The organism is Vibrio sp. 1-2 (7-a) (assembly GCF_013048515.1).
In the GTDB taxonomy this organism is placed as follows: domain Bacteria; phylum Pseudomonadota; class Gammaproteobacteria; order Enterobacterales; family Vibrionaceae; genus Vibrio; species Vibrio diabolicus.
In genome coordinates this window covers 1-57,671 of the sequence record NZ_VHSQ01000009.1, presented here as the reverse complement: position 1 = coordinate 57,671, position 57,671 = coordinate 1, and the positions used below count along the sequence as shown (strand labels likewise).

52 protein-coding genes, 1 tRNA gene and 1 pseudogene are annotated in these 57,671 nt (G+C 44.3%); 33 read left to right on the top strand and 21 right to left on the bottom strand.

Translation table 11 applies throughout. The features are described from left to right. Window positions 1–144: 144 nt before the first annotated feature. A complete protein-coding gene (gene fcrX, locus FKN08_RS18330; RefSeq protein ID WP_005382141.1) occupies window positions 145–594 on the bottom strand; it encodes a ferric iron uptake transcriptional regulator FcrX in 450 nt (149 codons plus the stop codon). 200 nt (window positions 595–794) lie between these two features. Between fcrX and FKN08_RS18325 the strand changes: the two genes are divergently transcribed. Beyond that, window positions 795–1,298, top strand: coding sequence for a DUF4442 domain-containing protein (locus tag FKN08_RS18325; RefSeq protein ID WP_047009532.1), 504 nt, complete (start codon window positions 795–797; stop codon window positions 1,296–1,298). A gap of 50 nt (window positions 1,299–1,348) precedes the next feature. On the opposite strand, the gene fldA is transcribed toward FKN08_RS18325, so the two are convergent. The 3 genes from fldA to FKN08_RS18310 all read right to left on the bottom strand — a co-directional run bounded on the left by fldA (window position 1,349) and on the right by FKN08_RS18310 (window position 3,032). Beyond that, the gene (fldA, locus tag FKN08_RS18320) at window positions 1,349–1,882 is read right to left on the bottom strand and encodes a flavodoxin FldA (protein WP_005393040.1); all 534 of its coding nucleotides are present in this window, start codon (window positions 1,880–1,882) and stop codon (window positions 1,349–1,351) included. A gap of 48 nt (window positions 1,883–1,930) precedes the next feature. Then, complete coding sequence (locus FKN08_RS18315) at window positions 1,931–2,152, bottom strand: DUF2788 domain-containing protein (protein WP_005393038.1); 222 nt, start codon at window positions 2,150–2,152, stop codon at window positions 1,931–1,933. 112 nt (window positions 2,153–2,264) lie between these two features. Then, window positions 2,265–3,032 carry an alpha/beta fold hydrolase gene (locus FKN08_RS18310; RefSeq protein ID WP_046874257.1) on the bottom strand — a complete coding sequence of 256 codons (768 nt, stop codon included), beginning with the start codon at window positions 3,030–3,032 and terminating at the stop codon, window positions 2,265–2,267. Window positions 3,033–3,124: 92 nt separating this feature from the next. Here FKN08_RS18310 and seqA point away from each other — a divergent pair, with 92 nt between their 5' ends. Continuing rightward, window positions 3,125–3,667, top strand: coding sequence for a replication initiation negative regulator SeqA (gene seqA / locus FKN08_RS18305; RefSeq protein WP_005393026.1), 543 nt, complete (start codon window positions 3,125–3,127; stop codon window positions 3,665–3,667). A gap of 92 nt (window positions 3,668–3,759) precedes the next feature. Continuing rightward, entirely contained in the window at window positions 3,760–5,406 is a 1,647-nt protein-coding gene (gene pgm / locus FKN08_RS18300; protein ID WP_170892669.1) for a phosphoglucomutase (alpha-D-glucose-1,6-bisphosphate-dependent), read from the top strand. 62 nt (window positions 5,407–5,468) lie between these two features. Here pgm and FKN08_RS18295 read toward each other — a convergent pair whose 3' ends face one another. Beyond that, window positions 5,469–6,242 carry a DUF1853 family protein gene (locus FKN08_RS18295; RefSeq protein WP_170892668.1) on the bottom strand — a complete coding sequence of 258 codons (774 nt, stop codon included), beginning with the start codon at window positions 6,240–6,242 and terminating at the stop codon, window positions 5,469–5,471. Window positions 6,243–6,474: 232 nt separating this feature from the next. Between FKN08_RS18295 and FKN08_RS18290 the strand changes: the two genes are divergently transcribed. Beyond that, window positions 6,475–7,233 carry a Nif3-like dinuclear metal center hexameric protein gene (locus tag FKN08_RS18290; RefSeq protein ID WP_065645453.1) on the top strand — a complete coding sequence of 253 codons (759 nt, stop codon included), beginning with the start codon at window positions 6,475–6,477 and terminating at the stop codon, window positions 7,231–7,233. Window positions 7,234–7,329: 96 nt separating this feature from the next. On the opposite strand, the gene FKN08_RS18285 is transcribed toward FKN08_RS18290, so the two are convergent. Then, window positions 7,330–8,619 carry a citrate synthase gene (locus FKN08_RS18285; RefSeq protein ID WP_005382163.1) on the bottom strand — a complete coding sequence of 430 codons (1,290 nt, stop codon included), beginning with the start codon at window positions 8,617–8,619 and terminating at the stop codon, window positions 7,330–7,332. Between the two features lie 396 nt (window positions 8,620–9,015). On the opposite strand from FKN08_RS18285, the gene sdhC reads away from it, so the two are divergent. The 8 genes from sdhC (at window position 9,016) to sucD (ending at window position 18,724) form a co-directional block, all read left to right on the top strand. Further along, window positions 9,016–9,408: a succinate dehydrogenase cytochrome b556 subunit gene (gene sdhC, locus FKN08_RS18280; protein WP_017634811.1), complete on the top strand. Its 393-nt coding sequence runs from the start codon at window positions 9,016–9,018 to the stop codon at window positions 9,406–9,408. Further along, on the top strand, window positions 9,402–9,746 hold the full coding sequence (gene sdhD, locus FKN08_RS18275; RefSeq protein WP_170892667.1) for a succinate dehydrogenase, hydrophobic membrane anchor protein: 345 nt from the start codon (window positions 9,402–9,404) through the stop codon (window positions 9,744–9,746). The genes sdhC and sdhD overlap by 7 nt, the downstream gene beginning before the upstream one ends. After that, window positions 9,747–11,513 carry a succinate dehydrogenase flavoprotein subunit gene (sdhA, locus tag FKN08_RS18270; RefSeq protein ID WP_005393016.1) on the top strand — a complete coding sequence of 589 codons (1,767 nt, stop codon included), beginning with the start codon at window positions 9,747–9,749 and terminating at the stop codon, window positions 11,511–11,513. 15 nt (window positions 11,514–11,528) lie between these two features. Further along, window positions 11,529–12,239, top strand: coding sequence for a succinate dehydrogenase iron-sulfur subunit (locus FKN08_RS18265; RefSeq protein WP_005382174.1), 711 nt, complete (start codon window positions 11,529–11,531; stop codon window positions 12,237–12,239). A gap of 170 nt (window positions 12,240–12,409) precedes the next feature. Beyond that, window positions 12,410–15,235, top strand: a complete 2,826-nt coding sequence (sucA, locus tag FKN08_RS18260) for a 2-oxoglutarate dehydrogenase E1 component (RefSeq protein ID WP_005393014.1) — start codon at window positions 12,410–12,412, stop codon at window positions 15,233–15,235. A 28-nt stretch (window positions 15,236–15,263) separates the two neighbouring features. After that, the gene (gene odhB / locus FKN08_RS18255; protein ID WP_161443174.1) at window positions 15,264–16,472 is read left to right on the top strand and encodes a 2-oxoglutarate dehydrogenase complex dihydrolipoyllysine-residue succinyltransferase; all 1,209 of its coding nucleotides are present in this window, start codon (window positions 15,264–15,266) and stop codon (window positions 16,470–16,472) included. A 213-nt stretch (window positions 16,473–16,685) separates the two neighbouring features. Then, window positions 16,686–17,852 (top strand): ADP-forming succinate--CoA ligase subunit beta, encoded by a 1,167-nt coding sequence (sucC, locus tag FKN08_RS18250; protein ID WP_046874251.1) that lies wholly within the window; start codon window positions 16,686–16,688, stop codon window positions 17,850–17,852. Next, window positions 17,852–18,724, top strand: coding sequence for a succinate--CoA ligase subunit alpha (gene sucD / locus FKN08_RS18245; RefSeq protein WP_005382181.1), 873 nt, complete (start codon window positions 17,852–17,854; stop codon window positions 18,722–18,724). The genes sucC and sucD overlap by 1 nt, the downstream gene beginning before the upstream one ends. 71 nt (window positions 18,725–18,795) lie before the next feature. Here the strand turns inward: sucD and znuB are convergent, their stop codons facing one another. Together znuB and znuC are read right to left on the bottom strand one after the other, a co-directional pair. Continuing rightward, window positions 18,796–19,581 (bottom strand): zinc ABC transporter permease subunit ZnuB, encoded by a 786-nt coding sequence (znuB, locus tag FKN08_RS18240; RefSeq protein ID WP_104974372.1) that lies wholly within the window; start codon window positions 19,579–19,581, stop codon window positions 18,796–18,798. Next, complete coding sequence (gene znuC, locus FKN08_RS18235) at window positions 19,574–20,362, bottom strand: zinc ABC transporter ATP-binding protein ZnuC (protein ID WP_006742704.1); 789 nt, start codon at window positions 20,360–20,362, stop codon at window positions 19,574–19,576. The genes znuB and znuC overlap by 8 nt, the downstream gene beginning before the upstream one ends. A gap of 78 nt (window positions 20,363–20,440) precedes the next feature. On the opposite strand from znuC, the gene znuA reads away from it, so the two are divergent. The 5 genes from znuA (at window position 20,441) to FKN08_RS18210 (ending at window position 28,465) form a co-directional block, all read left to right on the top strand. Then, the gene (znuA, locus tag FKN08_RS18230) at window positions 20,441–21,328 is read left to right on the top strand and encodes a zinc ABC transporter substrate-binding protein ZnuA (protein WP_170892666.1); all 888 of its coding nucleotides are present in this window, start codon (window positions 20,441–20,443) and stop codon (window positions 21,326–21,328) included. Window positions 21,329–21,529: 201 nt separating this feature from the next. Then, the gene (locus FKN08_RS18225; RefSeq protein ID WP_170892665.1) at window positions 21,530–24,907 is read left to right on the top strand and encodes a helix-turn-helix domain-containing protein; all 3,378 of its coding nucleotides are present in this window, start codon (window positions 21,530–21,532) and stop codon (window positions 24,905–24,907) included. Between the two features lie 827 nt (window positions 24,908–25,734). Further along, entirely contained in the window at window positions 25,735–25,962 is a 228-nt protein-coding gene (locus tag FKN08_RS18220; protein ID WP_005382190.1) for a FeoA family protein, read from the top strand. Continuing rightward, window positions 25,962–28,238 carry a Fe(2+) transporter permease subunit FeoB gene (feoB, locus tag FKN08_RS18215; RefSeq protein ID WP_006742701.1) on the top strand — a complete coding sequence of 759 codons (2,277 nt, stop codon included), beginning with the start codon at window positions 25,962–25,964 and terminating at the stop codon, window positions 28,236–28,238. The genes FKN08_RS18220 and feoB overlap by 1 nt, the downstream gene beginning before the upstream one ends. Beyond that, on the top strand, window positions 28,235–28,465 hold the full coding sequence (locus FKN08_RS18210; RefSeq protein ID WP_005396058.1) for a FeoC-like transcriptional regulator: 231 nt from the start codon (window positions 28,235–28,237) through the stop codon (window positions 28,463–28,465). Before feoB ends, FKN08_RS18210 begins: the two co-directional genes overlap by 4 nt. A 93-nt stretch (window positions 28,466–28,558) precedes the next feature. Here FKN08_RS18210 and FKN08_RS18205 read toward each other — a convergent pair whose 3' ends face one another. Together FKN08_RS18205 and argS are read right to left on the bottom strand one after the other, a co-directional pair. Beyond that, window positions 28,559–28,987 (bottom strand): HIT domain-containing protein, encoded by a 429-nt coding sequence (locus tag FKN08_RS18205; protein ID WP_170892664.1) that lies wholly within the window; start codon window positions 28,985–28,987, stop codon window positions 28,559–28,561. A 126-nt stretch (window positions 28,988–29,113) separates the two neighbouring features. Beyond that, on the bottom strand, window positions 29,114–30,847 hold the full coding sequence (gene argS, locus FKN08_RS18200) for an arginine--tRNA ligase (protein WP_170892663.1): 1,734 nt from the start codon (window positions 30,845–30,847) through the stop codon (window positions 29,114–29,116). Between the two features lie 220 nt (window positions 30,848–31,067). Here argS and FKN08_RS18195 point away from each other — a divergent pair, with 220 nt between their 5' ends. Beyond that, window positions 31,068–31,664 (top strand): VOC family protein, encoded by a 597-nt coding sequence (locus FKN08_RS18195; RefSeq protein ID WP_164666916.1) that lies wholly within the window; start codon window positions 31,068–31,070, stop codon window positions 31,662–31,664. A gap of 72 nt (window positions 31,665–31,736) precedes the next feature. Here the strand turns inward: FKN08_RS18195 and FKN08_RS18190 are convergent, their stop codons facing one another. The 3 genes from FKN08_RS18190 to purU form a co-directional block, all read right to left on the bottom strand. Continuing rightward, window positions 31,737–32,105 (bottom strand): hypothetical protein, encoded by a 369-nt coding sequence (locus FKN08_RS18190; RefSeq protein ID WP_170892662.1) that lies wholly within the window; start codon window positions 32,103–32,105, stop codon window positions 31,737–31,739. Window positions 32,106–32,109: 4 nt separating this feature from the next. Next, window positions 32,110–33,723 carry a serine protease gene (locus FKN08_RS18185; RefSeq protein ID WP_170892661.1) on the bottom strand — a complete coding sequence of 538 codons (1,614 nt, stop codon included), beginning with the start codon at window positions 33,721–33,723 and terminating at the stop codon, window positions 32,110–32,112. A gap of 203 nt (window positions 33,724–33,926) precedes the next feature. After that, window positions 33,927–34,760 carry a formyltetrahydrofolate deformylase gene (gene purU / locus FKN08_RS18180; protein WP_005382206.1) on the bottom strand — a complete coding sequence of 278 codons (834 nt, stop codon included), beginning with the start codon at window positions 34,758–34,760 and terminating at the stop codon, window positions 33,927–33,929. A gap of 218 nt (window positions 34,761–34,978) precedes the next feature. Between purU and FKN08_RS18175 the strand changes: the two genes are divergently transcribed. The 7 genes from FKN08_RS18175 (at window position 34,979) to rnd (ending at window position 42,472) form a co-directional block, all read left to right on the top strand. Next, the gene (locus tag FKN08_RS18175; protein ID WP_005382210.1) at window positions 34,979–36,919 is read left to right on the top strand and encodes an ATP-dependent DNA helicase; all 1,941 of its coding nucleotides are present in this window, start codon (window positions 34,979–34,981) and stop codon (window positions 36,917–36,919) included. 29 nt (window positions 36,920–36,948) lie between these two features. Next, window positions 36,949–37,650 carry a tRNA (adenosine(37)-N6)-threonylcarbamoyltransferase complex dimerization subunit type 1 TsaB gene (tsaB, locus tag FKN08_RS18170; RefSeq protein ID WP_170892660.1) on the top strand — a complete coding sequence of 234 codons (702 nt, stop codon included), beginning with the start codon at window positions 36,949–36,951 and terminating at the stop codon, window positions 37,648–37,650. A 60-nt stretch (window positions 37,651–37,710) separates the two neighbouring features. After that, a complete protein-coding gene (locus FKN08_RS18165) occupies window positions 37,711–38,016 on the top strand; it encodes a hypothetical protein (protein ID WP_005396047.1) in 306 nt (101 codons plus the stop codon). A gap of 41 nt (window positions 38,017–38,057) precedes the next feature. Then, a complete protein-coding gene (locus FKN08_RS18160; protein ID WP_012842039.1) occupies window positions 38,058–38,615 on the top strand; it encodes a Slp family lipoprotein in 558 nt (185 codons plus the stop codon). 6 nt (window positions 38,616–38,621) lie between these two features. Next, window positions 38,622–39,476, top strand: a complete 855-nt coding sequence (locus FKN08_RS18155) for an alpha/beta hydrolase (protein ID WP_170892659.1) — start codon at window positions 38,622–38,624, stop codon at window positions 39,474–39,476. Between the two features lie 106 nt (window positions 39,477–39,582). Next, on the top strand, window positions 39,583–41,274 hold the full coding sequence (gene fadD, locus FKN08_RS18150) for a long-chain-fatty-acid--CoA ligase FadD (RefSeq protein ID WP_170892658.1): 1,692 nt from the start codon (window positions 39,583–39,585) through the stop codon (window positions 41,272–41,274). A 79-nt stretch (window positions 41,275–41,353) separates the two neighbouring features. Next, window positions 41,354–42,472 carry a ribonuclease D gene (rnd, locus tag FKN08_RS18145; protein WP_054867852.1) on the top strand — a complete coding sequence of 373 codons (1,119 nt, stop codon included), beginning with the start codon at window positions 41,354–41,356 and terminating at the stop codon, window positions 42,470–42,472. Window positions 42,473–42,550: 78 nt separating this feature from the next. On the opposite strand, the gene minE is transcribed toward rnd, so the two are convergent. Genes minE through minC form a run of 3 tightly spaced genes read right to left on the bottom strand, consistent with a single transcriptional unit; the run spans window position 42,551 to window position 44,309 of the window. Next, entirely contained in the window at window positions 42,551–42,814 is a 264-nt protein-coding gene (gene minE / locus FKN08_RS18140; protein ID WP_005396037.1) for a cell division topological specificity factor MinE, read from the bottom strand. A gap of 2 nt (window positions 42,815–42,816) precedes the next feature. After that, window positions 42,817–43,629: a septum site-determining protein MinD gene (gene minD, locus FKN08_RS18135; RefSeq protein WP_005388331.1), complete on the bottom strand. Its 813-nt coding sequence runs from the start codon at window positions 43,627–43,629 to the stop codon at window positions 42,817–42,819. Between the two features lie 17 nt (window positions 43,630–43,646). Next, a complete protein-coding gene (minC, locus tag FKN08_RS18130) occupies window positions 43,647–44,309 on the bottom strand; it encodes a septum site-determining protein MinC (protein ID WP_005382304.1) in 663 nt (220 codons plus the stop codon). Between the two features lie 197 nt (window positions 44,310–44,506). Between minC and FKN08_RS18125 the strand changes: the two genes are divergently transcribed. The 4 genes from FKN08_RS18125 (at window position 44,507) to FKN08_RS18110 (ending at window position 48,301) form a co-directional block, all read left to right on the top strand. Further along, window positions 44,507–44,788: a YcgL domain-containing protein gene (locus tag FKN08_RS18125; RefSeq protein WP_005382303.1), complete on the top strand. Its 282-nt coding sequence runs from the start codon at window positions 44,507–44,509 to the stop codon at window positions 44,786–44,788. A 48-nt stretch (window positions 44,789–44,836) separates the two neighbouring features. Beyond that, on the top strand, window positions 44,837–45,808 hold the full coding sequence (locus FKN08_RS18120; protein WP_048626139.1) for a lytic murein transglycosylase: 972 nt from the start codon (window positions 44,837–44,839) through the stop codon (window positions 45,806–45,808). Window positions 45,809–45,899: 91 nt separating this feature from the next. Continuing rightward, complete coding sequence (locus FKN08_RS18115) at window positions 45,900–46,844, top strand: LysR family transcriptional regulator (protein ID WP_005396032.1); 945 nt, start codon at window positions 45,900–45,902, stop codon at window positions 46,842–46,844. A gap of 257 nt (window positions 46,845–47,101) precedes the next feature. Beyond that, window positions 47,102–48,301 carry a NupC/NupG family nucleoside CNT transporter gene (locus FKN08_RS18110; protein WP_031780514.1) on the top strand — a complete coding sequence of 400 codons (1,200 nt, stop codon included), beginning with the start codon at window positions 47,102–47,104 and terminating at the stop codon, window positions 48,299–48,301. A gap of 68 nt (window positions 48,302–48,369) precedes the next feature. Here the strand turns inward: FKN08_RS18110 and folD are convergent, their stop codons facing one another. After that, entirely contained in the window at window positions 48,370–49,230 is an 861-nt protein-coding gene (gene folD / locus FKN08_RS18105; RefSeq protein ID WP_170892657.1) for a bifunctional methylenetetrahydrofolate dehydrogenase/methenyltetrahydrofolate cyclohydrolase FolD, read from the bottom strand. 203 nt (window positions 49,231–49,433) lie between these two features. On the opposite strand from folD, the gene FKN08_RS18100 reads away from it, so the two are divergent. The 3 genes from FKN08_RS18100 (at window position 49,434) to FKN08_RS18090 (ending at window position 51,093) form a co-directional block, all read left to right on the top strand. Beyond that, window positions 49,434–49,510: transfer RNA gene (locus FKN08_RS18100), tRNA-Arg, on the top strand. A gap of 395 nt (window positions 49,511–49,905) precedes the next feature. After that, the gene (locus tag FKN08_RS18095) at window positions 49,906–50,097 is read left to right on the top strand and encodes a hypothetical protein (protein WP_047462752.1); all 192 of its coding nucleotides are present in this window, start codon (window positions 49,906–49,908) and stop codon (window positions 50,095–50,097) included. Window positions 50,098–50,145: 48 nt separating this feature from the next. Next, window positions 50,146–51,093 carry a hypothetical protein gene (locus FKN08_RS18090; protein WP_153645966.1) on the top strand — a complete coding sequence of 316 codons (948 nt, stop codon included), beginning with the start codon at window positions 50,146–50,148 and terminating at the stop codon, window positions 51,091–51,093. A gap of 111 nt (window positions 51,094–51,204) precedes the next feature. On the opposite strand, the gene FKN08_RS18085 is transcribed toward FKN08_RS18090, so the two are convergent. The 4 genes and pseudogenes from FKN08_RS18085 to FKN08_RS18070 form a co-directional block, all read right to left on the bottom strand. Beyond that, the gene (locus FKN08_RS18085) at window positions 51,205–51,891 is read right to left on the bottom strand and encodes a hypothetical protein (protein ID WP_153645965.1); all 687 of its coding nucleotides are present in this window, start codon (window positions 51,889–51,891) and stop codon (window positions 51,205–51,207) included. An 11-nt stretch (window positions 51,892–51,902) separates the two neighbouring features. Then, entirely contained in the window at window positions 51,903–52,904 is a 1,002-nt protein-coding gene (locus FKN08_RS18080) for a hypothetical protein (RefSeq protein WP_170892656.1), read from the bottom strand. 2 nt (window positions 52,905–52,906) lie between these two features. After that, window positions 52,907–54,661 (bottom strand): restriction endonuclease subunit S, encoded by a 1,755-nt coding sequence (locus tag FKN08_RS18075; protein WP_170892655.1) that lies wholly within the window; start codon window positions 54,659–54,661, stop codon window positions 52,907–52,909. Then, window positions 54,661–55,659, bottom strand: a pseudogene (locus tag FKN08_RS18070) (N-6 DNA methylase); the annotation flags it as partial. The gene FKN08_RS18075 and the pseudogene FKN08_RS18070, both read right to left, overlap by 1 nt. Window positions 55,660–55,974: 315 nt before the next feature. On the opposite strand from FKN08_RS18070, the gene FKN08_RS18065 reads away from it, so the two are divergent. Further along, the gene (locus FKN08_RS18065; protein WP_170892654.1) at window positions 55,975–57,435 is read left to right on the top strand and encodes a hypothetical protein; all 1,461 of its coding nucleotides are present in this window, start codon (window positions 55,975–55,977) and stop codon (window positions 57,433–57,435) included. Window positions 57,436–57,671: the final 236 nt, after the last annotated feature.

The following is a 57,671-nucleotide window of genomic DNA, read 5'->3' as shown; positions in this document are numbered from 1 at the left end:
CAATGATGTTTATTAAGGTTTGAATTGGTAAGTCTAATCGACGCTTTACAAAAGTTGGTACGGCAATTCAGCTATTGAAAGATATCGCCCTCAGAAACAAAAAACGCCAGCATGAGCTGACGTTTATTTTAAATCAACAAACCGTTATTTTTTTGGTTTGTGTGCATCTGGATTGTCTTTACAACCACCATCACTGCACTTGCCGTACAAGTATAAGCTGTGGTTTGTTAGCGTGACATTGTACTTAGCTGCAATCTCTTTTTGACGTTCTTCAATAAGATCGTCAGAAAATTCAATTACCTCACCACAGTCTAGGCACACTAGATGGTCGTGGTGATGTTGAGTCGATAATTCGAAGACTGACTTACCACCTTCAAAGTGGTGACGAGTTACAATACCAGCATCATCGAATTGGTTTAGAACTCGGTAAACAGTTGCTAGGCCAATCTCTTCACCTAGATCAATCAACTTTTTGTACAAATCTTCAGCACTGATGTGCTGGCAGTCTGGCTGCTGAAGTACTTCTAGAATTTTTAGCCTTGGAAGGGTTACTTTTAAACCCGCATCCTTCAGCGCCTGATTATTATCTGACATATACTTTCCCGTTGGATCATCTGCAGCGATTTAACAGAATTCAATCTTCCTACCATTATAGGATAAGCGCTCAGAACATTAAACCACGAACTTCAAAGGGTTAATAGAATCTTTTTGTAAATTAGAAACAGGTCGATTATATTACAGATCTGACCAGTTACAATTGTGTAACATTGAGCTTAGAGAGGGCACGGACTGCGATGAATAAGCGACTTGCGAAGATATACAAACCAGGAATTGTAAAATTCGCACTCAATATTTGGCCACCTTTTTGGGGCGCTGGTATTAAAATCTTACATATTTCTGAAGACTTTCGTACCGTGAAGGTGCGTTTGAAGCTTCGCTGGTGGAATAAAAACGCCAATCGTACTCAGTATGGTGGCAGTATTTTCTCTTTAACTGATCCCATTTACTCGTTGATGCTGATGGGGATTCTACGCGAGGAGTATTACGTGTGGGATAAAGAGGCGAGTATTAACTTTATTAAGCCAGGGCAAAGTGATTTATATGCAGAATTCGAAGTTACTGAAGGGATGCTAGAAAACATTTATCAAATGACACGGAATGGAGAAAAGTGTTTTCCTGAATTTATTACCCATGTAAAAGATAAGCAGGGGAATGTGGTTTCAGAGGTTCAACGCAAGCTTTATGTAAGAAAGAAACCTCAGTATCGCGAAGAGGAAGTGCTCACCGATGCTTTGTGAAAATATACAAAAAGACCTCCAATCGGAGGTCTTTGTATAATTCGATTTATTTAGCCTTCAAGCTCAGCTAAACACATTTCTTCGTAAATCTGTTTAACCCAGTTCTCAACACGTTCGTCAGTCAGTTCCGGTTGACGGTCTTCATCGATACATAGACCTACGAATTGGCTGTCGTCGCCTTCAACAAGTGCTTTAGACGCTTCAAATTCGTAGCCTTCTGTTGAAGTATGGCCAAGAATTGTGCCGCCTTTAGACTCAACGATATCACGTACTGTGCCCATCGCGTCACAGAAGTATTCTGCGTAGTCCTCTTGGTCGCCACAGCCAAAGATAGCCACTAGCTTAGTAGAGAAGTCGATTTGCTCAAGTTCAGGGAAGAAATCATCCCAATCACATTGTGCTTCACCGTAGTACCAAGTTGGGATACCTAGAAGAAGAAGATCGAAGTTATCAATGTCTTCTTTGCTGCTTTTCGCGATGTCTTGAACGTGAACTAGATGCTTACCTAGTTGCTTTTGAATCATCTTTGCAACGGCTTCAGTATTACCTGTGTCGCTACCGAAGAAGATACCTACACTTGCCATAGAGTCTATACCTTTACATTGTTTGTTATTGGCGATGGTACTAAGGGTTTAACCTAACCCAGAGCCTTCCCAAGTTAGCTGAATTACACCTTTTGCAATAAAGCCAGCACAGCCTAGGAAAAGGACTAACCACACAATACGACGACCAAAAACAGGTACATTGCCTTGCTTTAGCACATCTTTTATCGCCATCCCGATGAAAAAGAAGATAGCAGCAAAAAGAAGATCGAGCCCAATAGACTCGAGCATATCCATATAGTCGTAAAGCATTTTAGTCCTTCATGCCGAAAAATCTTGGGCGCACTATACCACTGTTAAACGGTAAAGTTAATGCACTACAAGAAGGGTTATTTCAATAATCTATTGTTGCTTTTCGAATTTGTTAACTCGAAATGTATTTCCGAATGACTCTCATTACTTCAGCCGGTTTTTCGGCGTGAAGCCAGTGGCCAGTATTAGCGATAATATGTGCTTTTGCTTGTTTGAACTGTTTTTGCACCGCAGGTTGGTGCTCTGGCATTAAGTAATCGGAATCACCACCTTTAATAAACAGAGTGGGTATGTCTGTTGGGGCAATTTCCTGCCAGCCGATAATTTGTGCGTAATTCTCAAAAAGGCTCGGTACGTTAAACCGCCAGTCCATTTTATCGCCATTTTTGTATAGTGACTTAGAGAGAAATTGTCTTACACCGTCGATCTCAACATGTTGAGCTAGGATATCCATCGCTTGTTGACGGCTTGCTGGCTTTTCGTTAATTACGGCGTGTAAACCATTAAACACATTGTCGTGACGGTTTGCTGTGTAGGCGACAGGTGCCATGTCGAGCACAACCAACTGTTTGACGAGCTCTGGAGCAATGTCCACCAGTGTCATCGCGACCTTTCCACCCATTGAATGCCCAATAATAATAGATGGATCAACATTTAAGTGTTGTAGGAGTTGTGCCACATCTTTTGCCATGTCGGCGTAATTATGAATGTTTGAGTGAAAAGAGAGGCCGTGATTTCTCAGATCAATACTGATCACCGTGTGATCTTTAATAAGATCGCGGGCTAGTAGACCCAGATTACTTAAACTACCAAACAATCCGTGAATCAAAACAACTGTTTGGCCTTGGCCTTCCTGCTTATAGTTGAGTAATGCTGACATTTTATCTTATTCGTGATGGGTTTAACGTGGAGTATCCGAGAGGATCTCGTTATAATCCCCCAGAGTTTAAACATTGAGAATGTGAAAAGCGAATGAAAACAATTGAGGTTGATGAGGATCTATACCGTTACATTGCTAGCCAAACTAAGCATATCGGTGAAAGCGCCTCGGATATTTTGCGACGCCTTTTAAACCTTGATGGTCAGTTGCAGGAAGCTGAAGCCGCGCCTGTAGTAGAGAAGCCACAAGGGATTGTAGTAAGTAAAGATGCGGGTAAAACGGAATCTGTTGATGTAGTGAAAGAAATGCGTTCGCTGCTTATTTCTGATGAGTTTGCCGGTCTAAAAAAAGCGATTGATCGCTTTATGTTAGTACTATCGACCTTACATAAATTAAATCCAGAAGGTTTCGCGCAGGCTACGAATGTAAAGGGGCGTAAACGCGTGTACTTTGCAGATAATGAAGAAACCTTGTTGGCAAATGGCAACACGACCAAGCCAAAAGCCATTCCTGGCACACCGTTTTGGGTTATCACGAACAACAATACCAGTCGTAAAAGACAGATGGTTGAACAAGTGATGACACACATGGGGTACCAACCTGACTTAATAGAAAAAGTAACAGGTTCAATCTAAGAAACCTGATAGAAGCCTCATAATGTGTCGCAGTTAGCGGATATTATGAGGCTTTTTTAATTTTATTTGTATTTAAAGAAAGGATGTCAAACATGGCTATGCACCCTCGTGCTGGGCAAAAAGCGCAGCAGGAAGATCTTCATAATATTCCGGCACTTGTTGCCAATTACTTCTTGCTTCAACCTGATGCTAAGAACCCCGATCACAAGGTTCAATTCGGCACATCAGGTCACCGTGGTACCGCTGATAAGCATACATTTAACGAAAACCACATTTTGGCTATTGCTCAAGCGGTTGCAGAAGTTCGTGCCCAGCAAGGGACCACAGGTCCTTTGTTTGTCGGTAAAGACACGCATGCTTTGTCTGAACCTGCATTTTCTAGCGTGATTGAAGTTTTGATTGCGAATGGCGTAAAAGTCATCGTACAGCAGGATAACGGCTACACGCCAACACCAGGTATCTCGCACGCAATTCTGACTTACAACATCAAGCACGATGAAAAAGCAGACGGTATTGTGATTACACCATCTCATAACCCACCACAAGACGGCGGTATCAAATACAATCCGACTCACGGTGGTCCAGCAGAAGCTGAGTTGACTCAAGCTATCGAAGATCGTGCGAACGCACTGATTGCCGAAGGTTTACAAGGTGTTAAACGCTTACCACTAGCAGAAGCAAAAGCATCGGATCTGTTTGTGGAGATGGACTTGGTTAAACCCTATATCGATGATCTGGTGAACGTTATCGATATGGAAGCAATCCAAAAAGCAAATCTGAAGATTGGTGTAGATCCATTGGGTGGCAGCGGCATCGATTACTGGCGTCAAATTGGTCAGGCATACAACCTAGACCTAACGCTAGTAAGTGAAGCGATTGATCCTTCTTTCCAATTCATGTCTCTCGATAAAGACGGCGTTGTACGTATGGACTGTTCTTCTCCTTACGCAATGGCGGGTCTATTGGCACTGAAAGACGAATACGATTTAGCATTTGGTAACGATCCTGACTACGACCGTCACGGTATCGTTACGCCAAAAGGTTTGATGAACCCGAACCACTTCTTAGCCGTTTGTATCGACTACCTATACCGCCATCGTGACGCATGGGGTATAGATGTAGCTGTTGGTAAAACACTAGTATCAAGTGCACTGATTGACCGTGTTGTTGCGGATCTAGGTCGTGAGCTATGTGAAGTACCAGTAGGCTTTAAATGGTTTGTTGATGGTCTGTACACTGGTAAATTCGGCTTCGGTGGCGAAGAAAGTGCCGGGGCATCTTTTCTTCGTAAAGATGGTACGCCTTGGTCAACAGACAAAGACGGCATCTTGTTATGTCTTCTAGCGGCAGAGATCACTGCGGTAACGGGTAAGAACCCACAAGACTACTATGAAGAGCTAGCGTCGAAACACGGTGAGTCGAAATACAACCGTATTCAAGCTGTAGCGAATGGCCCTCAAAAAGACGTACTGAAGAAGTTGTCACCAGAAATGGTCGCGGCTGAAACACTAGCGGGTGATCCAATTACGGCTCGTCTCACGCATGCGCCTGGTAATGGTGCTGCAATCGGTGGTCTAAAAGTAACGACTGCCAACGGCTGGTTTGCTGCTCGTCCATCAGGCACAGAGGACATCTACAAGATTTACTGTGAAAGCTTCAAAGGTGAAGAGCACCTAAAACAAATCGAAGCAGAAGCGCAAGAGATCGTTAATCAAGTGTTTGCAGCTGCCGGCCTGTAAACCATTCAATAGTCGATTTAGAAAACAAAGGGTTGATGTGCAAGCATCAACCCTTTTGCGTTTTAAGATTCCTGAACTGAGTCGTTTCCGGGCCAGGAATCCGGTACCACAAACCAGAATTGACCGTCCTCCGTTTGTGCATGTACAAATCGGTCTGAAGGCTTTTCAATGGGTTGAGAGAAATCGTCCGTACCAATCGCCCAGCATGGTTTGTGTAAATGATAAAGTGGCTTACCGATTAACTCCCATTGGCTCTGGTAGCACCAGTAACCACTAATCTGACTTGGATTTAGTTCATAACCCAAGCACTCGCTAGGGTTTGGCTCTGGAGTAAACGGATTAATATAGAGTCGTCCTTGCATCAATAGACGTTCTTGTGGAGCGTCGTTTAACGGAATTATTTTTTGAAATTCCGGGCGATCGCTCATTTTCAACTGATGAGTAAGCATTCTATTCAGTTTTGTATGCAGCTGGTCGTGAGCATTCGGACCATACCAAACGCCGTTATAAAGAAGATAAAACTTAATCGCTACTTCCCAGTGTTCTATTTGATTTGATTCTGTATTCCGCAACACCAAGTCGATAGCACCAATAGTCTTACCTTCGATGTCGTTTAACTGAACCTCTTCCGCGATAACCTGATATCGTTCTGAACTAGAGAGAACTGCAGTGCATAAGTGCTGATATAAAAAGCCCAATCTTGGATTACCATTGTATTGCTCAGCGTTATTTAAAGGCGTTACCGAAAGATCCTCTAAGGTTGTAAACGGAGGGCGTAACTTGAAAAGAGGAGGTGAAGTGGCGATCCATTGGTAAAAGCGTTGCAGTTGGTTCATCCGTATCCCTATATGTATGGTGAGGCGACAAGCTTTGTTATTGTAACTAAATTTGCTTTTGAGGGTAGGGTGGCTAGCATCGATATTAGGGTTCGAGATACACTTTAAATACCTAAATAATATCAAGGTGCCAGATGTCAAAACGTTGTTGTATCAACTAGGTTGCACACTCTCGGTCTGATTTCATCGAGAGGTTATTTAGGTTTACATGCGCTAGAAATTGGAAGTAATAATGAATAACTTAAAGCTAGAACAGATTCTTAATGACAAACTGTCACCGCAGTTAATTAAAGATTACGCACCAAACGGGTTACAGGTAGAAGGGACGCCAGCCGTAAAGCGTATTATCACTGGCGTAACTGCCTCTCAAGCCTTAATCGATAAAGCGATTGAGCTTAATGCAGACGCATTACTCGTTCATCACGGTTATTTTTGGAAAGGTGAACCTGAGCCAATTCGTGGTATGAAAGGTAAACGAATTCGTAGTCTGATCAAAAACGATATCAACTTATATGGTTATCACCTTCCTCTGGATATTAACCCAGAGCTAGGCAACAACGCCGAATTAGCTCGCTTACTTGAAATCGAAGTAGAAGGTGGACTTGAAGGACATCCTCAATCAGTAGGCATGTTTGGACGCTTGAAAAAACCGATGTCTGGTGCTGAGTTTGCGAGCAAGATCAATCAAGTTCTTGATAGAGAACCGCTGCATATTGCTCCAGAGAATACCGATAAGATGATTGAGACGGTCGGTTGGTGCACTGGTGGAGGGCAGGATTTTATTGAGCTTGCTGTACAACACGGATTAGATGCGTTTATCTCTGGCGAAATTTCTGAGCGTACAACCTATACTGCGCGAGAAATGGACATTCATTACTTTGCTGCAGGTCATCATGCTACTGAGCGTTATGGTGTTCAGGCTTTAGGCAAATGGCTAGCGGATGAATACGGCCTACATGTCGAGTTTATCGATATTGATAATCCGGTTTAGTGTTCGCTATTCATAACGTGAAATGCTGAAAAGAAAAAAGGGTTGAGACAAAATCTCAACCCTTTTGTTTGTTTATTTATCTTCTAACTAAAAAGATCATTCACGTTCGTGAAGTGGAGAAAACTCACGCTGTGTCTCACCAGTGTATAGCTGACGAGGACGACCGATGCGGTTCAGTGGATCGCTGTGCATTTCGTTCCAGTGAGCAATCCAGCCGATGGTACGAGAAATCGCGAAGATAACCGTAAACATAGAAACTGGAATACCAATCGCTTTAAGAATGATACCTGAGTAGAAGTCTACGTTCGGGTACAGCTTCTTAGAAACGAAGTACTCATCAGAAAGCGCAATGCGCTCAAGTTCCATTGCTACATCTAGTAGAGGGTCTTGAATGTTTAGCTCTTTGAGAACTTCATGACACGTTTCGCGCATTACTGTCGCACGTGGATCGTAGTTTTTATAAACGCGGTGACCAAAGCCCATTAAGCGGAATGGGTCATCTTTGTCTTTCGCGCGGTCTACATACTCAGGGATGTTATCGACGCTGCCAATCTCTTCTAGCATTCTCAAGCACGCTTCGTTTGCACCACCGTGAGCAGGTCCCCAAAGTGATGCAATACCAGCGGCAATACATGCAAATGGGTTAGCACCAGAAGAGCCAGCTAGACGTACAGTTGACGTCGACGCATTCTGTTCGTGATCCGCGTGTAGCGTGAAGATTTTATCCATCGCACGCGCAACGACAGGATTTACTTCATACTCTTCGCAAGGGTTTGCGAACATCATGTGTAGGAAGTTTTCTGCGTAGCTCAAATCGTTGCGTGGGTAGATAAATGGCTGACCGATAGAGTATTTGTAACACATTGCAGCCAGTGTCGGCATCTTCGATAGCAGACGGTACGCCGCGATCTCACGGTGCTCGTCGTTGTTGATGTCAAGAGAGTCGTGGTAGAAGGCTGCAAGTGCACCGACTACACCACACATTACTGCCATCGGGTGAGCATCACGTCGGAAGCCATGGAAAAAGCTTGCGATTTGCTCGTGGACCATAGTATGACGCGTTACGGTCGTCTTGAATTGCTCGTATTGTTCTCGGGTAGGGGCTTCACCATAAAGAAGGATGTAACATACTTCTAAGTAATCTGCGTTATTGGCTAATTGATCAATCGGGAAACCGCGGTGCAAAAGAATACCTTTGCCGCCATCGATGTACGTGATTGATGATTCACAAGATGCAGTGGCAAGAAAACCTGGGTCAAAAGTAAAGTAACCATTGGCTCCCAGCTTACGAACGTCAATTACAGGTGTACCTAGCGTACCGTCCATAATTGGCAGTTCGATTGGCGCTTGACCTTCAACATGAAGGGTCGCTTTCTTATCCGCCATAACAATCTCCTTTGTTTATTATTTAATCCGTCCAGGATGTTTATGTGCCATTTTTGTACTGTTGTTAAAGCTTAAAGTCAATTTTTCTCCATCTTTGTGTGCACTTGTTATGATTTTTCTCATGAAAATCGTTAAAAATCTGTTCTATGTAGCATAATTTGTTACACCAATTGTATTAGAATGTTGCTCGCCGTATATTGGCTAAGAAAATTTTAGTTAAATCCTTATAAATTCGGGGCTAGAAACAAAGAGTGAGGTTTGTTGCTGGACTCCGATTGTTAACAAGTTGTTTACAGTTATCTGGGTGGTTACTCGCGATATTTGTTAAATAGATGTTAACTTTTGTACGTTTGGAAGCTGAAATTGGTTATAACAATAAATGCTCAATGGAGCTGAGTGAGCAAGCCCGTGAAAGAAAGAAAGTCAAGACCTGTTAATTTAGATTTACAGACCATCCACTTTCCTATCACAGCAATCGCATCCATCCTACACCGTGTGTCTGGGGTAATTACGTTTGTTGCGGTGGGTATACTACTGTGGTTACTGTCCATTTCTCTGTCATCCCCAATGGGTTTTATGGAAGCCGCTGACATCGTCGATAGCTTCTTCGTAAAATTCATCCTGTGGGGAATTCTTACTGCACTTGCCTACCACATTGCAGGTGGTATCCGTCACTTGTTGATGGATCTAGGTCACTTTGAAGAGCTAGATTCTGGCACGATGAGCGCTAAAGTCGCGTTTGGTGCAACAGCAGTATTATCATTATTGGCGGGGATCTTGGTATGGTAAAACACGTATCTTCATTTGGTCGTAATGGTGTACACGATTTCCTACTGATTCGTGCAACTGCAATCATTATGACGCTATACACGATTTATCTGATTAGCTTCTTTGCATTTTCAGATATCTCTTACGCATCTTGGACCCAATTCTTTGGTGGTACCTTCACTAAAGTATTCACCATGTTGGCACTTGTCTCGATCCTGATCCACGCATGGGTCGGTTTGTGGCAGGTATTAACGGATTACATTAAGTGCGCGAAACTGCGTGGCGCACTGCAACTTGGTGTTATTGCCGTGCTATTCGGCTATGTCTTCTCTGGTCTATTTATTCTGTGGGGTGCGTAAGTGTCTATTCCAGTTCGTGAGTTTGACGCCGTAGTAATCGGCGCTGGTGGTGCAGGTATGCGCGCTGCACTACAAATTTCAGAACAAGGCCTATCATGTGCTTTGTTGTCAAAAGTATTTCCAACACGTTCTCATACTGTGTCTGCACAGGGCGGTATTACCGTTGCTCTGGGTAACTCGCACAAAGACGATTGGCAATGGCACATGTACGATACCGTTAAAGGTTCCGATTACATCGGTGACCAGAACGCGATTGAATACATGTGTAAAAATGGCCCTGAGTCCGTTATCGAACTAGAAAAAATGGGTCTTCCATTCTCTCGTTTTGATAACGGTACTATCTACCAACGTCCATTCGGTGGTCAGTCAAAAGAGTTTGGTGGTGAGCAAGCTGCACGTACAGCAGCTGCTGCGGACCGTACAGGTCACGCGCTTCTTCATACGCTTTACCAACAAAATGTGAAACACAAAACCACCATTTTCTCGGAATGGTATGCACTAGACTTGGTGAAAAACCAAGACGGCGCCGTAATGGGCTGTACTGCGATTTGTATGGAAACAGGCGAGATTTGTTACTTCAAATCGAAAGCAACGATTCTAGCAACAGGTGGTGCAGGTCGTATTTACGCGTCGACCACTAACGCACACATCAACACTGGTGACGGTGTAGGTATGGCATTGCGTGCGGGTGTACCTATGCAAGACATGGAAATGTGGCAGTTCCACCCAACGGGTATCGCTGGTGCAGGTGTTCTTGTAACAGAAGGTTGTCGTGGTGAAGGTGGTTACCTTCTAAATAAAGATGGCGAACGCTTCATGGAGCGCTATGCTCCTAACGCGAAAGACCTTGCTGGTCGTGACGTAGTTGCACGTTCAATGATGATCGAAATCCGCGAAGGCCGCGGTTGTGATGGCCCTTGGGGTCCACACATTAAGCTGAAGTTGGATCACCTTGGTAAAGAAGTGCTTGAGTCACGTCTGCCTGGTATTTGTGAGCTGTCTCGTACTTTCGCGCACGTTGATCCAGTGAAAGAGCCAATTCCAGTAATTCCAACCTGTCACTACATGATGGGTGGTGTACCGACTCAAGTGTCTGGTCAAGCAATCAAGCAAAAGGCTGACGGCAGCGAGATGGAAGTACAAGGTCTATATGCATGTGGTGAGATTGCTTCTGTATCAGTACACGGAGCAAACCGTCTAGGCGGCAATTCATTACTAGACTTAGTCGTATTTGGTCGCGCGACTGGCTTGCACCTTGGCGAAACGCTCGCAGCGCAAGCTGAGGCACGTCCTGCAACTGAATCTGATATTGAAGCATCTCTAGCGCGTACAATGCGTTGGGAAAATAGTACTGGCGGTGAAGATCCAGTTCAAATCCGTAAAGACCTACAAGCTTGCATGCAAAACAGCTTCTCGGTATTCCGTGAAGGCGATGCAATGGCAACGGGCCTAGAAGAGTTGAAAGTGATTCGCGAACGTCTGAAAGATGCACATCTAGCGGACAAGTCTTCAGAATTCAACACGCAACGTATTGAGTGTCTAGAGCTAGACAACTTGATGGAAACAGCATTCTCTACAGCCGTAGCGGCGAACTACCGTACTGAAAGCCGTGGCGCACATGCTCGTTTCGATTTCCCTGAGCGTGATGATGAGAACTGGCTATGTCACTCTATCTACAACCCGGAAACAGAAGCGATGACTAAGCGTGATGTGAACATGACGCCAACGCATCGTGAAGCTTTCCCGCCGAAAGTACGTACATACTAAAGGGAGGATACGACTATGAAATTGAACTTCTCTTTATACCGTTACAATCCGGACGTGGATACCAAGCCTTACATGAAAGAGTATACCCTTGAGGTAGACGAAGGCTCAGACATGATGGTGCTTGATGCATTGATTCTGCTAAAAGAGCAAGATCCAAGCATCGCGTTCCGTCGCTCATGCCGTGAAGGGGTATGTGGTTCTGATGGTTTGAACATGAATGGTAAAAATGGTCTAGCGTGTATCACACCGTTATCTGCTCTACAAGGCGATAAGATAGTTATTCGTCCACTGCCAGGGTTACCTGTCGTGCGCGATCTTATCGTTGACATGACGCAGTTCTATGATAACTATGCGAAAGTTAAACCATTCTTGATTGATGATGGTGCATTACCACCATCACGCGAGAACCTACAATCGCCTGATGATCGTGCGCATTTAGATGGATTGTACGAATGTATCATGTGTGCATGTTGTACAACGTCTTGCCCATCATTCTGGTGGAACCCTGACAAATTCATCGGTCCAGCTGGTCTTCTTGCGGCGTACCGTTGGCTAATTGATAGCCGCGATACGGCAACAGATGAACGTTTGTCTGATCTTGATGATGCATTTAGCGTTTTTCGTTGCCATGGCATCATGAATTGTGTAAGTGTTTGTCCTAAGGGATTAAATCCGACGAAAGCCATCGGCCATATTAAGTCGATGCTGGTTAATCGCTCGGTTTAATTTACTCGCTCTTAGGAATGTCGCAGTGTTGCGGATCACCCGATATGACCGCTTCACTGCTTCAAGAATATTTCGAGTAAAGAATACAAAAATTGCCGACTAGTTCTGGTCGGCTCTTATAGCTCGGCAAAGACCGAAGCAAACGTGAAAACTACTGGTTAAGGGAAAATATGCACAACGGCGTGATGAAGGCATGGCTCGAGTCTTCACACTTGGCTGGCGCCAATGCAACGTATGTAGAGGACCTCTACGAACTGTATCTAAGTGATCCCGATCTGGTAAGTGAGGAGTGGAAACGTGTTTTTGAAGGCTTACCTAAGCCGTCAGAAGAAGTGGCAGAACAACCACATTCACGTGTCCGTGACTACTTCCGTCGACTCGCTAGAGAAACAAAGCATTACAATGTCCAAGTTAGTGACCCAGATGTCGATGCAAAACAAGTAAAAGTTCTACAGCTAATCAACGCATACCGTTTCCGCGGACATGAAGCTGCAGAATTAGACCCACTAGGTCTATGGCAACGCCCAACCGTGGCGGAGTTAGACCCTGCTTTTCATAATCTTACCGAAGATGACTTCGAAGAAACTTTCAACGTAGGTTCTTTTGCTGTTGGGCAAGAAACCATGAAGTTGAAAGACATCTATGAAGCCCTCAACAAAACTTACTGCGGTTCCATCGGTGCTGAATACATGCACATGACTGACACAGAGCAAAAACGTTGGATCCAACAACGTCTTGAGTCTGTCGTAGGCCAGCCATCATTCAACAAAGATGAGAAGCGCACATTCCTAGAAGAGCTAACAGCCGCTGAAGGTTTGGAGCGTTACCTCGGGGCGAAATTCCCAGGTGCAAAACGTTTCTCTCTAGAAGGTGGTGACGCACTGATTCCGATGACGAAAGAGTTGATCCGTCACGCAGGAACAAGTGGGATGCGTGAAGTGGTTATCGGTATGGCTCACCGTGGTCGTTTGAACATGCTGGTGAACGTGCTTGGTAAGAAGCCTCAAGATCTGTTCGATGAGTTTGCCGGTAAACACGACGAAACTTGGGGCACGGGTGATGTGAAATATCACCAAGGCTTCTCTGCCGACTTTGCTACCCCAGGTGGTGATGTTCACTTAGCTCTTGCATTTAACCCATCGCATCTAGAAATCGTCAACCCAGTAGTCATGGGGTCGGTGCGAGCACGTCAAGATCGCTTGGGTGATAATCAAGGTAGCAAAGTGCTTCCTATCACTATCCACGGTGACTCTGCAATCGCTGGTCAGGGTGTGGTTGCCGAAACGTTCAACATGTCACTGGCTCGTGGTTTCCAAGTCGGTGGTACGGTGCGTATCGTTATTAACAACCAAGTTGGCTTTACGACGTCTAACCCTCGTGACACGCGTTCAACGATGTACTGTACAGATATCGCGAAGATGGTTCAGGCGCCAATCTTCCATGTGAATGCCGATGACCCAGAAGCGGTTGCTTTTGTTACTCGTATTGCTTTGGATTACCGCAACGAGTTCAAGCGCGATGTCGTGATTGATTTGGTGTGTTACCGTCGCCACGGTCACAACGAGGCCGATGAGCCAAACGCGACCCAGCCTTTGATGTACCAAAAAATCAAAAAACACCCTACACCACGCAAATTGTATGCGGATATTCTGATCGATAAAAACGAATCAGATATCGAGACAGCGACTCAGTTAGTCAATGAGTACCGCGACGCATTAGACCGCGGTGAAGTGGTGGTTAAAGAATGGCGTCCAATGGCGTTGCACTCTGTAGACTGGTCCCCTTACTTAGGGCATGAATGGGATATGGAGTGGGATTCAAAATATGACAAGACGCGTCTTATCGAGTTGGGTAATCGTCTTTGTCAGTATCCAGAAAGCCATAAACTGCAAAGCCGTGTTAATAAGCTTTACAACGATCGCCTAGCAATGATGACCGGTGAAAAAGCAATCGACTGGGGTATGGCCGAAACATTGGCGTATGCAACATTAGTTGATGATGGTAAGCGTATTCGCCTTTCTGGTCAGGATTCGGGTCGTGGTACTTTCTTCCACCGTCACTCGGTTCTTCATAACCAAACAGATGCAAGTACGTACATTCCATTAGCGAATATTCATGACAATCAGGGGCCATTCCAAGTGTTTGACTCAGTACTGTCAGAAGAAGCGGTATTGGCATTTGAATACGGTTACGCAACAGCAGAGCCAGGTGGTTTGACTATCTGGGAAGCGCAGTTTGGTGACTTTGCCAACGGCGCGCAGGTTGTGATTGACCAATTCATCTCGTCAGGTGAGCAGAAATGGGCACGCTTGTGTGGTCTCACAATGCTTCTACCTCACGGTTACGAAGGTCAAGGCCCTGAGCACTCCTCTGCACGTCTAGAGCGTTACCTTCAGTTGTGTGCTGAGCAAAATATGCAGGTTGTAGTTCCTTCAACACCGGCTCAGGTATACCACATGATTCGTCGTCAAGTTGTACGCCCAATGCGTCGACCTCTGATTGTTATGTCGCCAAAATCTTTGCTGCGCCATCCTCTATGTACTTCGACAATTGAAGACTTAGCGGACGGTACATTCCAATCTGCAATTCCAGAAGTAGATGATTTAGACCCAAGCAAAGTAAAACGCGTCGTGTTCTGTTCAGGTAAGGTTTATTTTGACCTACTGGAGCAGCGCCGTAACAACGAGCAAGACGATGTTGCTATCGTGCGTATCGAGCAGCTTTATCCATTCCCGATGGAAGAAGTACAAGCAGCGATTGCTCAATACACTAACGTTGAAGACTTCGTGTGGTGTCAGGAAGAGCCTCAGAACCAAGGTGCTTGGTACTGTAGCCAACACAACTTCCGTGCCGCTATTCCTGCAGGTGCAGATCTTAAATACGCAGGTCGCCCAGCTTCTGCTTCTCCAGCAGTTGGCTACATGTCGGTGCACTTGAAACAACAAAAAGCGTTGGTTGAAGACGCTCTGAACGTGAACTCAAAAACTTCGAATTAAGAACTAGAAGTTAAAGGAAGAAACAGATATGACAATTGAAATTCTGGTTCCAGATTTACCTGAATCAGTTGCTGATGCAACCGTAGCGACATGGCACAAACAACCAGGCGACGCAGTAGAGCGTGACGAGGTTTTGGTTGACATCGAGACAGACAAAGTCGTGCTAGAAGTGCCAGCTCCGGAAGCAGGCGTTTTGGAAGCTATCGTTGAAGAAGAAGGTGCGACAGTACTTTCTAAACAAATCATTGCTAAATTGAAGCCAGGTGCAGTTGCAGGTGAGCCTACCGCAGACAAAACAGAAGGTACGGAAGCATCTCCTGATAAACGTCATAAAGCTGCGCTTAGCGAAGAAAGCAATGATGCACTAAGCCCAGCAGTACGTCGTTTATTGGCTGAGCATGGCTTAGAAGCAAGCCAAGTGAAAGGCACTGGCGTTGGTGGTCGTATTACGCGCGAAGATATTGAAGCGCATCTTGCGAACGCTAAAGCTGCGTCAAAAGAAGAAGCACCAGCAGTGGTTGACGTGCCGGCAGCGGCTCGTAGCCAAAAACGTGTTCCAATGACTCGCCTGCGTAAGACAGTCGCTAACCGTCTACTAGAGGCGAAGAACAACACGGCAATGCTAACGACGTTTAACGAAGTGAACATGAAACCAATCATGGACCTTCGTAAGCAGTACAAAGATCAGTTCGAAGAGCGTCACGGTATTCGTTTGGGCTTCATGTCTTTCTACGTAAAAGCAGTAACAGAAGCGCTTAAGCGTTACCCAGAAGTAAATGCTTCGATTGATGGCGATGACATTGTTTACCACAACTACTTCGACATTAGCATGGCGGTATCAACGCCACGTGGTCTAGTTACACCTGTCCTAAAAGACTGTGACAAGCTTGGTTTCGCTGATGTTGAAAAAGGCATCAAAGAACTGGCTATCAAAGGTCGTGATGGCAAGCTAACGGTAGACGAGCTAATGGGCGGTAACTTCACTATCACAAACGGTGGTGTGTTCGGTTCACTAATGTCTACACCAATCATCAACCCACCTCAATCAGCGATTCTTGGTATGCATAAGATCCAAGAGCGTCCGATGGCAGTGGATGGCAAAGTTGAAATCTTGCCGATGATGTACCTAGCGCTGTCTTACGATCACCGCCTAATTGATGGTCGCGAGTCTGTTGGCTTCCTAGTGACGATCAAAGAGTTGCTAGAAGATCCAGCACGTCTCCTATTAGACGTTTAATATCGCTAAAACGTCTAGTTATCGTAGGTAGCTAGACGTTAAAAATTTCAATGGCTAGACTAGCTCAACGTCTGGCCTTCATTTGAATCCCACTCCATGAGTACTCGTGATGAGGGATTGATTTGAGAAGACCCTACAGACGTACAAGCAGCCAAGACTGCAGCGTTATGGAAATAATAAATCCCTTAAGGGAAAAACAAACGGAATATCGAAATGAATTTGCATGAATACCAAGCCAAACAGCTGTTTGCAGAATTCGGTTTGCCTGTGCCAGAAGGCTACGCGTGTGATACACCACAAGAAGCTTTTGAAGCTGCAGGCCGTATCAGTACAGAAAAGAAAGTAGTTAAATGTCAGGTTCACGCTGGTGGCCGTGGTAAAGCGGGCGGTGTAGAGCTGCACGATACAAAAGAAGGCGTTAAAGAGTTTGCACAAAAGTGGTTAGGTAAAAACCTAGTGACTTACCAAACTGACGCTAACGGTCAGCCAGTTACAAAAATCCTTGTTGAAGAAGCTTCAAACATTGCAAACGAATTATACCTAGGTGCGGTTGTTGACCGTGCAAGCCGTAAGATCGTTTTCATGGCTTCAACAGAAGGTGGTGTGGAAATCGAAAAAGTTGCGGAAGAAACGCCGGAGCTTATCCACAAAGCAGCAATCGATCCACTAGTAGGCCCACAAGCTTACCAAGGTCGCGAGCTTGCGTTCAAACTTGGTCTTGAAGGTGACCAAATCAAACAATTCGTTAAGATCTTTATGGGTCTTGGCACTATGTTCTCTCAGTACGACCTTGCTCTGCTAGAGATCAACCCACTTGTGATTACTGGTGAAGGCAACCTGCTATGTCTTGACGGTAAGATCAACATCGACTCAAACGCACTGTACCGTCAGCCTAAGCTTCGTGAAATGCACGATCCTTCACAAGAAGATGAGCGCGAAGCGCACGCAGCTCAGTGGGAACTGAACTACGTAGCACTAGACGGTAATGTTGGCTGTATGGTTAACGGTGCTGGCCTAGCAATGGGTACGATGGATATCGTAAACCTACACGGCGGCAAGCCAGCTAACTTCTTAGATGTAGGTGGCGGCGCGACGAAAGAGCGTGTTGCTGAAGCATTCAAGATCATCCTATCAGATGACAACGTGAAAGCGGTACTTGTTAACATCTTCGGTGGTATCGTACGTTGTGACATGATCGCAGAAGGTATTATCGGTGCGGTTAAAGAAGTAGGTGTAAGCGTACCTGTTGTTGTTCGTCTAGAAGGTACTAACGCTGACCTAGGTCGCGAAGTTCTTGCTAATTCTGATGTTGATATCATTGCTGCTGAGTCGCTAACGGATGCTGCTCAGAAAGTTGTTGCTGCTGCGGAGGCTAAATAATGTCTGTATTAATTAACAAAGACACTAAAGTAATCTGTCAGGGTTTCACTGGTGGTCAAGGTACTTTCCACTCAGAGCAAGCTATCGCATACGGCACTCAGATGGTTGGTGGTGTGTCTCCAGGTAAAGGTGGCCAAACTCACCTAGGCTTACCTGTATTCAACACAGTTCGTGAAGCAGTAGAAGCAACTGGTGCAACAGCGACAGTTATCTACGTTCCAGCACCTTTCTGTAAAGATGCAATTCTAGAAGCGATTGATGCGGGCATCGAGCTAATCGTAACAATCACGGAAGGCATTCCTACAACAGATATGATCGACGTGAAAGTGAAGCTAGAAGAAACTGGCGTTCGCATGATCGGTCCAAACTGTCCGGGTGTTATCACTCCTGACGAGTGTAAGATCGGTATCATGCCTGGTCATATCCACAAGAAAGGTAAAGTAGGTATCGTATCTCGCAGCGGTACTCTAACTTACGAAGCAGTTAAGCAAACGACAGACGAAGGTTTCGGCCAGTCTACTTGTGTTGGTATTGGTGGTGACCCAATCCCAGGTTCAAACTTCATTGATATCCTAAAACTTTTCCAAGAAGACCCTGAAACTGAAGCGATTGTTATGATCGGTGAAATCGGTGGTACAGCAGAAGAAGAAGCAGCAGCATACATTAAAGAAAACGTAACGAAGCCAGTGGTTTCCTACATTGCTGGTGTAACTGCTCCTCCTGGTAAACGTATGGGCCACGCTGGTGCGATTATCTCTGGTGGTAAAGGTACTGCTGAAGACAAATTTGCAGCACTAGAAGCGGCAGGCGTTAAGACTGTGAAATCTCTAGCAGAGATCGGCCAAGGTCTACGTGAAGTAACGGGCTGGTAATTTCCAACTCGAAGCTTAAAGCTAAAAAAGCCTAGTAATTGTTGCTAGGCTTTTTTGTATCAAGGTGCTTTTTACGATTTTTTGCGAATAAATTGGCTAAGCATAAACAGAGATGTTGCGCTGATTACTACTGATGGGCCAGCTGGCGTATCGAAGTGCCATGATAGGCTAAGCCCCATAAGTACTGCCACAGAACCAATAATGGATGCGAACAGTGCCATTTGCTCTGGTGATGAAGAGACCTTACGTGCTGTTGCTGCTGGGATGATCAGCAAAGAAGTCATGATAAGTGCCCCAACAAACTTCATTCCTACGGCAATCACAACACCTACCATAAGCATTAACACCAATCTAACCAAGTCTGTATTGACGCCCTCGACGGCAGCAAGCTCTTCACTAACTGTGCTCGACAATAAAGGTCGCCAAAAAACGTAAAGACACACACTAACAGCAACGACACCTGCGTAAATGAACATCAGATCTTGCGGAGATACTGCGAGTAAGTCACCGAACAAGTAACTCATCAGATCAACACGGACATTATCCAAGAAACTAACAGAAACTAGACCAACAGATAATGCGCTATGGGCGAGTATGCCCAGAAGCGTATCGGTTGCGACCAGTTGTTGTTTCTGTAGTGTCACGAGCAATACCGCGAGTGCTAAACAGCAAACGAGTAGTGCAAGATAAAGGTTCACGTTAAGCAGAAAGCCTAATGCCAAACCCATCAATGAAGCATGTGCCAGGGTATCACCGAAGTAAGCCATTTTGCGCCAAACGACAAATGACCCAAGAGGACCTGCAATGATCGCGATGCCAATACCAGCAAGAATAGAAGGTAGAAGAAACTCAATCATGGTGATGATGTCCGTGTTTATGGTTGGAGCATGATGTCGCATCGCCAGTTACTGGCGTTCCGGATAAATCGTGATGATGATGCTCGTGGTCGTGATGATAAAACGCGAGCGATTCTCTCGCTGCATTGCCAAATAGCGCGATGTAAGAAGGGTGCTGAGTAATCGTGGCAGGTGAACCAGAGCAGCAAACATGGTGATGCAGACAAATGACATCATCTGTTTTGGCCATTACTAAATGTAAGTCATGTGACACCATAAATACACCGCAATCGAATCGGTGACGAATGCTTTCAATTAGATCGTAGAGATCGATTTGACCTTGAATATCCACACCCTGCGCAGGTTCATCTAGCACTAACAGCTCTGGGCGTTGAAGCAAAGCACGCGCAAGTAATACGCGTTGGTTTTCACCACCTGACAAGCGATGCATGTTACTACTAATTAAATGCTCAGCGCCAACAAGCCTTAATGCATCAATACATTCTTGTTTACTGTATTTTCCTGCTAAATTTAGAAAACGGGTGACATTCAATGGAAGAGAGTCATTGAGCTTCAATTTTTGAGGAACATAACCAATTTTTAGTTTTCTTTGTCGGTTTAATTTGCCGCTAGTCGGTTTTTGAAGGCCTAAAATGACTTTGACTAACGTTGATTTTCCCGCTCCATTGGGACCAATTAGGGTTGTTATTTTGCCCTTTTGTAATTCCATACTAATGTTATCGAGAACTCTGCGGCCATCGAACTCGACGCATAAGTGCTCAAGATGGACTAAGGAAGACATGAATGAAACTCATTTGCAAATCAATAATGTTATAATGTAACATTATCACACTTTCTACACCATATCCCAAGTAAAACTATGAAAAGAGCATTAATTCTTGCTGCGTCAGCGATGTTAACGTTGCCAGCACACGCAGTAACGGTACTAACGAGTATCAAACCTATTCAGTTATTAGTGACAGAACTTACTCAAGGTGTGACTTCGCCAGATGTATTACTGCAGTCTAACACTTCGCCCCATGATTACGCTTTACGCCCATCGGATGTTAAGAAAATCGCTTCTGCTGATTTAGTTATTTGGTACGGACATGATCTCGAACCGTTTCTGGAAAAAGTCGTATCAGACAGATCGAATACTCTGACTATTAGTCAAATTCCAGATCTAGATTTGCGTGAGTTTGATAGTGAGCACAACCATGACCATGATGGCCACGATCATGGTTCACATGATCCGCACTTTTGGTTAGGTGTAAGTCAAGCACAACAAGTTGCCAAGGCTGTCGTGAATCAACTGGGATCACTTGATCCGGAAAATGCAGCACAGTACCAAGAAAACCTTAAAAAATTTGAAACTGAGCTCAGCCAGACGGACCTAGAGATCAAGAAGAAATTATCGCCAGTGAAAGACAAAGGTTACTTTGTGTTTCACGATGCTTATGGTTATTTCGAAGAGCGTTATGAGTTAAATCAAATGGGGCACTTCACCGTGAGCCCGGATCGTAAGCCGGGAGCAAAAACCTTAATCCAAATTCGTCAAAAGTTAAGTTCAGGAGATGTAGCCTGCGTGTTTTCTGAACCTCAGTTTACTCCAGCTGTCGTTCAGAGCGTGATGCGAGGTAGCAAAGTTTCCAAAGGTGAACTTGACCCATTAGGGAGCACAATTGAAGCAAAACGGGGCAGTTACTTTACTTTTCTCAACAATATGGCGAATAATTTTGAGCAGTGCTTGAGCCAAAAGACGGATTAAGTAGAGTTGTTGTGTAGGAATAGTCCTTTTAACGTGATCCAGTAGTAAGAATTACAACCTTTGGCAAGGCGAGCCTTTTCTCAAACAGTAATTGAGATATCATTATCAATAATTAGCAGCTCAAAATAACCGTATAAGTCCATGCTGTAGAAGATATGGACGGTGAGCGCCGAGCATAAATTGATATAAAAGGTTTTCGTCTTGCTACGTCAATTAGCCCTTGTCTTGTTGGGCTTTTTCCTATCTTTCCAAGCATTTGCTCTTCATAATGCGAATGCCATCTTTTACCCTTTGCCGACTCAGGTTAAGGGTACTTTTATTGCGGCTAAAAAATTGTTCTTGGGTGAGCAAGGGGGCTTGTGGATTCACGACGTGCATGGGCGGGTGTTGTTTTATGATGGCCAAAATATCCTACCTAAATCAGGCAGTTTTTTACAAATGTCTGCCAAGCAACTGGCTTATCATGAAGGCTCGTTCTGGACCTTTGTTGAGAATGAGGTGTATCAAACTTATCCAAATCAAGAAAGACGTTTAGTCTTTAGCTTAAACCCCGGGTCGCAAATAAGAAAAATCGGTTCTTCTGAAGATTATATTTGGGTTAGTGATGGCGCACATTTCTATACTTACAACATCGATACTAGCGAGTTAAAGTCCTTTTCGTTGTTGCAGCTCTATCAACATAGCAACAATAGCTATGTTTATATTAACGATGCAGTTCTGCTCGAAGAGAAGTGGGCACTTGCTACAACTTCTGGCTTTTATCTTTCAGAAGGAGATAAGTTTGACCATGTAGTCGCTTCAGGTCAGAACTACATTGAAAAGATCTACTACTCACACACGCGCAGAGAAATTCTGGTAGGAACGTTGCGTGGGGCATTAATTTTCAATATTTATCAACCTGATAAAGAGGTGATTAAGATTGGCGGTTCTCATGTATTGACTTTCGCTGAGACAAATCAAGAGTACTGGGTGGGGACTGAGCATGGTCTGTATTTATACTCATTCTTGTCAGGCGAAGTGACAGAAGTCGAGCCTGCAAGCTTTCTTGAACTGGAGCTGGATAATACAAAGATCTATTCGCTACTGAGTGACAACATGGGAGGGATGTGGATCGCGACTAACCAAGGCATTCGTTATTACTCCTTGTTTAGTAAAAAGTTTGAACGAGTAACCTTCAGTAGTTATGACTCGCAAACCTTATCAGGGCGAATTCGACAAACCTCCACAGGACCTGATGATGCGCTTTGGTTCGCGGATGACCGAAAGCTTTATCGGACAGGTGAGAGTGGCAATATCAAAGTCTTGGAGCTTGATTCGCAGATCAATGAATTTGCATTTCAAGGTGGGATGCTTTGGCTTGCGACCTCTAAAGGGCTCGAAATATTCGAGCTGAATGGTCTTAACAAAGTGACATTTCCTTATTTACAGGTTATGGCTGGACACGCAGTGGAGCACGTGACTGTAGATGGTAATGATCGTCTCTGGGTATCAAGTGGATACCATCTTTACAATGTTGATATAACCAAGCAAAGCGTAAGAAACTTTGGAAGTGAGTGGCTAGTAAGTCAGTACTTACCAGCTAAGGTTACGCGTTTATACGACACTGAAGATTCTCTATTGATAGGGACCGATCATGGGGTTTATCAATACAGCAATGAAAACATCCAGTTCATCCGCTATTCCGAAAAGTTTGGTGAATCATTAGACATGGTCACGGCGGTTGATGGCAGTCAGTGGTTTGCGTCATCTTACGGCGTTTTTAAAACGATTAAAGGAAGTGACGAGAAACGTGTTGTTGAAATGAGTGTGCCCAACGCGCGACCTGCTTGCTTGATCAGAGACAGGCAAGGCGTGTGGTTAGCCTCTTCTGTCGGACTAAGCTATTACCACCTTTCGGGTGAATTAGTGAAGCATTATTCATCGGCGTCTGGCTTAATGAACAACGAGTTTCTACCAGGAATTTGCAGTGTTATACAGCAAAAAGAAGGTGGTGAGCGAGAGCTCGTCCTAGGGTCGAAATACGGGTTGGTAAAAGCTGAAGCATCCAAGCTGCTTGTGTCCAACCCTCCAGAGTCGAAGTTTATCGTGAGCCAAGTTGTGCTTGAAAACGAGGTTCTACAAGTTGGTAGCGCCGATTTAAATGGAATAAAATTACCGTATGGCTCTTCTCTAAGTTTCTTATTTGGCGTGATGCCAAAACCAGACAGCCAAAATTTGTACTATCGATTGAATAGCGATGATCCTTGGCAAGCGCTAGAGGGAGGCCAACTGACTCTAGAGCACCTCAATTCCGGTGAATACCATCTACAGGTAAGTAATGAGTCTCAAGTCGCTGCTGGATTGGTTGGGCTCGAGTCGTATTTTATTGTGCTTAATCCTTGGTATTTATCGCAACTCGCAATTTTAGGTTTTGTGGTCGCGAGTATTGCCATGGTTGCACTACTTATGTACTGGCGTTCTCGCTATGTTGTACAGGCTAACCGTGATTTAGCTGCGCAAGTGACACTCAAAACTAACCAGTTGAGGCATCAAAGCCGAGTGTTGTTGACGAGTAACCAACAGCTACGTAAACAGATTCAAGTCAGAAACCTGTTGGTTGATCACGTGGCGCAATCTATTAAGTCCAGTGTGGATTTTATAGCGTCAAAATTACCCATACCTTTGGATGCAGCTACGGAAGATCATCTGGCGAAAACGACATGGCAATTAAATGAGTTAAAAAGTGTTCCTGGCGAAGCTAGCGGCGGTAGTCACAATTACAATTTGAGTCAGATAACTCAATCGGTGGTTGATGTATGGCAAGATGATTTTGCGAAGGCTGGGATTATGGTGGAGCTTGAAGATGAGAGAAAAACAAGTCGAATTGCTCTGGAAAGCTTTAACCTTGATGTTATCTTCAACAGCATTTTTGCCAATATCATCAAGCGTTCTTTCCGAGGCCAAACGATGAGAATCATGCTAGAAGAGGGCAATGATATTGTTTCATTGAGTTTTCTTGATTATGGGACGCAACTGCCTAATAAAGTCACGACCGGGCGTCCATCTAATATGAACCACTCTGAATTGAGTATTGATCATCTTGCCCAGTTAGTGACAACGAGTGGAGGATACTTGGCGGTATTTACTTCCGACGCTCAAAATAAAATCGAAATTACATGGCCAACTGCGAAGGAAATGAGTTATGTGGATGAATCTTTGCAAGAATTTGAGTCTGAACCTATCGTCGAAGATAAAGTGACCCCAGAGAAAGAATGGTTGCAAAAAGTCTATCAGCTGGTGGCTGAGCATTACCATGACCCTGAGTTTGGTACTGCTTTAGCGGCTAAAATGCTGTTCATGTCAGAACGCTCTTTACAGAGGCGCTTTAAATCAGCCTCGTCAAGAACGTTAAAAGATTATGTAACCGAAGTTCGTTTAGAAACGGCGTGTGAGCAGTTATTAGCGGGCGAGAAAATCAGCGAAGTAGCGTTTAACTGCGGCTTTAATGATCCTTCTTACTTTAGCCAAAAGTTTAAATTGCATTTTGGTTTGCCTCCTTCCAAGTTTGCTTTGACTCAAGAAAGCCAAGAAACCAACTAAAAACCCTCATTACACACTCCCTAGTGAATATTCAAAAGACTGGGGAGCTGCTTATAGCGCTCTACTATTCTAGAGCTACCAATGCAGTGATTCTCATTGCTTCTTCATCACATCTAGCCTACAAATCCATTCTCAATACGTAAGCACGGTCACGCTCTATCTGTTAGTAGCGCTGTTCTTAGCTATAACCATACATGGCTTAAGAGGACGGATTTACCTACGGCGACAAATAGATGAATGGTTGTATTTTTGTATCTAGAGTGTGTTGGTTCATTTGAGTAGTGGGGGCATGCGAAATTCGTGAAAACAGAACTGTGCTAAAAAGGTGGATAAGATAAAGAGTTTAGAGAGAGATGAAAAAAAATATCGTGGTATAGCCGGGGGGACTATACCACGGGTGTCAATGACACCTTCGCTTGCTGCCGGAGTGACATGTTGCCATGCCACCTCTGGAATTCATTTGAGAGGTTGCCCTCTCGATGGAGTAACTATACGAGAGGTTACTTATTTTTCTTATAAAAATAACGCCATGTTGATATGAGAAAAACGACAAAGTTTTAAATATTATTTAACTTGTTGTTTTGTATTGAAATTTTTGTCTTTGCCATTTGTTTGTGACATTTTTATTTCATTGATCGTGATTTTTAATTGTTAATTTTGACGTAAATAACGAGAGGAAATTTACGGAGTTGACGTTTGAAAGCATGAAAACATTTATGAAATCTTTGATTTCACACAAGGATTGAAGGGTTATAGAAGAGTAATATTGGCAGCCTAAACTTATTAAATAATAATATTTCTCATTAGCAATACTCTTAAGGGCCACTATGAAGTTATCAGAGATTAATCCTGGCGATACGGTGACGATTCGGTTGTTAGATGGTCTTTCATCAGATATCAGAAAGAAACTCATGGTAATGGGGCTGCTTCCCAATACAGAAGTCAAAGTGATTCGACGTGCTCCAATGGGCGATCCTTTACAAGTCGAAGTCCGTGGTGTGTCTGTCGCATTGCGAGAAACCATTGCTCAGAAAATTGAAGTGGAGCGAGTGTAATGCAATATCAAGTGCTTACCGTAGGTAATCCTAATAGTGGTAAAACGACGCTATTTAATGGTTTGACTGGCGCAAAACAGCAAGTTGGTAACTGGGCAGGCGTCACCGTTGAAAAGAAAACGGGACAATTCAAACATGCGGGTGACGAGTTTTTGCTCACTGACCTCCCTGGCATTTACTCGTTAGACAGTGGTAATGATAGCAATAGTATTGACGAATCCATTGCATCGCGTGCGGTTCTAACTCATCCTGCTGATCTCATTATCAACGTGGTTGATGCCACGAGTTTAGAGCGCAGCTTATATATGACGTTGCAACTTCGCGAACTTGGCCGTCCTATGATTGTTGTTCTCAACAAAATGGATGCGCTAAAACGTGAACGTCAAATGATTAACGTTTCAGAGCTTGAGAAAACGTTAGGTTGTCCTGTAGTAAGTTTATCTGCAACCAATAAAACTCAAGTTGCAGAGTTTAAAGAAAAACTTCATAAGTCCATCGTTCAAGGGGTCGCGCTTAAAGAGCTATCTTTGCATTACGGTGAAAAGATGGAGTCGGCGATTCAAACTGTTTCCGCACTTTTTAACGATCAAACCGTCGCCCATCGTGCATTAGCGATTCGTGCGCTTGAAAAAGACACGATGGTTCTCAATAGCCTTTCCGATATTGATAGAAGCAAAGTATTGGAAGTCATTGCGACTTTAGACTTGGATATCGATTTGCATGTCGCGGATACCAAGTACACATACCTGCATGAACAGTGTAAAAAAGTTCGCCGAAGCGAAGGCAAATTAAGCCGTAGCGTGACTGAAAAACTCGACCAGTTTATTTTGAACAAGTGGATTGGGATCCCATTCTTCTTTGTGGTTATGTACTTGATGTTTATGTTCTCGATTAACATCGGTAGTGCATTTATCGACTTTTTTGACATTGGTGTAGGCGCATTGCTGGTTGATGGTGGACATCACTTATTAGATGGTCACCTCCCCGTATGGCTAGTTACGGTGATTGCTGATGGTTTAGGCGGCGGTATTCAAACAGTTGCGACCTTTATCCCGGTCATAGCGTGTTTGTACTTATTCCTTGCTGTGCTTGAGAGCTCGGGTTACATGGCACGCGCTGCGTTTGTGCTTGATAAAGTGATGCAGAAAATCGGCTTGCCGGGTAAAGCGTTTGTCCCTTTGGTTCTTGGTTTTGGCTGTAACGTTCCGTCGATCATGGCAACGCGCACGCTAGACCAAGAGCGTGAGCGCAAGTTGGCTGCGTCGATGGCACCGTTTATGTCATGTGGTGCTCGCTTACCTGTGTACGCTTTATTTGCTGCCGCTTTCTTCCCAGGCTCTGGTCAAAACATTGTGTTTGCACTTTACCTACTTGGTATTGTCGCCGCGGTGTTTACCGGTTTGTTCCTCAAGCACACGCTGTATCCTGGCAGCAGTGATAGCTTGGTGATGGAAATGCCTGACTATGAGCTTCCGACATTGCAGAACGTCGTGATCAAAACTTGGCAAAAACTTAAGCGGTTTGTATTGGGTGCAGGTAAAACCATCGTTGTGGTTGTTGCTATCTTGAGCTTCCTCAACTCGCTAGGAACTGACGGTACATTCGGTAATGAAGACAGTGATAAATCGGTTCTATCAAAAGCCGCTCAGGTTGTGACGCCAGTGTTTGCACCAATTGGTATTCAAGAGGATAACTGGCCAGCAACGGTTGGTATTATTACTGGTATCTTCGCGAAAGAGGCAGTCGTGGGCACATTGAACAGCTTATATACTACGCCAACCGATGGAGAGGATGCAGAATTTGATCTTATGGGTAGCCTAGAAGAAGCGGTGATGAGCATTCCTGAAAACCTAGCAGGGCTGAGCTATTCTGATCCTCTGGGGATTGACGTCGGTGATTTAGCAGATTCTCATGCAGTCGCAGAGGAGCAAGAAATTGATGAATCGATCTTTGGTAACATAAAAGAGAAATTTGTTTCTGGTCATGCTGCTTTTGCGTACCTAGTTTTTATCTTACTTTACACTCCTTGTGTGGCTGCGATGGGTGCCTATGTTCGAGAATTCGGCAATAACTTTGCGCGCTTTATAGCGGTATGGACAATGGGGCTCGCGTACTTGAGTGCGACTTTCTATCATCAGCTTATGCATTTCGCTGATAGCCCTATCACCAGCGGCGTTTGGATTGCCATAATTATTGCGATTTTCTTTGGCACGTACCGCGTTTTCAAGCGCGTAGGCAAGAAACATCAAGGCGAGTTTGAGGCGCAAGTCGTATGATTTTAAAAGAGCTTTATCAATATATTGCCGAAAAAGGAACGGTTTCCCAATCTGAGCTAGCAAAACAGTTCGGAATGAGTGAAGACGGTGCAGACGCCATGTTAAGTGTATGGATTAACAAAGGTCGCATTTCTCGCTTGGTAGATACAAATAAAGCTCATCATATAACGCGAATACGCTATGCAGTCACAAAGCACGATGGTTTGTCACTTACCGTGACCATGTAGTAGGAGCAATAAACCATCGCGCACAAACAACAAAGCCGCATCAGCAATGATGCGGCTTTTTACTTTCTACCTGAATCAAAAGTTATATAACGGTTACGCTTTACGGAAGATAGAGCTTAACGACAACACATTACGAACTCGGTTAAGAATCTCTTCTTGTTCTTCGTCATTACGAAACTCACCTTTGGTGTTACCCCAAACTGGTCCCGGCCATGCCATATCGTCTTGAAAGCGCGCAATATGGTGAATGTGCAGCTGTGGCACCATGTTACCTAGGGCGCCAAGGTTTAACTTGTCTGGGCGGAATGTCGCTTCGAGTGCTTGGCTTACCGCTTGAGATTCGAGCAAAAACTGTTGTTGCTCTTGCATTGGCAAGTGGTGTAGCTCTTTCAAATTTTCGCGTTTAGGCACCAAGATAACCCATGGCACAGCATTATCTTTATGAAGAAGCGCGACGCAAAGTGGGAAGTGACCAATCACCGAAGTGTCTTTTGCCAATTGAGGATGAAGTTCAAAACTCATTATTGCTGTCCGATTAATTTTTAGTTTGAATTAGTATACGACAGATAAAACAAAAGGTTGGCGCTTTCACGTCAACCTTTGTCATCATTTAGCTTGTGCTACTTAAGCTAACTACGTAAAAGCGGATTACATACGCTCTAGAGTATCGATACCCAGTAGAGACAGACCTTGCTTGATGGTCTTCGCTGTTAGCGCAGCTAGTTTCAGACGGCTTTGTTTCACTGCTTCGTCTTCAGCAACTAGGATAGGGCACGCTTCGTAGAAGCTAGAGAACTGACCTGCTAGTTCGAATAGGTAGCTACACATGATGTGTGGTTGGCCTTCGCGAGCAACAGATTGCACGGCTTCTTCGAACTGCATAAGTTTAGCAATAAGTGCTTTCTCTTTCTCATCAGTGATTTTGATGTCACCTTGGAGAGCGTCCATAGCAACACCAGCTTTAGCGAAAATAGAAGCTACGCGAGTGTATGCATATTGCATGTATGGTGCTGTGTTACCTTCAAACGCTAACATGTTGTCCCAATCGAACACGTAGTCAGTCGTACGGTGTTTAGATAAGTCAGAGTATTTAACCGCTGCCATTGCAACTGTTTTAGAGATCTTCTCTTTTTCTTCCGCATCTAGTTCAGGGTTTTTAGATTCGATCAGCTGCGCTGCGCGAACTTCTGCTTCATCTAGAAGATCTGCCAAGCGAACGGTACCGCCCGCACGAGTCTTGAATGGTTTTCCGTCTTTACCCAGCATCATGCCGAACGCGTGGTGCTCAAGAGATACAGACTCAGGCACGTAGCCCGCTTTACGAACAATTGTCCAAGCTTGCATTAGGTGCTGGTGTTGACGTGAGTCGATGAAGTAAAGCACACGGTCTGCGCTTAGCTCTTCATAACGATATTTTGCACATGCGATGTCTGTTGTTGTGTATAGGAAACCGCCATCGCGTTTTTGAACGATAACGCCCATTGGTTCGCCATCTTTGTTCTTGTATTCATCTAGGAATACAACTTGCGCGCCATCATCTTCAACGGCAAGGCCTTGTTCTTTTAGGTCTGCAACGATCTTAGGAAGCATGTCGTTGTACATGCTTTCGCCCATTACGTCGTCACGAGTCAGTGACACGTTTAGACGGTCGTAGTTGCGCTGGTTTTGGATCATGGTTACATCAACGAGTTTTTTCCACATTTCTGCACAGTACTCGTCACCGCTTTGCAGTTTTACCACGTAGTTTCGCGCCTTTACTGCGAACTCTTCATCTTCATCGTACAGCTTTTTAGACTCACGGTAGAAGCCTTCAAGGTCAGCCAGCTCCATAGAAACTTCGCCAGACTCTTGTTGTACACGCTCAAGGTTTGCGATAAGCATTCCGAACTGAGTACCCCAGTCGCCGATGTGGTTCGCGCGGATCACTTTGTGACCTAAGAACTCAAGCGTACGTACCACTGCATCACCGATGATGGTTGAACGCAGGTGACCTACGTGCATTTCTTTTGCTACGTTTGGTGCAGAGTAGTCGGCAACGATGGTTTGCGCTTCTTCTTTAGCTACGCCAAGACGTTCGTCTGTTAGCGCCGCGTCGGCTTGTTTCGCAAGGAACTCTTCGCTTAGGAAAATGTTGATGAAACCAGGGCCAGCGATTTCTGTTTTGCTCGCAATACCATCTAGGTCTAGAACATCCAGTACTTTCTGTGCAAATTCTCGTGGGTTAGTACCCAGCTTTTTAGCAACGCCCATTACGCCGTTTGCTTGGTAATCACCAAATTGTGGCTTTGCTGATTGGCGAACGGCTGCAGGACTACCTGCAGGTGCGCCAGCGGCTTCTAGAGCCTGAGATACTTTGTCATTAATAAGTGCTTGGATATTCACACGCGTTTCCTTCAATTCAAGGACAAAGAACTCGGCAGAATGTACGCCGAGCTCTGTTAGAGTTCACAAAAATGGGGCTAATCATAACAACTTTATTGCTTTTCATACAGAGATGAATAGGCGAAATTTTTACTTTTTCGATTGAATGGAAATGTGGCTTAGTTTGCGTTTACTATTGCGCTCAAAGTAATGAGATAAATCGCCCCATAAGAGAGCCAGAATGACGACTCAACTAGTTGAAAAGCGCCTAACGCCTGAATTGATGATCCAAGATCTGGACGCATTTATGGCGAAGATTGAAGAGCTTGCAACCCTGTTAAAACTGGATCTGAGCTTTGCTCAAGCTGACCATATTGCGCTGCGTATTAATGATATTGAAACAGCGAAAGCCGCGCATGAAGCATGGAATCAATACGGTAAGGTGATTTCACAAGCGAAAATAAACGGTCGCCCAATCATCGTTATCGTATTCGACAAAGCGTTGGAAAGCCGTGGCTGGAAGATTGAGTGTCTGGAGCTGCCATACCCTGCGGAAGGCAAAATCTACCCAAATGAAAGCTGGGAACATGTGGAGTTTGTGATTCCGTCTCATGCCGAAACCGCAGATGAGTTTCTTGCTGATTTGAAACACACTTACCCAGCGTTTGGCGCGCGTTTTGATGAGTTAAAAGAGCTGGGTGTGAAGATCAAATTGTCGAGCCCGAAAGGGGAAGGCGAACGCTTGAACAACCCAACCGTGGCGTTTAAGTACCAAGGCATTTGTATCAAGCTGCACCCGCATTCACTTAAGCGTATTGTGGAGTCTGAGCAGGCGTAAAACGCTAGAGTGAAAATTGCTGAGTTGCGAGAGGCAAAAAGGGAGCCGAGGCTCCCTTTCGTAAGCGAATCACTATTTAGCCGGTGACTTGCTTTTTGGGTTGGTAATGGAAAGCTTTTTGCCTTTCAACTCTTCATCTAGAGTTAGTGTGAAAGTCTTTGGAAACGGCATTCGTTTACAATGATCCACTTTGTTCCTGACGATTGTGAGTAGGGCTTCCGTTGAAGAGTTTTGCTCTATTTTTAAGCTAAAGTCATCGTTCTTACTGCAGCCATTAGACTCGGCGATAAATGAAATTTGACTATCGCTAGCTTGGTACGCTTCTACCATGATTGCTTGGTGTTCTGACTCTTGACCTTGCTGCGTTTCTGTATTTGCCGAGCAAGCGACTAAGCTGATTGAGCTCAAACCAAGCAGCATTGTTTTGAGTATATATTGCATCTTGTTATCCTTTTTTGCGACGTAGGAAAGGACCTGCAGCTAGCAACATTAATAGGCTAATTGAGAAGCTGCCGCCTGAACTCGATGTTTTGGTTACGCTGCTCTCGCTAGTGTTATCTGAACTAACTGACATCTTGATATTGCGAATATACGCTTGCGCGCTGTAAATGCCACTCGAACGCGGGGTTTTGAGGTATGCAAACGTTATTGTATTAGATGTTTTGTGAAGATCGATCTGGAGCTCTTCATAATCGAGGCGTTGGTTGGTGATATGGTTAAATTGACCATTAACTAAGATGGCAAAGTGATCAAAGCCATCGGACATTACTTTTAGATCCATTGTAAGTTTGCCCTTCGGAAGATCGGTCAAAACTAGCTCAGATACCCCAGCATAAGTTCCCATATCTGCAGATTGAAGTTCACCATTTTCAGCCGTCCAAGCGTATTCACTGGTATAAACATTGACGTCTGCTAGCGGAACGGCATTACGCACTGAGCTGTTCGCTTTATCTACACCTCTATACTTAAAAGTTGTTGTAAGTTTGGACAGCTTCGGATGATCGGTAAAGAGCTCTAGCGTTTCTACCGACTCCGAATAGCTAGGTTGGTAGCCCACGGTAACTTGGCAGCTTTGAGAAGGTTTTAAGGTACCAGTACAAGTGCTTTCATTGACAGTGATCCCGCTTGATATTATGCCTCCGTAAAAGTTGAACGGGGTAGTATCGTCATTACGAATAGTAAAGGTCTCTTGCTGCGCTTTTCGCTCAACGAAATGAAGATCTCGATACTGAGTGTAGCTGATAGTATTACGATGACTATCTATCCAGCCGTTATGCTGAAAATGAGCGACGTTTGCATAAACACCATAAGCATTTGGTTGAGCACATCCATCCCCCCAACTGACTACGCCTAGTAATTTGTTGATGCCGTTATCATCAACGATGAGCGGACCGCCGCTATCTCCTTGGCAGCTATCTTTACCTCCCCAATAGTATCCGGCGCAAATGCCGTCATCTGATACATTAGAGTAATTTCCCGATAGGTTTTGGCAGGTTGCTCGATCTACGTATTCCAAATCTACTTGTTGTAAAACGGTTGGGTATATTCTGTCTGTCGTGGACGTATTTCCCCATCCAGCCACATGCAACTTGTCTCCCACACGTACGCTATCTAAAAGTTCTGGCGTTGCCAGATCGATAGTCGCGCTATCGACATTGCGTTCTAATTCGATAAGAGCGATGTCATTGTTCGTTGTATTGCTGTTATATGCAGTATGTGAATAGATATTGTTAACCGCGATGCGCTGTGCGTGAGACTCGTTGTTTCGGTCATAAAGACCAAGAACGATATCCAGATCGTCCGCGTTGAGATCTTCCACGCAGTGCGCAGCAGTTAATACGTATTTTCCACCAAGGAAACTACCGCCACAGAAATGACCAATAGATGTTGGCTGTCCTTTACGTACCAGTGAAGCAATAAACTTCCAGTCGGAAGTATTAGCTGGCTCGCCGCCAATAATGCGAGTAGATACATCATTCTGAACAGGCTCAAGGGTATCTGCGATTGTGGTTGCTGGCAAAGCCAGCCCAATCAGAAAAGCCACTAACGTTTTTTTCATTTTAATTCCGTAATATTAACGTGGTTTATTATAAGGGGACCAAATGATAAACGGAATCATTCTCTCAGTAAATAGTTGTAGTGAAATGAAAAATTATAATATATCGGTTTAATTTTGATGGTTAGAGTCGGGGGATATCCCTGAAAAGATGAAACCCGCCAAGTTGGACGGGTTTCATTCTCGTTGTAACTAGTGCGGAGGGATTACAGGATCACTGTTTTATTTCCATAAACAAAGACGTGGTCGTTAATGACCTTATTCAACGCTTTGCTCAACACATTCTTTTCTACATCGCGTCCCGCTTGTGCCATATCTTGGGCATTGAATGTATGGTCGACAGGAATTACGTCTTGCTTGATGATCGGCCCTTCATCTAAATCATTAGTCACGAAGTGTGCCGTTGCACCGATGATTTTCACACCGCGATCGTAAGCTTGTTGATATGGCTTCGCGCCAATAAAAGCAGGTAAGAAGCTGTGATGAATATTAATGATTTTGTGGTGGTATTTCTCAACAAATGTAGGCGTCAATACGCGCATGTATTTAGCTAACACCAAAAAATCAGCATCGTATTGGTCGATCACTTCTAGCATCTTCTGCTCGTGTTCTTCACGGCTAAGGTTTTCATGGGTTACGTGGTGGTAAGGAATGTCGAAGCGCTCAGTGAGAGTTTGCAGTTTGTCGTAATTCCCCACCACAGCAGCGATCTCAACATCTAGGCTTCCATCGTAGGTTTTCATCAAAATATCGCCTAAACAATGCGCTTCTTTTGTGACGAGAATGACGATGCGCTTACGGCGAGAGCCAACCAATTTACGCTTAGCGCCTTGCGGGAGAGCTTGGTCCAAGTCGGCAAGAAACGTTTGATCGTTGAAGTACCCCTCCAGCTCCGTTCTCATGAAAAAGTGGCCACTGGTATTATCAACAAATTCGTTATTGTGAACGATGTTGAGTTGGTGCTTGTAACAGATGTTAGTGATTTTCGAGATGAGACCCGGGGCGTCAGAACAGTGGGTCAACAGTGTTTTCTTTTCCATAAATCAGGTACTTCCATGCATTAATATTTTAGCGTACGAATTTGTTATTATTCCCAGGCGGGTGTAACTGTACTGCCATGTTTCACCATAAATAATCTATTCTTACGTTGGTTTCAACAAAATATCCGTGCGTCGCCGCAAGCTGGCCAGATTGTGGGCTGATGTCACTCCTATTCCTCTGATATACTCTCGATAATTTTTCAAACTCAATACCAAGCATGATCGCAAAAACTTTTTCCTCTGATGGCGCGTTAGGTAAGGCCATTCCTGGCTTTCAAGCTCGTCAGCCACAAATCGATATGGCGGAAGCCGTCAGCAGTGCGATCAAAGATCAAACCCAGTTAGTGGTAGAGGCAGGAACTGGAACCGGTAAGACCTTCGCATACCTAGTCCCTGCACTGTTGAGTGGTAAAAAAGTGATCATCAGTACAGGCTCGAAAAACTTGCAAGAGCAGTTGTACCATCGTGACTTACCACTCATGGTCAATGCGCTTGGTTTTTATGGCCAAGTGGCATTATTAAAAGGGCGTTCTAATTATCTGTGTTTGGATCGCTTGAGCCGCCAAATGGTCGAAAGCCATACTAATGAATCTGACCCGACGCTATTAACTCAATTGGTTAAAGTGCGTGCTTGGTCATCAGAAACCAAAACAGGTGACCTTGGTGATTGTGATGATCTGCCAGAAGACAGCATGATCATTCCAACCATCACTTCAACCAATGATAACTGTTTAGGTAAAGAGTGTCCGAGCTACACCGATTGCTTTGTATTGAAAGCGCGTAAGCGAGCCATGGATTCCGACATTGTTGTGGTGAACCATCACTTATTTCTTGCTGACTTAGCGATCAAAGAAACAGGATTTGGCGAACTGATTCCAGAAGCCGATGTGTTTATTTTTGATGAGGCTCATCAGTTGCCAGATATTGCGAGCGAATATTTCGGCCAGTCAGTTTCAAGCCGTCAAATTCATGATCTTGCCAAAGACATTGAAATAGCCTACCGCACCGAAGCCAAAGATATGCGTCAATTGCAAAAAGTGGGTGACAAACTCATGCAAAGCGCAATGGACATGCGGATTGTACTGGGTGAGCCAGGCTTTCGTGGCAACTGGCGTGAGGCGTTGCAATCAGGCTCTATTAAGCGAGAATTATTGCGCTTAACTGATAGCCTCGAATTGGCGATTGATGTTCTCAAAATAGCCTTAGGGCGCAGTCAATTACTGGATACCGCTTTTGAACGAGCCAATTTGATCAAAGGCCGCATCGACCGGGTATGTGATGTCGATATTACTGGTTACTCATACTGGTACGATACCTCGCCTCGTCATTTCGCTCTGCACATTACGCCTCTTTCTGTCGCGGACAAGTTCCATGAGCAAATAGAGATTAAACAAGGCGCGTGGATTTTCACGTCAGCAACTCTAGCCGTATCGGGCGACTTCAAGCACTTTACTGAGCGCCTTGGCCTCAAGCCTACAAAGCAATTTTCTCTGCCGTCCCCCTTTGATTATCAAAAACAAGCGCGCCTTTGTGTGCCAAGGTATCTGCCAGAGCCAAACAGTAACGGCTTAGCGGATAAGTTAGTCCGAATGCTTGCTCCGGTGATTGAAGAAAATGATGGTCGCTGCTTCTTTTTATGTACCTCGCACAGCATGATGCGTGAACTAGGTGAGAAGTTCCGAGAAGTACTTGAGCTGCCTGTGTTAATGCAAGGGGAGATGAGTAAGCAGAAAACCTTGGCGGAGTTTATGGAACTGGGTAACGCTTTACTCGTGGCGACAGGCGCCTTCTGGGAAGGGATTGATGTTAGAGGTGATGCGCTGAGCTGTGTTATTATCGACAAATTACCGTTTACCGCCCCTGACGATCCGTTACTCAAAGCCCGTATCGAGGATTGTCGATTACGTGGCGGTGAACCATTTGCTGAAGTACAAATCCCGGATGCAGTGATTACGTTAAAGCAGGGAGTAGGGCGATTAATTCGAGATCAGAAGGATCACGGTGCGTTGATCATTTGTGATAATCGCCTTGTCACGCGAGACTACGGTGGTATTTTCCTCGGAAGCCTACCACCTATCCCAAGAACGCGAGACTTAGATGGAATCAAAGCATTCCTGAAAGCAGAACAATCTGTCACAGACGCAAGTGCTGAGGCATAACCCAATAAATGAGAGTTGTAGAGAGTTAAATGAGCGCAAAAATTCTTGCTATCGATACAGCGACTGAAAACTGTTCAGTTGCGTTGTTGGCTAATGATCAAGTGATTTCACGTAGCGCGGTTGCACCACGCGATCACACCAAAAAAGTACTGCCAATGGTTGATGAAGTACTCAAAGAAGCCGGCCTGACTCTACAAGAGCTAGATGCGTTAGCGTTTGGGTGTGGTCCAGGTAGCTTTACTGGCGTTCGTATCGGTATTGGTATCGCACAAGGTTTGGCGTTCGGCGCTGACTTGCCTATGATCGGCGTTTCAACGCTGGCTGCGATGGCTCAAGGTAGCCATCGTTTACATGGTGTGACCAATGTTGCTGTGGCCATTGATGCACGTATGAGTGAAGTTTATTGGGCGCGCTATTCTCGTCAAGACAATGGTGAATGGGTTGGTATTGATGAAGAGTGTGTTATTCCACCAGCACGTCTAACTGAAGAAGCACAGGCAGACGACAAAATGTGGACGACAGCAGGTACTGGTTGGGATGCCTACCAAGAAGTATTAGCAGACCTACCATTTAATTTGACGCATGGTGAGGTTCTGTACCCTGATTCACAAGACATCGTGATTCTTGCTGAACAAGAATTTAAAAAGGGTAATACTGTGCCGGTAGAAGATTCTAGCCCAGTTTATCTACGCGATAATGTGACATGGAAAAAACTTCCTGGTCGCGAATAGTCCGTTTTTCATTAACCTGACAAAAAGCAGGGCGTTTGCCCTGTATTTTTATGGAGTGCTATGGCGTCGATTAATGGCTTGCCTCCTTCTTTGATTCCCGGTGCAAATCGCACTAATAAAGTCAGCAAAAAGAAGCAGGTAGATAAATCACAAACAAAGCAGCCTGTAGGTCAGCCTTCAAAGGTTGCTAACGCTGTGGCGCACTCCATAAAACACGTGGATGAGTCCCAAATTCACCGAGCTCAAGTGCAATATGACCTTCCTGAAGGGAGCGCACGTAAAGCAATGGAGCAGTACATGGATGTCATGAATCGAACTAAAAAAGAGGAACTGGCTCAATTACTTGGTGTCGATATTTACGTGTGAGATCTCCCCTGCTTGGGGTTACTAATATTGAAAGGTGGTTTATGAAGGTTTTTGGACGGTTTTTTCTCGCATTATTTGCTACGGTTGGTTTGTCTGCGTGTAGCTCGTTGCCAGAGGAGCTAAATGCAAGCACAGAATTGGTCGTTACAGACTATAAAGCTTTTGCTGAGTCTCAGGGGCAAGTGAGTGAAGATGTTCGCCTTGGTGGAATCATCGCTAAAGTGGATAACTTCAAAGATAAAACCCGTCTAGAAATTGTAAACCTACCAATCAGTAAATCTGGTAAACCGGATATTGATGAAGAGCCAACGGGACGTTTTGTCGCCTATTTTGATGGCTATTTAGAGCCCGTCGCCTTTAGTGAAGGCCGCTTGTTGACGGTTGTAGGTAAAGGCGCCGGAGAAGAAGAAGGAAAGATTGGTGAGCACGAATACGTATTCCCGATCATTAAGGGGCAAGGCTACCGTTTGTGGAAAATTGAAGAACGTGTACGCATGTATGACTCGCCAACCTACTTTTACCCATGTTACTCGATTAACTGCCGCATGTGGCGTAATGATTTCCCACAAGACGGTAAAGTGATAAAACAGGTCAAATAATCTGCGATGCATGAGCGTCAATTCGAGCTTCCTGCCGGCAAAATGGCAGCCCTTGAGATAGGGAACGAGAAAACGGCTGACTTGTCAGTCGTTTTTCTTCATGGGTGGTTAGATAATGCGGGCAGCTTTAAAGCGCTCATGGAGCAGTTGAACCAACTTAATCCTCACTTACACCTCCTCGCCATCGATCATTTTGGTCACGGTTTATCGAGTCATAAATCTCACGATAACTATTACCCCTTTCACGACTATATTGCCGATTTATATCAGTTGTTGGACGAATTATCGCCAAACAGACTGATATTAGTAGGGCATTCACTTGGTGCTTTAATCGCAAGTTGCTATAGTGCTGCGTTTCCAGAGCAGGTCGAAGCTCTTGTGCAAATTGAGGGAGCAGGACCTCTTACTGAAGATCCTACTAACAGTTTGCCTCGTCTTCGCGATGGCGTTTTAAGTCGAATAAGACAGCAAAACAAGCCAGAGCGAGCCATTGCCTCCTTCGATCTGGCGTTAAAATTACGCGTGCAAGCCAACCAATTAACCGCTGAGCAGCTTCTGCCGATAGTCGAGCGAGGAACGGAGCAGCGAGGAGATAAATGGTATTGGCGGTATGACGCCAAGTTAAAATGTGCGTCGCTTTACCGAATGGCGCAAGCGCATGCTAACTCGATTACCAGCCAAATACGTTGTCCTCATTTGATCGTATTGGGCGATCAAGGATTTCAGAATTTACCATCTAACCAAGCTGATTGGGGAGAGAACCCGCCGCAAGTGGTTTCTGTCAAGGGTGGTCATCACTGTCATTTAGAGCAAATACTCGAGGTCGCAACGCGAATTCTTGGTGTAGTTAACAAAATTTAAACAAGTGTTTGAGAGTTGCGTGCTCAAGCACGTTCACTGTGCTGTAATAGCTTTCAAAATAAAAAGGACGCTATTTTTTAGCCAGTTATAAACGAGGAGTAACATCGTGGATAAACCATGGCTTTCACGTTATCCAAGTGACGTACCTGAAACCATTAATCCAGAGCAATATGAGTCTTTGGTAGAAATGTTTGAGCAGTCTGTACAAAAATATGCAGACCAACCAGCATTCATGAACATGGGCTCGGTTATGACCTTCCGTAAATTGGAAGAGCGTAGTCGCGCATTCGCAGCGTATCTGCAAAACGAGTTAAAACTGCAAAAGGGTGACCGTGTTGCTCTGATGATGCCAAACCTACTGCAATACCCAGTGGCGTTGTTTGGTATTTTGCGTGCAGGTTGTATCGCCGTAAACGTTAATCCACTTTACACTCCTCGTGAACTTGAACACCAATTGAATGACTCAGGTGCGACGACGATTGTGATTGTATCTAACTTTGCGAACACGCTAGAACAAATCGTCGATAAAACACCAGTTAAACACGTTGTGTTAACCAGCCTTGGTCAAATGCTGCCACGAGCGAAAGGTACGATTGTCGATTTTGTCGTGAAGTACGTTAAGGGCATGGTGCCTAAGTACGATTTACCTGGTGCAATCTCAATGCGTCAGGCTCTACGTAAAGGTCGTCGTCTACAATACGTTAAACCGTTTATGTCTGGGGATGACATTGCATTCCTGCAATACACGGGCGGTACGACAGGCGTCGCGAAAGGTGCGATTCTGACTCACCGTAACATGATTGCGAACGTTTTACAGGCGAAAGGCGCGTACGGGCCGGTTTTATCTCCAGGCCGTGAATTGGTCGTGACAGCGCTACCGCTGTATCACGTATTTGCTCTTACCGTAAACTGTTTACTGTTTGTCGAAATGGGTGGCCGTAACCTACTTATTACGAACCCTAGAGATATTCCAGGGTTCGTGAAAGAGCTACAAAAGCATCCGTTTACTGCGATTACGGGCGTGAACACCTTATTTAATGCTTTGATCAACAACGAAGACTTCCACGAGTTGGATTTCAGTAACCTACGTTTAGCCGTTGGCGGCGGCATGGCAGTGCAGCGCTCAGTAGCAGAAAGATGGCAAAAGACCACGGGTTGTTACCTACTAGAAGGTTACGGCCTAACCGAGTGTTCTCCATTGGTTGCGGCATACCCGCATGACCTTGTTGAATACAATGGATCGATTGGTCTGCCTGTGCCATCAACGGAAGTTCGCATTGTGGACGAAGAAGGCAATGCGCTTCCGAACACTGAAACTGGTGAACTTCAAGTTCGTGGTCCTCAGGTTATGCAAGCCTACTGGCAACGACCTGAAGCAACGAAAGATACGATCAACGAAGACGGTTGGCTATCAACGGGCGACATTGTTAAGTTCGATGACGAAGGCTTCTTGCACATCGTTGACCGTAAGAAAGACATGATCTTAGTATCAGGCTTTAATGTTTACCCGAACGAAATCGAAGACGTTGTAGCACTGCACGGCAAAGTCCTTGAAGTGGCTGCTATTGGTCAACCGCACGAAGTCTCTGGTGAATTAGTTAAGATCTACGTCGTGAAGCGCGACCCGAGCTTGACCAAAGATGAAGTTATTACGCATTGTCGTCAGCACTTAACTGGCTACAAAGTACCTAAGTTGGTTGAGTTCCGTGAAGACCTCCCTAAAACCAATGTCGGTAAGATCTTGCGTCGTGTTCTGCGTGAAGAGAACGACGCTGAACTCGCGAAGAAAAGCGCATAAGCCGATTTCGTCGAGTCGAGAGATTTAAAAAATGATAGAATGCCAGCGTTTTGCTGGCATTTTTTATAGCGAGAAGTATGTGAATTATCAAATTATTACCAAAAACAAAGACCTAGAAGAAGTTTGCATTCACGCCCGAGAGGCAGATGTAGTGATGCTGGATACCGAATTCGTCCGTATTCGCACTTTCTACCCGCAGTTAGGTCTGATTCAGCTTTTCGATGGTAATCGCCTCTCGCTGATTGATCCGACCGAATTAACGGATATGACGCCGTTCGTAGCGCTATTAAAAGATACTTCCGTGTTAAAAGTGCTGCATGCCTGCGGTGAAGATTTAGAAGTTTTCCAAAATGCATTTGGTTGTACGCCGTTCCCTATGGTAGATACTCAGTTGATGGCGGCCTTTCTTGGCCACGGTCTATCAACAGGCTTTGCAACGCTGGTGGAAGAATATTTAGGTGTTGAGCTAGACAAAAGTGAGTCACGTACTGACTGGATGGCCCGACCGTTGACGCAAAAGCAATTAGACTATGCTGCTGCAGACGTGCATTACTTGCTACCGTTATACGAAAAGCTTTTCGATAAGGTGACGCAAGCAGGTTGGTGGGAAGCCGTACAACAAGAAAGTGATTTGTTGGTTTCAAAACGCATTCGCGTCACTAATGAAGAGAATGCCTACCTTGATATTAAAGGTGCTTGGCAGTTAAAACCTTCTGAGCTGGCGATTTTAAAGCCTCTAGCGACGTGGCGTTACCGTGAAGCAATCAAACGAGATTTAGCGCTGAACTTTATCTTCAAAGAAGGTGACCTGTTAACAGTCGCTCGTCTTGGCTTAACTAACTTTAAGAAGATGGAAGCGGAAGATATTGATATCCGAGCGATTAACCGTCATGGCGCGAAGATTGCCGCTATTGTTAAACAAGCGAAGCAAACACCTTCTGAAGAGTATCCAGCGAAAATTGAACGCTTAATGGATTATCCAGGTTACAAACAAGTCTTCAAAAATATGAAAGACATAGTGAAATCGGCGTCGCAGAAGTCTGGCTTAGCGACGGAGTTCCTTGCTTCTAAAAAGCAGATTAATCAGCTGATCAGTTGGGTGTGGAAAAAAGATCGCGATCCAGAAGTGTTGCCTGACTTGATGCAAGGGTGGCGTTTGGATCTACTCGGCGACAAGATGAACAAAGCATTAAAGTAATAAAAGATTAAAAGGTTGGTCTCGGTGCCAACCTTTTTCATTCTAATCTGAGAATTCAACTTCGCGAGGGAAAGTGGTTTACTTCTCGTCGTCTGGTAGCTTCACATTGAGCTCAAGAACTGAGATATCGTCGTCTTTGTGCTCAAATGTTAAGTCAACCATATTTGGATCAATTGCCACGTACTTACTGATCACTTTCAAGATGTCTTCTTTCAATTGAGGCAAGTAAGAAGGCGCAGGATCATTTTGGCTGCGGCGCTCAGCAACAATGATTTGCAAACGCTCTTTAGCTAGATTCGCAGAAGTTTTCTTCTGTGGGCGGAAAAATTCTAATAATGACATGTCTAGCCTCCAAAGAGTCGTTTAAAGAGTCCTTTCTTCTCCTCAGTAAGGAAACGAAATTCAACCTGATTGCCTAATAAGCGATCAACGGTGTCAGAGTAAGCCATACCTGCATCGGTGTTATCGTCAAAAGTGACTGGCACACCTTTGTTTGACGCGTTAAGCACGGCTTGGCTTTCTGGAATCACGCCCAGTAGTGGAATATGTAAGATCTCCTCTACGTCTTCAACGCTTAGCATTTCGCCTTGAGTGACGCGAGATGGGTTGTAGCGAGTCAGTAGCAGGTGCTGTTTTACTGGCTCTAGCCCTTGTTCTGCACGCAGGGACTTAGAATCTAAAATACCGAGAATGCGGTCAGAGTCACGCACAGAAGAGACTTCTGGATTCGTTGTGACAATGGCTTCATCGGCGTAGTACAAGGCCATTAATGCGCCTTGCTCGATACCTGCTGGTGAATCACAAATAATGAAATCAAAGCCCATTTCATCAAGTTCGCCGAATACGCGCTGAACACCATCTTTTGTCAGTGCGTCTTTATCACGAGTTTGAGAAGCAGGAAGAATGAATAGGTTGTCCGTGCGCTTATCTTTGATCAGCGCTTGGTTTAATGTCGCTTCGCCGTTAATGACGTTTACAAAGTCATACACGACACGGCGCTCACAGCCCATGATTAGGTCGAGGTTACGCAAACCGATATCAAAATCGATCACCGCGGTCTTTTTTCCCTTCAGAGCTAGACCAGAGGCGATGGCTGCGCTTGAAGTGGTTTTACCAACGCCACCTTTACCAGACGTTACTACAATAATGCGTGCCATTTTTTTTCCTTTTTAGATTAAATCGCGAGAACTTCTAAATGCAATGATTCATCGGCTTTACTGATCATTACTTTCTTTTGCCAGTACTCGCTTTCAATTTGATCGCTTAACCAGTAGTCACCCGCAATGGATACCAGTTCTGCTTGTAAATCGTGGCAAATAATACGCGCTTCCTGCTGACCACTTGCGCCTGCAATCGCACGGCCTCGAAGTGTGCCATGGATATGAATAGAGCCGTCAGCGATGACTTCAGCACCAGCACTTACGTGCGCTAACACCACCAAATCACCATCTTTCGCGTAGATCTGTTGTCCTGATCGAACAGGCGTGCGAACTACTTTCGTTGGTGCCATTTTGGCAGGTGCTTGGCTTGGTGATTTGCTCGCCGACATAATGGCGAAGCCAGCTTCGGAAGCAAGATTTTGTACACGCTTGTCTTTACAGCCCGTTACACCGACCGGAATAAAACCAGCATCTGAGATGCCTTGTTTAAGCTTAGGGAAATCAATGTCGCCTTGTACTTTTGCTATATTGATTACCAAAGGCGCGGATGCAAAAAAAGAAGGTGCTTGAGAAACTTTTTCTTGCAAAAATTCGACAGTCTTTGCGATCTCATTGTCAGAAAGGTGTAAAACTGACAATGTAAAACTGCTACCTTTAAGGTCTGGTGAATGGGTCATCGTGGACTTCTTGCCTTTATTGAAAGAGCGTTGCCTTAAACTAGGTCTGTCATGTTATATTTCATCCTTTGACGCAGCAAGTTCTCTCGTGGGCAAATAGGTGAATTAATCTCAAATTTGCTATTAAGTTTGCGAGAATTTGACGTTTTCAACCTAATCCGCACTCAACGCGGCTAAATCAGCATAAAAGGCGTGTCATGCTTTGTTCTATTTATAAAAGCTCGAAAAAAGAAGGTACTTATCTCTATATTCCGAAAAAGGATGATTTTTCACAGGTTCCTGACACCTTAATGCAGATGTTCGGTAAGCCTATCGCTGTTATGACGATTAAACTTGATGGCCGTAAATTGGCACAAGTTGATATCGAAAAAGTGAAGGCTTCATTGCAAAATGATGGCTTCTTTTTGCAGGTTCCGCCTCCGCCGGAGAACCTACTAGAAAAGTACAAAGAACAAAAAGCCCAGCAGAAAGGCGAATAACGTCATCGTTTTTCATCTGGGATTTCTGCCTTGCTCAAGGAGGGCAATATGAAAAAAATACTGGCTACCATGCTTAGCGTTGGTGTGTGTACCTCGGCTTTTGCAAGTAGCGAGGGTTTCGATGAATACTTGAATAAGCTGCGTGCTGAAGCGCGTGATAAAGGTATCTCAGAGCAGGTCATTAGTGCTGCTTTTGCGAATGTTGAGTACAAGCCTCGAGCAGTAAAAGCGGACCGAAACCAGCCAGAGAAGAAACTGACGTTGGATGAATACATTCCTCGCGCGGTGCCTGAATGGAAGGTGAAGCAAGCAAGACAACTCTATAAAGAGCATTACACCGAGCTAAAGCGTATAGGCGATGAGTACGGTGTGCAGCCTCGCTTTATCGTGGCGCTGTGGGGTGTAGAAAGTAACTTTGGTAAATTTACGGGTAACTTCAAAGTGATTGACGCGTTGTCGACAATGGCATTTGAAGGTCGTCGTGAAGAGTTTTTCCGTAAAGAGACCATGTCGGCATTGCAGATCCTCGATCAAGGCCATATCGAGCTAGATAATTTTAAAGGTTCTTGGGCTGGTGCGATGGGACAGTGTCAATTTATGCCAAGCTCTTTCCTACGTTTTGCCGCTGACGGCAACGGGGATGGTAAAAAAGACATTTGGCAATCTGAAGCCGACGTATTTGCATCAACCGCTAACTATTTGAGCAAGTCCGGCTGGGATGACAAATACACTTGGGGTCGCCAAGTGAAAGTTCCTAAAGGCATTGATCGCAGCTTAGAAGGGCGCACAGCTGAAAAAGGTAAATACCTTCAGGAGTGGAGCAAACTTGGCATCACAAAATACGACGGTAGTCCGTTGCCAAAACTGGATGAAGACATCAAAGCATGGTTGATCATGCCGGACGACGAAAATGGTCGTACGTATCTGGTTTACAATAACTACAACGTACTGATGAAGTGGAACCGCTCTTACTACTTCGCACTCGCCGTGAGTCACTTGGCTGACCGAATTAAATACTGAGCTGTTATCAAATAATCACTTGGCATCCAGTATTCAATATGAGGGCTCTTCGGAGTCCTTTGTTTTTCCTATAATCAAATCGAGGTAAAGCGTGTTATCTGAACGTGCTGCACAAATGGTGATCTTCTCCGCTCTTCTTAAACATAAAAGTTTCACGGCTGCTGCAAAGAGCTTAGGCGTGTCGGTGTCTCATGTGAGTAAGCAGTTGAGCCAGCTAGAAGCGTCTCTTGGTATCAAGCTTGTTCAACGCACTACGCGAAGCTTTACGCCGACTGAGGCAGGAAAAACCTTTTTTCATCACTGTGAGCAAGTAGTACAAGCGGTGAGCAGTGCTACATTAGAGATGGAAACCCAGCGGGATGAAGTGGCAGGCTTAGTGCGTCTTGGTTTGTCGCAATCATTCGGTACCTTGCACATTATCCCTGCAATTCAAGAGTTGCGCGAACTGTATCCTCAACTTCAAGTGGAGGTGCATTTGTTTGACTATAAGGTCGATATGTTAGCCGAAGGGCTCGATTTATGGGTGACCAACAACGAGCATTTGCCTGAAGGCTACATTGCGCAGCGTTTGACGGATTGCCAGTTTGTTGTGGCGGCATCACCAGATTACTTATTGAAACATGATACGCCAACAGAGCCGGATGACTTGTCTTCTCACAACTGTCTTATATACAGAAGCTGGGAGCGTGACTATACGGGGTGGGCGTTTACTAAAGATCAGCAGGAGTTGAACGTAAAAGTTTCGGGCAACTATTCAGTGGATCTGGCAGAAGCCGTTCGGGATGCCGCTATTGCAGGTTGGGGCATTGCCTACCTTGCCACTTACTTACTGGGTGATGAGTTTAGAACGGGTAAGTTAATACAGTTGTTACCGGACTGGAAAGCAAGCCAGTCGATGCCGTTTTATGCGGTGTATCCAAGCCGCCAACATATGCCAAAAAAAATATCCGCAGTGATTAACTTCATCAAACAGAAGATCGGTAACCCGTGTCATTGGGATCAACGTCTAGCGCCTTACATATCTATTCCTAAGTAACAGGATCAATGACGTTATTGAACGGCACATAAGGTGATTCACTTCACAAAAATTTTTCCAGAACTAGAAACATCTTTTCTATATGGAAACAATAAAAATAAGCAAACGTTTATATTTATATAATTCAATGCCTTATGATTAAGGTCAATTATTGGGCGCTTAAACTTTTCACACTGTTAACATCCTCAACTTGCAGCATTTTGAGTCCGCTATACAATCCGGTGCCTTCCATATCCCCCTTCTGTCGGATTCATTTTATGAACTCAATTATTGGTATCGTAGCCATACTATTCGTAGCATGGCTACTTTCTACAAATAGAAAAAATATAAAGCTGAGAACAGTGTCGTTTGCGTTTGCTTTGCAGGTACTGTTTGCGTTGTTGGTTTTATATGTACCAGCAGGACGAGATGCGCTGAATTCAGTGAGCAGCGTTGTGTCGAATTTGATCAACTATGGTCAAGAGGGCATTGCGTTTTTATTCGGTAATTTGGCGACAGGGGGCTTCACCTTTGCGATCAATGTTCTGGGTATCATCGTTTTCTTCTCCTCTCTTATCTCCGGTCTTTATCACATTGGTGTGATGCCAAAAATCATCAACTTTATCGGTGGCGGTATTCAAAAGCTGCTGGGTATCGGTCGCGCGGAGTCTTTGTCTGCAACGGCGAATATTTTTGTTGGCACCATTGAAGCGCCATTGATGGTAAAGCCATACCTAAAGCACATGACCGACTCGCAGTTCTTTGCGGTGATGACAGGTGGTTTGGCTTCTGTTGCTGGTGGAACGTTGGTCGGTTACGCGTCACTGGGCGTTGACCTTAACTACCTGATCGCTGCCGCATTTATGTCGGCACCTGCGGGCTTGTTAATGGCAAAAATCTTAATGCCAGAAGATACGGATAAAGCAGCAGATATCGACATTAGCCAAGTTGAAATTCCACGTGCAACCAACGTAGTAGAAGCATTAGCCGATGGTGCAATGGCGGGTGTACGCATTGCTGTATCGGTAGGTGGTACGCTATTGGCGTTCATCAGTGTCATTGCAATGTTAAACGGCATGCTAGGTTGGATTGGTGACCTTGTTGGGACGCCACTAAGCTTCGAGCTGATCCTAGGTTATGTATTCGCACCTGTCGCTTGGTTATTAGGTGTGCCATGGCAAGAAGCAACCACAGCAGGCTCGCTGATTGGTAATAAGATTGTGGTGAATGAGTTCGTTGCTTTCATCCAGCTTGCTGAAGTGAAGTCTCAGCTCAGTGAACACTCACAAGCAATCGTGACGTTTGCTTTGTGTGGTTTTGCAAACATCTCAAGCATGGCGATGCTGATTGGTGGGTTGGGCTCATTGGTACCTGAAAAGCGTGCATTTGTTTCTAAACATGGTTTCCGTGCGATTATCGCTGGTGTCATGGCGAACTTAATGAGCGCTTCTATTGCGGGCGTGATTTTAAGTCTGTAATTGAAATAGATATCAACAATTAGCAAAAAGGCTCCGCAAGGAGCCTTTTTCGTATCTGAAGTTTTACGTTATTTGTCTGTGTGGAACTGTTCGCAAGCGAGCATCGTGTTCTCGATTAAACTTGCAACGGTCATTGGGCCAACACCACCAGGGACAGGAGTAATAAAGCTCGCACTTTCACGTGCTTTATCGTATTCCACGTCGCCAACTAGCTTGCCTGAATCAAGACGGTTAATGCCGACATCGATAACCACTGCACCTTTCTTAATCCACTCTCCAGGGATGAAGTTTGGCTTACCAACCGCAACCACGACAACGTCAGCTTGACGCACATGACTCTCTAGGTCTTTGGTAAAACGGTGACATGTTGTTGTCGTGCAGCCCGCAAGCAGCAGCTCAAGTGTCATTGGACGACCAACAATGTTTGACGCGCCAACCACAACCGCATGTTTACCACGTAGCTCAATGTTGTAACGGTCGAGTAGGGTAATAATGCCCTTTGGTGTGCAAGAGCGAAGCTTTGGAATACGCTGCGCAAGACGACCAACGTTGTAAGGGTGGAAGCCATCCACGTCTTTCTCTGGGTGAATGCGCTCTAAAATATGTGTTGTGTCGATGCCCGCAGGAAGGGGTAATTGCACTAGAATTCCGTCAATTTCATCATCGTTGTTTAATTCATCAATCAGCGCTAGTAACTCTTCTTCTGAGCTAGACGCAGGAAGGTCAAAAGACTTAGAAACAAACCCAACTTCTTCACATGCGCGGCGTTTGCTGCCGACATAAACCTGAGAAGCAGGATCTTCACCAACTAGAACCACTGCTAAACCAGGAGCGCGTAAACCTGCTGCGACGCGAGCTTTAACACGTGCTGCAACTTCGGATCGAACAGTTTGGGAAATGAGAGTTCCGTCTATATTTTGAGCAGTCATGACTTTCCTTATAAATTAAGAAGGCAAATTATCTGCGGCGCATTGTCGCAGAAATTCTAATTAACATCCATACGCAAACGTTTGCCTTGTGGTGTTTTTGAACATTAAACGTTTTAATGGACTTTTTTTAGGCATTCAGATCAGAATGTTATGAAAACCCGTTGATTTACCCGTTTGAACTCGTATAATCCTGTCCCTGTAGCGCGCCCTTAGCTCAGCTGGATAGAGCACGTCCCTTCTAAGGATGTGGTCGTAGGTTCGAATCCTACAGGGCGTGCCATATTCTATAAGGCCTGACAGCTTATTAAGTTGTCAGGCCTTTGTCGTTTTGGGTGTTTATAGTCGGCTAAGTAGTCGGTTAAGCTTGTAGCTTAATGTAATCATCTGTAATAAATGCATAAGTTCGCTTGCTTCTCGCGGCTAGGTATTTGAAACTCAACATGCAAATCATCCCCTTTTCAAACATACACTTCATAAAGAAGCCTAATAGGACTTGTGTTTGGGTATAGAGTCTTGGGTTCCTTCGAGTCTGGTTACTACAGAAGAAGCAATGTCTCGAATTGACACAATGAGAAACACTGTTTTCAAGAAAATGTCGACATTGTCGGATAAATGTACAATTATTAACTTACTTGTATCGTGCTAGCCTTTTGATTTTGATGCACTGGAGAAATTATGGCCAAGACTAAACAAGATGTTCTTAGAGAACGTTATGAAGAGTTTCAAGCGCGTAAAAGGACAACTAAAGGTATTAAGTATGAGCTGGTTGATGGTGATGTGCTTCGTCTAGATACAGCTTCTGTCAAGCGCAATCAAGTTGTTAAGGCACAGATTGCTGCATCCAAAAATGTACCTTTAGAGGCTTGAGTTAAATGCCATACCATTAGGTGTGGCATTTCTAATTAGAGAGTAGGGATGATTAAGCCAACTGTATTGTTTTTATTGATACTCGGAATATCAGGATATTTCTTTCTTAATGGCCTATCTAAGTACCATTTCAAATTAAAACGAACTATTGGTTATCATACTTTTTTCGAGTCAACAGCCTTTGGTTTGCTCTTATTTGTATTCGCTTCTGTTATCCATATTATCATCCAGTATTGCGGTCGTATTCTGGGAGTTGAGCATGATTTAGGCTATTGGGCCTTATCAAAGGCTTTGCTTATTACCCCTAAGAGTGCAGACGTAGCGCTGTTCAATATTAGTTTGATCACCTTAATCCTTGGTTTCTCTTTACCGAAGGTACATATCCTCCTCGCAAGTTTCGGATGTTACAATAGTTTTAAAAATAAACTAATCGCTTTCAAGTGGGCAAGTTCATTAAATCACCGCTTATCAGAACTCAAGAGCAAAATTAAGATTCAAAAAGATGATGAGCTGAGAAAAGAGTTCCTGTCCGATGTAGAAAGCCCAGAGTTTTCAAGGCTAATAGATAAAGCTAGTGAATTATCACTTCCTATACTTTTTACCATGTCCGATAGTAAAGTTTACATCGGCTATCCGTATGAGATAACGGGAGGAGCAACAATTAACGATTTATTGGTCATTCCTTTAGTAAGCGGCTATAGGAGCAAAGATAAAAATAAACTTGAAGTAGTGACTCGATACATAGATGTTGTACAAGAGTTAAGAGTAAAGGAGAACATTGAATTTAAAAATATGCTTCTTCACGAGGGGAAGTATACTGAAGCTGAGATAGACGAACTCTTTCAACAATATCCAAGCCTCAGCTTAGATTCATCAGAAGTAGATGACTTGGATGAATTTGTCCCATACTTGGTCTCGCTACCGTACCGCGAAATAGTACATGCACACATTCACAACTTAGACCAGTATGAGCTATTCAAGTCAAAGGAAGATTGAGTGGCCTGCTATAAAGCCAATTACTTACCGTCTGTTTCCTTCATGTAATGAACGGATAGTTTGCATCAGGTGGGACATTTTTACATCGACGTTGACACTACTAGTGGAAGTTTAAAATCTGCCGACGAAAGAAACTCCCAGTTTATCAATTTTTTCTAGAGGGTGATAAAGTTGCGCATAATAGTTTTTCTCAGGATCTATTGTTAAATATCTATCATTGTCCACGATTTTAACTTTGTTGATACCTGGGGTACTTAGAGCTGAGATATAGCCTATAGGGTAGTCTGGCTCAATACTATAAGCATACCCAGCGTTATCAGTGCAAGATAGGCTTACTATATCAAAAGTGGCTACCATTTTATCTTTCTCGATATTCGATGCTCTGACACCTAGGCGGCAATCTCCTCCATCAAAAACGTGTTCACTTGATGTGGAAGATATTGGAGAAACGGTTGTCACGATCGCAAATGTATAGTCGTGCTCAGTATTAGCAATGTGCGACTGGGGACTGTTCAGCCATGGCAATGAAAGAAACTTAATCACAGCGGCGGAACTACTTGGAATACTGTAGTTAGATGCTTCCAACTTGGCTAATTTTAAGCGCTTTTCCACAGCACCATCACCTTGTACCGTTACGAGGATCGGCTGCTCATACCCAATAATCTGTTTTATATCTTGCACAAACCGCATCCCCGTATCTTTTGCTTCATAAACATAAGAGGTGGCAGTTAATAGCGCAGCGATAGAGATTACTATTTTGTTTTTGCTAATGATTTCCTTGAGTCTGGTAAAGTCCATTGGTCTCTCCATCAGATATTACTAACTTTCTCTACAACCATGCCACTTTGCTCTGCAAAGTGAATCAATCGAGTGATATTGCTGAGGCTCCACTGGTTGGTGATGGCTATCACCTCGTCGTTAGGCAGCGTAATCAGCGCGTCTTCATCACTGTGGAAGCGGCGAATTCTACCTTGAGGTATATCATCCGCTAGAATGGCTATGCGTCGTCTTACTGGCTCGTTAAATGCGTTGAGTACATCATTCAAGCTTTGTGGCTGATGCTTCTCGATCCAGTCTGTGACCAACGCGAGCGCGAGGTGACGCTTTTTATAGGTATGACCGTTATAGCGGTACTCTGAGTAATCTTTTTCGACTTTTTGAACGCTTGTGCGCTGCTCAGCACGCTTCTCGCGGAACTTCACCTGGTACTCTTCCAGTTCTGGAACAGGGATGATCTGTTCGGCATTGATCAGTACATCTTCTTTGTAACGGTAGGGTGTGAGGCGCACACAACTGATATCGATGCCTTTGTCACGCAACCACAAGACCGAAGTTGTGAGTTCTTTACCGAAGTCCGCTGAGGCTAGAACGATTCGAACATCGTTACCAAAGTCATCTAAGCTGTTTTCATCAAGATCGACAAACTCCAGAATGGCTTCGCGGGCATCAATCTCTTGACCTTCTTTTTTTAAGTACTGGGCATAGTAGTCACACGCTTTATCGAATGTCATGGTAGAGATCATCGCGGCATAGCGCAGCGCTTGCAGTTCCATATGCGCACCGATTTCATCCCGTTTAAGCTCAATGACGACTAAGTTGGCATTTTTGTCGATGGCTAACAGGTCTATACGGCGACGACTGTCTTCCCAGTCTGAAAACTCTTCTGATATCACCAAACAATCAGGTGCGATGGCATCAATACAGCCTTTCAGCGCTTCTTGTAAATCGTGCCTTTCTTGCAGCCCTTCGGCTGCAAAGGTGGTCGGTGTCAGTGCGGTGAGGTTTTTATTGGCGATATTGTATAGGCTCATGGTTATACTGCTTGTTCGACAATAGCGTCAGTGAGTTGTAGTTGCGACATTTGAGATTCCTTCAAACGCTCCTTCAACTCATCGCAAATACCTAGAAGTAGGTTTACCTTTTCAACGATACGAGGGAATTGTTGCTTTGGTGGGCAAGGAACTAATACATTGCTCAAGATTTCTAAGTTAATATTTTTCTGTGCTGTTGAAGGAGCAAAACGCTCTAAGTTTTCTTTGGCTGTTTTGATGAAATAGTCAAAGTAAACAGTCGGAATTCCCTTGTCATAAGGTGTGTAACCGACAACACTATCAGGGAAACAAGCGTCAAATCCTAGAGTTGCTGTATCCGCAATATTCGCAGCAATAGTGATGCACAATGTCCCTTTTGGCCAAAGCTGACTCTGCGCTAGACCAAATTCATTATACTTTGCGGTATACGTTAGTATTGTTCCATTTGCACGAGCTACATCACCAGTCTGAACTAAAGGGATATTACCGTTTTCATATAGTTTCGGGTCATTACGAGGTCTGTGTTTTGATTTGCCTCTAGCAAGCTCACCTAAGTTAGGTAAGCGGCACCACTCCCACCCATTCGGCAGTTCAAACGGCTTTTCATCTTCAGCAATCGGTGGCAGCGCTTTTTGCTTTTTGATTTTCTTATCTTTGACTAACTGCGCTTTATCTTCCGCAATTCTTTTCAGTAACTCAGCAGCAGGTTCATCACTTGGATCTTGTGGAACCAGCTTACCCATCACCGCCAGTTGTAGGATGGTTTGCTTAAGCTGGTCGATGCTTTCTTCAGTGGTGAATAGGGTATCGAAATGCTCGCTGATTCGCGCCCAGTTTTGCATTAACTCGTTAGCATCGGCGGAGTTGGTGAGCGTTTCCAACAGGGTTGTTAGCAGCACTTGGTGCGCTTCGATACTGGCTTCGGTTTGTTGTTCTAACTGGTCGCAGAGCGTCATTAGCTCATCGACTTTGGCGACGATGCGGTGTTGTTCATTGCTTGGAGGAAAAGGTAAAGGGTTCTCTGAAAAAAAGTCTTTAGGGACTCGTTTTTGTCCTGCAGAACCTGTCATCTTCGTTTCGCCAACTTTCAGGAATATAGGAGCCTTTAAGTACAACAATACAAATAGTGGGTTAATGCAATCTGATAGAGGACGAGCCACGTGCAACTCGGTAGTTCCCGCACCAACTCCTCCTTCAAGGCCCGAGAACACCGCGGCTTTGCTGTTCTCAAAACATGGTGTGATCTTAGCTAACGCAATGTCACCATCTTGAAAGTGCGTGTAGCCTTTTTTGATTTCTTTCCAAATTCGCTTTTCAGAACCATGTGAACCATCATAGTTAGTCGTAATTAGTGGCATAGGCACAAACGACACTTCAGCATCATCATCGGTTGTGCTATTTCGAGGGCTAATTTCAGCTATTTCAGAAACCCTTGTCCATGCCCAACCAGTTGGTGTATCAAAAAGTTCTTCGTCTTTGGATACTTGCCCTAAAGATTTTTGTTTCTTAATCTTCTTCGCTTTCACCAACTTTGCTTTTTCAGCCGCAATGCGTTCAAGCAACACTGAAGCAGGCTCATCATTAGGATCTTGAGGAACAAGCTTTCCTCGCACAGCTAGCTCTAGAATCAGCTCACGCAGCTTCTTAACGCCATACAGTTCTAGCTTCTTGCTGCTACCGCGACCAGAGGTCGATTTGGCTTTTACTGCCGAAGTCCAAATATCAATATGTTCGGTAATTAGGTTCTCAACAGCCATTATTGCTCACCACCTTGCTTTTTACCTTGAATGGTAGAGCTAAGAGCATCACCGAGAATGCCTTTCAGTTGGTCACGCAGTGCTTTAATGTCTTGTTGCTGCTGCTGATAGTTCGCCAGTAACTCTTCAGGATCATGGCTGACTACTTCGTCCTGATACGGGTTTTTCACATCAAGGTTAAAGTTGCGCTCGATAATATCTTCAATCGACACTTTCCAAGCTTGCTTGGTCTCGATGCGACTAGCGAATCCATCGGCCTCGTTACCCCACCAATCGATCTCTTGTTGGAATTCTTCAAACTTCATCGGTTTGGTTTTGCTGTAGTTCTTCACGCCTTCTGGGTAAGGGTGCTCATAGAACCACACTTCTTTGGTCGGTTTGCCTTTGGTAAAGAACAGTATGTTGGTCTTAATGCCTGTGTATGGGTTGAACACGCCATTAGGTAAGCGAACAATCGTGTGCAGGTTACACTCTTCCGTTAGCATCTTTTTGATTTTGGTTTTTACACCTTCACCAAACAAGGTGCCATCAGGTAACACCACACCAGCGCGACCATCTTTATCTAATACTTCGACAATAAGCTGCAAGAACAAGTCAGCCGTTTCACGAGTTTGCATTTCGGCAGGGAAGTTCTTTTCAATCCCGTCCTCTTCTGTACCGCCAAACGGTGGGTTAGTCGCAATCACATTGATATTACTGTCCCAACTTGAAAGCGGTTTATTGAGCGTGTTGCCGTGCTTAATCTGCACAGGGACTTCGATGCCGTGGAGCATCATATTGGTGATACATAGCAAGTGTGGTAGTTGTTTCTTTTCTACACCATGGATTTGCTTTTGCAGCGTTTGGTGGTCGGCTGCGCTGGTCACGTAGTTCTCTTTAACGTGATCGAACGCGCAAGCCAAGAAACCGCCCGTACCGCAGGCGGGATCCATAATTTGTTCGCCTAGCTTTGGATCCAGTCTGTTGACGATAAAACGAGTCACCGCGCGAGGGGTATAGATAATGGCATTTAGCAGTGTTACTCAAACTGTTACCCCCTTTGATTTCATAGAGTTACCCCACGTAACAGTTTTTTCTTGAAAGTTGTTATGTTTTTAAAAGGATCGGAGAAATGAATGCGTGAATTGTTACTCAACACCTCTGATTTTTTGTGATGCTTGAGATCTATCTAAATCAAACCAGTAAATCTCTCGTTAATCACCATTGACCCTGTTACTCGAATTCATCATTATGTAACTTATTGATTATTACTTTTTGATTCCTAGATTTATTAACGTAATAGAGCTAGAGCTGGTAATTGAGGATAGGGTTGAATGAATATTTACTTTTCAGACTATTTTGGTGTATCAAAAGACGAACTTGATGAGTATGGGGCCTTCAATGTTTCTCTTATCAATGATCTCCCTGTTTTCATCGATCCATTTCTTCTTTTCAGCAGTGAAAAAGATGAATATCGAAATCTACATACTGAAATTATTAATTACATTACATTCTTACGAGAGATGTCAGATAAAGGCCCCATTGCAAGTGGATTAATTAAACACTGGTTTTTATTTCCTGAAGTAAAACAAAATTGGTTAGGTTACAGCAAAATCGGAAATGGCGGTGCTGGTCTTGGATCCAAATTTGCCGGTGCTCTAAACGATAATTTAAGCTCAATTTTTAATAACTTTGGCAATGAGCACATTACCAAAAGTAGCCATTTAGAAAAGCTATGTTTGATCAAGGATGGGGTTGGTAAGGATTCTATTAGCGACTTCACAACCAATTTAGTAAAGGGTTTTCTGTGCGAATACACTGAAAATTTCGCCAAAAAATACTTGCATGAATCTAGATGTAAAAAGGTTAATGTAAATCATGCACAGTTTGACTATAAAACACGTAGATGGATATCCAAACTCTACATGCTTCCATTTATAGATGACGATTTCGTATTACTTACGCCCAAAGATATCCTTACTAAAGACGAAGCTTGGATAAATAAACATGACATTATTGGTGATTTCGATGAGATAGCCGCATCGATCCCCAATGTTGAGTTACGGGCACAAATCAATGAATATTTATTAAGGCAAATTCCAAAAAAAGCAAAAAAAAGTGAAGTCAATCAGGCAATATCAAGGACACTAGTAAAATTTCCTGTACTTATTGATCACTACATCAAATATAAAGAAGATCACAGTAATGAAGCCGTAACAATTAGCGAACAGAAGGTCGAAGAAACTGAGGCTGTATTTATTCGCCAGGTCACTAACCTCGTTGAGATTTTACGTGCCCAGAATGTTTTCTACGCTCAGAAAGGAGATACCTTCGAAGAAGCTTACAATCGTGTGATGTTTTTAAAGCAAGTAATTGAAAATAATGATGGCTATCGCCTTTTTTATGTCAAAGGTGAACCCATAAAGCGAGAGTCTGATTTACAACTAATATTTCGTTTAACATGGTATGCTTCTGATGACGATGTAAATTCTGAGGTTAATAATGGTCGAGGGCCTGTCGATTACAAAATATCAAGAGGCTCGAAAGACAGCACTCTTGTTGAATTTAAACTAGCTGGTAACAGTAAACTGAAGCAAAATCTCGCAAAACAAGTTGAAGTTTATAAAGCTGCAAATCAGACTAATAAATCTATAAAAGTCATATTATATTTCAATGACGCTGAACTACAAAGAGTCCTAAAGGCAATGAAAGAACTCGAATTAATTCAAGGAAAAGAACTGGTTCTTATTGATGCAAGAGCAACCAATAAGCCATCAGGTTCAAATGCTAATTAAGTACGAGGTAGCCTACGTTGCCACCTCAGATTAGATTTTGAAATCTATAAGTTGGATCCAAAGCTTACCGAAAATAATATGGAATACTCGGGAGAAAATAGAGGTGTGAATCGTAAGCGTCTTTAAATCGACTCATTCAATCCTTTTAATAAACGTCGTAACCTTTAACTTTTATCGTTAAAGGTACTCGAAAATGTCTCAGCATAGATCTCAGCAAGAATGGCTACGCCTTGTTC

Coding starts and splice junctions, on each gene's coding strand:
- FKN08_RS18095 (WP_047462752.1), top strand. CDS start 49,906: ATGGCCAAGACTAAACAAGATGTTCTTAGAGAACGTTATGAAGAGTTT.
- FKN08_RS18065 (WP_170892654.1), top strand. CDS start 55,975: ATGAATATTTACTTTTCAGACTATTTTGGTGTATCAAAAGACGAACTT.
- FKN08_RS18195 (WP_164666916.1), top strand. CDS start 31,068: ATGACGACTCAACTAGTTGAAAAGCGCCTAACGCCTGAATTGATGATC.
- sucD (WP_005382181.1), top strand. CDS start 17,852: ATGTCTGTATTAATTAACAAAGACACTAAAGTAATCTGTCAGGGTTTC.
- purU (WP_005382206.1), bottom strand. CDS start 34,760: ATGGAAAAGAAAACACTGTTGACCCACTGTTCTGACGCCCCGGGTCTC.
- sucA (WP_005393014.1), top strand. CDS start 12,410: ATGCACAACGGCGTGATGAAGGCATGGCTCGAGTCTTCACACTTGGCT.
- FKN08_RS18295 (WP_170892668.1), bottom strand. CDS start 6,242: ATGAACCAACTGCAACGCTTTTACCAATGGATCGCCACTTCACCTCCT.
- sdhD (WP_170892667.1), top strand. CDS start 9,402: ATGGTAAAACACGTATCTTCATTTGGTCGTAATGGTGTACACGATTTC.
- minD (WP_005388331.1), bottom strand. CDS start 43,629: ATGGCACGCATTATTGTAGTAACGTCTGGTAAAGGTGGCGTTGGTAAA.
- FKN08_RS18325 (WP_047009532.1), top strand. CDS start 795: ATGAATAAGCGACTTGCGAAGATATACAAACCAGGAATTGTAAAATTC.
- FKN08_RS18110 (WP_031780514.1), top strand. CDS start 47,102: ATGAACTCAATTATTGGTATCGTAGCCATACTATTCGTAGCATGGCTA.
- fcrX (WP_005382141.1), bottom strand. CDS start 594: ATGTCAGATAATAATCAGGCGCTGAAGGATGCGGGTTTAAAAGTAACC.
- FKN08_RS18085 (WP_153645965.1), bottom strand. CDS start 51,891: ATGGACTTTACCAGACTCAAGGAAATCATTAGCAAAAACAAAATAGTA.
- FKN08_RS18310 (WP_046874257.1), bottom strand. CDS start 3,032: ATGTCAGCATTACTCAACTATAAGCAGGAAGGCCAAGGCCAAACAGTT.
- FKN08_RS18080 (WP_170892656.1), bottom strand. CDS start 52,904: ATGAGCCTATACAATATCGCCAATAAAAACCTCACCGCACTGACACCG.
- FKN08_RS18210 (WP_005396058.1), top strand. CDS start 28,235: ATGATTTTAAAAGAGCTTTATCAATATATTGCCGAAAAAGGAACGGTT.
- minC (WP_005382304.1), bottom strand. CDS start 44,309: ATGACCCATTCACCAGACCTTAAAGGTAGCAGTTTTACATTGTCAGTT.
- FKN08_RS18285 (WP_005382163.1), bottom strand. CDS start 8,619: ATGGCGGATAAGAAAGCGACCCTTCATGTTGAAGGTCAAGCGCCAATC.
- FKN08_RS18265 (WP_005382174.1), top strand. CDS start 11,529: ATGAAATTGAACTTCTCTTTATACCGTTACAATCCGGACGTGGATACC.
- FKN08_RS18160 (WP_012842039.1), top strand. CDS start 38,058: ATGAAGGTTTTTGGACGGTTTTTTCTCGCATTATTTGCTACGGTTGGT.
- FKN08_RS18175 (WP_005382210.1), top strand. CDS start 34,979: ATGATCGCAAAAACTTTTTCCTCTGATGGCGCGTTAGGTAAGGCCATT.
- FKN08_RS18125 (WP_005382303.1), top strand. CDS start 44,507: ATGCTTTGTTCTATTTATAAAAGCTCGAAAAAAGAAGGTACTTATCTC.
- znuC (WP_006742704.1), bottom strand. CDS start 20,362: ATGTCTTCCTTAGTCCATCTTGAGCACTTATGCGTCGAGTTCGATGGC.
- FKN08_RS18120 (WP_048626139.1), top strand. CDS start 44,837: ATGAAAAAAATACTGGCTACCATGCTTAGCGTTGGTGTGTGTACCTCG.
- znuA (WP_170892666.1), top strand. CDS start 20,441: ATGAAAAGAGCATTAATTCTTGCTGCGTCAGCGATGTTAACGTTGCCA.
- tsaB (WP_170892660.1), top strand. CDS start 36,949: ATGAGCGCAAAAATTCTTGCTATCGATACAGCGACTGAAAACTGTTCA.
- seqA (WP_005393026.1), top strand. CDS start 3,125: ATGAAAACAATTGAGGTTGATGAGGATCTATACCGTTACATTGCTAGC.
- odhB (WP_161443174.1), top strand. CDS start 15,264: ATGACAATTGAAATTCTGGTTCCAGATTTACCTGAATCAGTTGCTGAT.
- minE (WP_005396037.1), bottom strand. CDS start 42,814: ATGTCATTATTAGAATTTTTCCGCCCACAGAAGAAAACTTCTGCGAAT.
- folD (WP_170892657.1), bottom strand. CDS start 49,230: ATGACTGCTCAAAATATAGACGGAACTCTCATTTCCCAAACTGTTCGA.
- fldA (WP_005393040.1), bottom strand. CDS start 1,882: ATGGCAAGTGTAGGTATCTTCTTCGGTAGCGACACAGGTAATACTGAA.
- sucC (WP_046874251.1), top strand. CDS start 16,686: ATGAATTTGCATGAATACCAAGCCAAACAGCTGTTTGCAGAATTCGGT.
- FKN08_RS18315 (WP_005393038.1), bottom strand. CDS start 2,152: ATGCTTTACGACTATATGGATATGCTCGAGTCTATTGGGCTCGATCTT.
- FKN08_RS18165 (WP_005396047.1), top strand. CDS start 37,711: ATGGCGTCGATTAATGGCTTGCCTCCTTCTTTGATTCCCGGTGCAAAT.
- pgm (WP_170892669.1), top strand. CDS start 3,760: ATGGCTATGCACCCTCGTGCTGGGCAAAAAGCGCAGCAGGAAGATCTT.
- FKN08_RS18205 (WP_170892664.1), bottom strand. CDS start 28,987: ATGAGTTTTGAACTTCATCCTCAATTGGCAAAAGACACTTCGGTGATT.
- FKN08_RS18090 (WP_153645966.1), top strand. CDS start 50,146: ATGATTAAGCCAACTGTATTGTTTTTATTGATACTCGGAATATCAGGA.
- FKN08_RS18185 (WP_170892661.1), bottom strand. CDS start 33,723: ATGAAAAAAACGTTAGTGGCTTTTCTGATTGGGCTGGCTTTGCCAGCA.
- FKN08_RS18290 (WP_065645453.1), top strand. CDS start 6,475: ATGAATAACTTAAAGCTAGAACAGATTCTTAATGACAAACTGTCACCG.
- znuB (WP_104974372.1), bottom strand. CDS start 19,581: ATGATTGAGTTTCTTCTACCTTCTATTCTTGCTGGTATTGGCATCGCG.
- FKN08_RS18190 (WP_170892662.1), bottom strand. CDS start 32,105: ATGCAATATATACTCAAAACAATGCTGCTTGGTTTGAGCTCAATCAGC.
- FKN08_RS18220 (WP_005382190.1), top strand. CDS start 25,735: ATGAAGTTATCAGAGATTAATCCTGGCGATACGGTGACGATTCGGTTG.
- FKN08_RS18155 (WP_170892659.1), top strand. CDS start 38,622: ATGCATGAGCGTCAATTCGAGCTTCCTGCCGGCAAAATGGCAGCCCTT.
- FKN08_RS18075 (WP_170892655.1), bottom strand. CDS start 54,661: ATGGCTGTTGAGAACCTAATTACCGAACATATTGATATTTGGACTTCG.
- feoB (WP_006742701.1), top strand. CDS start 25,962: ATGCAATATCAAGTGCTTACCGTAGGTAATCCTAATAGTGGTAAAACG.